This window comes from Streptomyces venezuelae (genome assembly GCF_008642355.1).
Taxonomy (GTDB): Bacteria; Actinomycetota; Actinomycetes; order Streptomycetales; family Streptomycetaceae; genus Streptomyces; species Streptomyces venezuelae_B.
This window is the reverse complement of sequence record NZ_CP029193.1, coordinates 3,185,959-3,243,629: the sequence shown is the minus strand read 5'-3', so window position 1 is coordinate 3,243,629 and position 57,671 is coordinate 3,185,959. Positions and strand designations below refer to the sequence as shown.

Genomic DNA, 57,671 nt, shown 5'->3' with positions numbered 1-57,671 from the left:
ATGGAGCTTGCTTCATCCTCGTGACTGCGTGCCTTTTGAAGAATGAGCCTGCGAGTTTGCGGTGTGTTGCGAGGTTAACCCGTGTGGGGAAGCCGTAGCGAAAGCGAGTCCGAATAGGGCGGTTTAGTAGCGCGCTCAAGACCCGAAGCGGAGTGATCTAGCCATGGGCAGGTTGAAGCGGCTGTAAGAGGTCGTGGAGGACCGAACCCACCAGGGTTGAAAACCTGGGGGATGACCTGTGGTTAGGGGTGAAAGGCCAATCAAACTCCGTGATAGCTGGTTCTCCCCGAAATGCATTTAGGTGCAGCGTCGTGTGTTTCTTGCCGGAGGTAGAGCACTGGATAGGCGATGGGCCCTACCGGGTTACTGACCTTAGCCAAACTCCGAATGCCGGTAAGTGAGAGCGCGGCAGTGAGACTGTGGGGGATAAGCTCCATGGTCGAGAGGGAAACAGCCCAGAGCATCGACTAAGGCCCCTAAGCGTACGCTAAGTGGGAAAGGATGTGGAGTCGCAGAGACAACCAGGAGGTTGGCTTAGAAGCAGCCACCCTTGAAAGAGTGCGTAATAGCTCACTGGTCTAGTGATTCCGCGCCGACAATGTAGCGGGGCTCAAGCGTACCGCCGAAGTCGTGTCATTCCAGCATGAGGGCCAACGCCCGCTGGGATGGGTAGGGGAGCGTCGTGTGCCGGGTGAAGCTGCGCCGGAAGGCAGTGGTGGACGGTTCACGAGTGAGAATGCAGGCATGAGTAGCGATACATACGTGAGAAACGTGTGCGCCGATTGACTAAGGGTTCCTGGGTCAAGCTGATCTGCCCAGGGTAAGTCGGGACCTAAGGCGAGGCCGACAGGCGTAGTCGATGGATAACCGGTTGATATTCCGGTACCCGCTGTGAAGCGTCAAACATCGAGCCCATTAATGCTAAGGCCGTGAAGCCGCCCTGGAGCCTTCGGGCAAAGGGGAGTGGTGGAGCCGCTGACCCAAGGTGGTAGTAGGTGAGTGATGGGGTGACGCAGGAAGGTAGTCCAGCCCGGGCGGTGGTTGTCCCGGGGTAAGGGTGTAGCCCGTCATCTAGGTAAATCCGGATGACATGTGGGTGAGACCTGATGCCGAGCCGATTGTGGTGAAGTGGATGATCCTATGCTGTCGAGAAAAGCCTCTAGCGAGTTTCATGGCGGCCCGTACCCTAAACCGACTCAGGTGGTCAGGTAGAGAATACCGAGGCGTTCGGGTGAACTATGGTTAAGGAACTCGGCAAAATGCCCCCGTAACTTCGGGAGAAGGGGGGCCATTCCTGGTGATGAGTTTTGCACTCTGAGCTGGGGGTGGCCGCAGAGACCAGCGAGAAGCGACTGTTTACTAAAAACACAGGTCCGTGCGAAGCCGTAAGGCGATGTATACGGACTGACGCCTGCCCGGTGCTGGAACGTTAAGGGGACCGGTTAGTGCGCTTTCGGGCGTGCGAAGCTGAGAACTTAAGCGCCAGTAAACGGCGGTGGTAACTATAACCATCCTAAGGTAGCGAAATTCCTTGTCGGGTAAGTTCCGACCTGCACGAATGGCGTAACGACTTCTCGACTGTCTCAACCATAGGCCCGGTGAAATTGCACTACGAGTAAAGATGCTCGTTTCGCGCAGAAGGACGGAAAGACCCCGGGACCTTTACTACAGTTTGATATTGGTGTTCGGTTCGGCTTGTGTAGGATAGGTGGGAGACTGTGAAGCGGGCACGCCAGTGTTCGTGGAGTCAACGTTGAAATACCACTCTGGTCGTGCTGGATGTCTAACCTCGGTCCGTGATCCGGATCAGGGACAGTGTCTGATGGGTAGTTTAACTGGGGCGGTTGCCTCCCAAAGGGTAACGGAGGCGCCCAAAGGTTCCCTCAGCCTGGTTGGTAATCAGGTGTTGAGTGTAAGTGCACAAGGGAGCTTGACTGTGAGACCGACGGGTCGAGCAGGGACGAAAGTCGGGACTAGTGATCCGGCGGTGGCTTGTGGAAGCGCCGTCGCTCAACGGATAAAAGGTACCCCGGGGATAACAGGCTGATCTTCCCCAAGAGTCCATATCGACGGGATGGTTTGGCACCTCGATGTCGGCTCGTCGCATCCTGGGGCTGGAGTCGGTCCCAAGGGTTGGGCTGTTCGCCCATTAAAGCGGTACGCGAGCTGGGTTTAGAACGTCGTGAGACAGTTCGGTCCCTATCCTCTGTGCGCGTAGGAATATTGAGAAGGGCTGTCCCTAGTACGAGAGGACCGGGACGGACGAACCTCTGGTGTGCCAGTTGTCCTGCCAAGGGCATGGCTGGTTGGCTACGTTCGGAAAGGATAACCGCTGAAAGCATCTAAGCGGGAAGCCTGCTTCGAGATGAGTATTCCCACCCCCTTTGAGGGGTTAAGGCTCCCAGTAGACGACTGGGTTGATAGGCCAGATCTGGAAGCCCGGTAACGGGTGGAGGTGACTGGTACTAATAGGCCGAGGGCTTGTCCTCAGTTGCTCGCGTCCACTGTGTTGGTTCTGAAACCACGAACAACCCCATGCATGGTCACGCATGGTGCGGTTGACAGTTTCATAGTGTTTCGGTGGTCATAGCGTGAGGGAAACGCCCGGTTACATTCCGAACCCGGAAGCTAAGCCTCACAGCGCCGATGGTACTGCAGGGGGGACCCTGTGGGAGAGTAGGACGCCGCCGAACTTTTTTTGGGAAAACCCCCGCACCTCACGGTGCGGGGGTTTTCTGCGTTCCAGGGTGGATTTCGCTGCATCTCGCGGGCCTGTATTGCCTGGCAGGTGGTGATTGACGTTCTCCCTATAGGCGGCCCGCGGATTTGAGGGCCAGATACGCGTCCGCCAGGGCTGGTGCCAGAGTCTGGGGCGTGGCATCGACGACTGTGACACCTCGGCTTCTCAGTTGTTCTGCTGTGCGGTGGCGTTCCGACTGGGCTTGGGCGGCTGAGGCCGCGTCATAGACCGCTTCCGTTGTTCCCCGTGCTGCCGACATCTCCTCGATGTGCGGATCGGCTACCGCGGCCACCACGACCTTGTGGCGTTTCGTGAGGCGAGGGAGGACGGGGAGCAGGCCCTCTTCGATGGGGGCCGTGTCCAAGCCGGTGAGCAGCACGATGAGCGAAGCCCTCGGGGCCGTTCGGAGAGCCGTTGAGGTCAGGTTTCGGGCGTCTGTTTCGACGAGTTCTGGTTCCAGTGTCGCCAATGCGGTGACCATGGAGGGGAGGACATCTCCGGCGGAGCGGCCCTGGACCAGGGCACGTACTCGGCGGTCGTAGGCGAGGAGGTCCACCCGGTCGCCGGCGCGGGAAGCGAGGGCTGCGAGGAGCAGAGCCGCGTCCATGGAAGCGTCCAGGCGTGGGGCGTCGCCTACGCGGCCGGCCGACGTGCGGCCGGTGTCCAGGACGATGAGGATGTGGCGGTCGCGTTCCGGCCGCCAGGTGCGGACCGCGACGTTGGAATGGCGGGCGGTGGCGCGCCAGTCGATGGAGCGGGTGTCGTCGCCGGGGACGTACTCGCGGAGGCTGTCGAATTCTGTGCCCTGGCCGCGCGTCAGCACGCTGGTTCGGCCGTCGAGTTCGCGGAGACGAGCCAGTTTGGAAGGCAGGTGCTTTCGGCTGGCGAAGGGCGGCAGGACGCCCAGGGACCAGGGGACTTTGTGGCTGCCCTGGCGGGTGAAGAGGCCGAGGGGGCCGTACGAGCGGATCGTCACGCGGTCGGCCTCGTGGTCGCCTCGGCGGGACGGCTGCAGGCGTGTGGTGACGCGACGGCGCTCGCTCGGGGGGACGGACAGGCGGTGACGGGATGCGGTGATCTCCGTTCCGGGCTGCCAAGTGCTTGGGGGCCAGGCGTCGCGCAGGTCGGCGCGCAGGGGGCGGGCCGTGGGATTGGTGACGGTGAGGTCGACTTCGGCGGTCTCGCCCAGACGTACGGACGTATCGCCGGAGCGGGACAGGCCGAGGCGGCGTACCGGGGTGGCCAGGGCGAAGTCGCAGGCGCAGGCCAGGGCCAAGGGGGCGTTCACGGTGAGGATGCCGGTCCAGCTGGGGTCCCAGAGGCCGACCGGGAGCGTGCCCAGAGCCGCCAGGAGTGCGGCGCGTCCGGTGAGGGCCATCAGCGGGGGACCGGGACGTGGGCGAGGATCGCGTTGATGACGGAGTCGGCCGTGACGCCCTCCATCTCGGCTTCCGGGCGGAGCTGGATCCGGTGGCGGAGGGTGGGAAGGGCGAGGGCCTTGACGTCGTCGGGGATGACGTAGTCGCGGCCGGTGAGCCAGGCCCACGCGCGGGCCGTGGAGAGCAGGGCCGTGGCGCCCCGGGGGGAGACGCCCAGAGTGAGGGACGGGGAGTCCCGGGTGGCGCGGCAGATGTCCACGACGTACGCCGTGATCTCGGGGGAGATGGACGTCTTCGCGACGTCGGCGCGGGCGGCTTCCAGGTCGGCGGCGCCCGCCACGGGGCGTACGCCGGCGGCGCGCAGGTCGCGCGGGTTGAAGCCTTCCGCGTGTCGGGTGAGGACGTCGATCTCGTCCTGGCGGGAGGGAAGAGGGACCGTCAGTTTGAGGAGGAAGCGGTCCAGTTGGGCTTCGGGGAGGGGGTACGTGCCCTCGTACTCGACCGGGTTCTGGGTGGCCGCGACGAGGAACGGTTCTGGGAGCAGGCGGGGTGTTCCGTCGACGGTGACCTGGCGTTCTTCCATCGCTTCGAGGAGCGAGGACTGGGTCTTCGGCGGGGTGCGGTTGATTTCGTCGGCCAGGAGGAGGTTGGTGAAGACCGGGCCGGGCTGGAAGGAGAACTCGGTGGTGCGGGTGTCGTAGACGAGGGAGCCCGTGACGTCGCTCGGCATGAGGTCGGGAGTGAACTGGACGCGCTTGGTCTCCAGTTCGAGGCTCGACGCGAGGGCGCGGACGAGCAACGTTTTGGCCACCCCAGGGACTCCTTCCAGTAGGACGTGGCCGCGGCAGAGCAGGGCGACGACGAGTCCGGTGACGGCGGGGTCCTGGCCGACCACGGCCTTGGAGATCTCGGCGCGCAGGGCTTCGAGGGAAGCGCGTGGGTCGCGGGGATCTCCGGTGGGCCCGTTGTCAGTGGTCGGGTCCATCATGAGTGGCGTACCTCTCTTTCGAGGGCGTCGAGTTGGTCGGCGAGGGCGATGAGTGCTGCGTCGTTGCCGGGGGGCGGCCCGAAGAGGAGGGGGTGCAGGTCTTGACCGGGGGGGTGCAGGCGGGAGGAGAGGGCGGGGATCAAGGTCTCGGGCGCGTGCGCCTGGGCGGGGGGCAGGCCGACGAGGAAGGCGAGACGGGTGCGGGCGGCGGTGCGCAGGGCGGCGGCCGCGCGGTCGCGGGCGTTCACCTTGCGGTAGAGGCGGGCACGTCCCTCGACTGCTTCCGAGGCGCGGATGACGACGGGGAGGCGTTCGGCGACGAGGGGGCCGAAGCGGCGGGCGCGCCACAGGGCGGCGAGTACGGCGGCGATGGCGAGCTGCAGGGCGCCCCAGCGCCAGCCGGAGGGGATCAGGTCGAAGAAGCCGCGGCGCTCGGACCCGGATGCCGCCTGGTCGTCGGAGAGTGAGGGGAGGTACCAGACCAAGTGGGGCCGGGAACCGAGGAGTTGCAGGGCCAGTGAGGCGTTGCCCTGCTGGTCGAGGCGGTCGTTGTAAAGGATGTCGGGGGCGCCGAGAACGACGGTGTCGCCCTTTCCGTGGGGGGCGGGGAGATGCAGCAGGCTGGGCAGGCCATCGCTGAGGTAGCAGGCCTCGGCGTCGGGGGCGAGGGTGTCGTAGCGGATTCCGCCCATGTCGGCGGGGCCAGCACGGCGGGCGGCCGGGAGGGAGCAGCCGGGGGAGAGCGTGGAGTCGGTGCTGGGCGCGGCGTTCGCGGTGACTCCGGGGGCGAGGGCGCCGACGGAGCGGGCACTCGGGGTGACGAGGACGGTGCGGCCGTCGCTGTCCTCGGTGGCCGCGTGGAGGCGGGAGCGCTGGCGCGCGGTGAGCATGTCGGGATGGGCGACGAGGAGGGTCGTGTCGGGGCCGGCCGCGGAACGGGCCTCCTCGGTGCTGGTGACCACGCGGGTGGAGACGCCCCGGTCGGCGAGGAGCTCGGCGACGGCTCGGCTTCCGTGAGGGTCGGCGGAGCGGGGGTCGAGGCGACCGTGCTCGGTGCCGGAGCGGACCGCGGCGATGACGACGGCGGTCGCCAGCAGGATGACCAGGGCGAGGAGGATGCCTCGGGAGCGGGTCCAGAGCTGGCGGGGGGTGGGGGAGACGGAGGTCGAGGGCGCGGGGGCCGGGGCGGCTGCCGGCTGTCCGGGAGGGGTGTGCGTCGTGGGGGCGGGCGGCGCGTCGGGCGCGGAGGCGTGGCGCGGGCCGGTCGAGGGGGTGGGGCCGGTCATTCGGCGGCCCCTCGGGAGCTGTTGCTCGGTGTGGTGGGGGCGGTGCTCGTCAGGACCGGCTTGGTGTGCTCCAGGTCGCGGTCGAGTTCGGCGAGGCGGAGGTACGCCGGTTCGTCGGCGGTGCGGCCGCCGTATGTGACGTCGTCGAACGCGCGGGCGGCGGCGCGGAGTCGGTCGGTGTGGGAGGGGAGGGTGCGGCCTGCCTCCGCTGCGGCTTCGTCGGCGGTGCGGCCCGGGCGGGGGTCCAGGAGTGCGCGTTCCTCCAGGGCGCGGACGACGGCGCGCATGCGTTCCTGGACGGCCTGGCTCCAGTGGGCCCTTGCGGCGTGTGCCTCGGAGGCGGCGCGGTGTTCCGCGGCGCTGCGGGGGCGGTCGTCGAAGAGCGCCGGGGCCGAGGTGGCGGTTCGGTGGGGGGTGCCGAGACGCCACCACAGGGCGGCGGCGAGGAGCAGCACGGCCAGCACGATGACCACGAGGCCGAGCGCGCCACCCGGGGTGGCCCCCGAGGCGGCGGAGAACAGGTCGTCGACCCAGCCCCAGAAGCGGTTCAGGGCGCGCTCGAAGAGGCTGGGGTCGTTCTCGTGGTACATCGGCTTGGACAGTTCGCGTTCGGCGGCCTCCCGCGCGGGGTCGCGCGGGATGGTCACCGGCGGCTCGTCGCCGGCGCGCGGCAGGAGCGGCGCCGCGCCGAGCTTGCTGAGTACTGCCCCCGCCGCGGTCACCGCATCAGCTCCCCGAGGCGCCGGGCGGGGTGGGGCCGTGGCCGGGGAGGCCGGCGGCGCGGGCGAGTTCCAGGTCGAGGGCCTCGCGGCGGATCCGCTGGTCGATGTAGAGGAGAACGGTGACTCCGGCCGTGATCGGGAACGTCAGCATGGAGCCGATGACGGAGCCGACGCCGCTGACGATCAGGAACGTCCAGCCGAGTTCACCGGTGCTGTCGAGGAAACCGGTGACGCCGTCGCCGCTGACCGCGCCTGCGATGAACGTGAACGGGATGACGATGATCGACGCCACGACGTTCGCGATGATCGCCGCGAGCAGCTGGATGCCGAAGACCCGCCACCAGGAGCCGCGCACCAGCTTCGCGGAGCGGGTGAGGGCCTTCTTGATGCCCTGCTTCTCCAGCATGAGGGCCGGAGAGGCGAGGGACAGCCGGATCACGATCCACAGGGCGGCGACGCCCGCGCCGAGACCGCCGAGTACGGCGAGGCCGGCGCCGGCCTCGGAGGCGCCCGCCAGGGCGATCAGCAGGCCGGGCAGGGTGCCGACGGCGACGATGGCGACGCCGATGAGCGGGATGAGCAGGGTCAGGCCGAAGAGCTTGGCCAGTTGCGGGCGGGAGTCCTGCCAGGCCTCCGCGATGGTCACCGACTTACCGAGCACCGCGCGGCTGGTGACCATCGTGAGCAGGGCTGTCGCGACGATCGTGCCGAGCAGGGTGACGAGGAGGACCACTCCGGAGCTGAGCATCGTGTCGCTCAGGGCGCGGGTCAGCTCGCCGACGGTGGCGCTCGGGTCGTCGAGGGCCTCGGTGTCGACGGACTCGTTGAGGACGAGGCCCTGGAGGAGGACGACGACGATCTCCGTGAGCACGGCCACGGACAGGGAGATGCCGAGCACCGTGCGCCAGTGGGCGCGCATGGTCGACACGGCGCCGTCGAGGATCTCGCCGACGCCGAGCGGACGGAGCGGAATGACACCGGGCTTCGCGGCGGGCGGGGGGCCCTGCCAGGCACCCCAGCCGCGGTAGCCGCCGGGGCCGGGGGCACCCGGGCCGCCGGGGCCGGGACCCATGGGGCCGCCGGGGCCCTGGGGCGGGCCGCCCCAGCCCCAGCCGCCGCCCTGGCCGGGCGGAGGAGGCGGCGGAGGCGGTGTCTGGCCCGGGACCGGCTGGCTGGGCGGGGACCACTGGGCGGGCGGCGGCTGCTCCTTGGACCACTTGGACGGGCCGTCCTGAGGGCCGGCGTCCCCGGTTCCGGTGGCGTCCGGCTTGCCGGAGTCCTGTCCTTCGGATCCTTCGGAGGGGGCAGATCCGGGCGAGGCCCAGCCCGGAGTGTCGTTCATCGTCGCTCCTTCAAGGTGCCCGTCCGCGGGTGCGGTGGCAGGTTGCCAGCCATCGTGCCACGGGGTGCCCGCGAGGTGACCGGCCGCCGTAGGGGCTGTACACCTTCAATTGTCCGCCGGGTACGGGGCAGACTGGGCGGATGGCTGATCAGTACGCGCAATCGAGCGAGGACAAACGGCCGACCCAGATCCCCGCGGTTCCCGCGATCCGCTGGGACGACCCACCCGAAGGCCCCGTTCTGGTCCTCCTCGACCAGACCAGGCTGCCGGGCGAGGAGATCGAGCTGGTGTGCACGGACGCACCGGCACTGGTGGACGCGATCCGGAGGCTCGCGGTGCGAGGGGCGCCGCTCCTGGGCATCGCGGGGGCGTACGGCGTCGCGCTGGCCGCGGCCCGCGGCTTCGATGTGGACGAGGCGGCGGACTCGCTGGCGGGGGCGCGGCCCACCGCGGTCAACCTCGCCTACGGGGCGCGCAGGGCCCAGGCCGCGTACCGCACGGCAGCGGCGAGCGGTGCCGATCCGCGGCGGGCGGCGGGTGCCGCGCTCGAGGCGGCGCGGGCGCTGCACGCCGAGGACGCCGAGGCGAGCACCAGGATGGCGGCGCACGGTCTGGCGCTGCTCGACGAGCTGCTGCCCGGTGGCCAGCACCGGGTCCTGACGCACTGCAACACGGGGGCGCTGGTCTCCGGAGGGGAGGGCACGGCGTTCGCGGTGGCGCTCAAGGCGCACCGGGAGGGGAGGCTGCGCAGGCTGTGGGTGGACGAGACGCGGCCCCTGCTCCAGGGGGCGAGGCTCACCGCATATGAGGCGGCGCGGAACGGAATGGCGTACACCTTGCTCACGGACAACGCGGCGGGTTCGCTGTTCGCGGCGGGAGAGGTGGATGCCGTGCTGATCGGTGCCGACCGCATCGCGGCCGACGGTTCGGTGGCGAACAAGGTGGGGAGCTATCCGCTCGCCGTGCTGGCGCGATATCACCACGTGCCGTTCATCGTGGTGGCGCCGGTGACGACGGTGGACCCGGGCACCCCGGACGGGGCGGCCATCGAGGTGGAGCAGCGGGGTGGGCATGAAGTGACGGAGGTCACGGCGCCGTATGTGCCGGTGGCCGGGATGGAGGCGGGGGGCGGGATACCGGTGGCCCCCCTGGGGACGCAGGCGTACAACCCCGCGTTCGACGTGACGCCACCCGAGTTGGTGACGGCGATCGTCACGGAAGAGGGCGTTCTGTCACCTGTGACAGCAGAGGGCCTTGCCGAGCTGTGTGCCAGGTCACGCCAGGTAACGATTAGCTAATGGGATGATGTCAGGCATGAAGGGACGAGTCCTTGTCGTCGACGACGACACCGCACTGGCCGAGATGCTCGGGATTGTGCTGCGTGGTGAAGGTTTTGAGCCGTCGTTCGTAGCTGATGGCGACAAGGCGCTGGCTGCTTTTCGGGAGGCCAAGCCTGATCTTGTGCTGCTCGACTTGATGCTGCCGGGGCGTGACGGCATCGAGGTGTGCCGCCTGATCAGGGCGGAGTCCGGAGTGCCGATCGTGATGCTCACGGCCAAGAGCGACACCGTTGATGTGGTGGTCGGTCTGGAGTCGGGGGCGGATGACTACATCGTCAAGCCGTTCAAGCCGAAGGAGCTCGTGGCCCGGATCCGGGCGCGGCTGCGGAGGTCGGAGGAGCCTGCTCCCGAGCAGCTGGCCATCGGTGACCTGGTCATCGACGTGGCGGGGCACTCCGTGAAGCGGGACGGGCAGTCGATCGCGCTGACGCCGTTGGAGTTCGACCTGCTCGTGGCGCTGGCGCGCAAGCCGTGGCAGGTGTTCACGCGTGAGGTGCTGCTCGAGCAGGTCTGGGGCTACCGGCACGCGGCGGACACCCGGCTGGTGAACGTGCACGTCCAGCGGCTGCGGTCCAAGGTCGAGCGGGACCCCGAGCGGCCGGAGATCGTGGTGACCGTCCGTGGTGTCGGTTACAAGGCCGGACCGAGCTGACATGTCCCGGGACAGTTCTCCCACGACTCCCGGGGGTTCGGGGGCTCGCTCGGGGCGGACTGGACCGGGACGGCGCTCGTCCGGGTTCGGGCGGCTCGTCGACGGCGGGCTGCTGCTGCAGGGCGGGGTGCAGGGCAGTCCTGTGCTCCGGCTCTTCGTGCGCTGGGTGCGCCGTCCCCTGCTGCCCGCCGTGCGGCTGTGGCGGCGCAACATCCAGCTGAAGGTCGTCGCGACGACGTTGCTGATGTCGCTCGGCGTGGTGCTCATGCTCGGCTTCGCCGTCATGAGCTCGGTCAACAACGGCCTGCTCAAGGCCAAGGTGAAGGCGTCGCAGAGCCAGGCCGACGGTGGCTTCAGGGCGGCGCAGGACAGCGTCAATGCCGCGCGGCAGAGCGCGGGGCAGGGGCAGGGCCAGGACGGCAGTACGGCCGACGGGCGCAATGCCGCCGTGTGGATGTCGGACCTGGTCGAGCAGCTGTCCAGTGGTGGGCAGAACGCCTTCGCCGTCGTGACGCTGAGCCCGACCTCCGCGGGTGACTCCGGGAGCGTGCGGGGTTCGCGCGCCTCGGGCGGTGTGGAGCCGATCCTGAGCGTGCCGGAGGAGCTGCGCCGCCAGGTCGACAACGGCACGGGCGTCTACCAGGCCAATACGCGGATCGTCTACGACGACGGCCGGGAGCCGCACTCGGGACTGGTGATCGGCAAGCGCCTCAACGACCTCAACGGTGATCCGTACCAGCTGTACTACCTCTTTCCGCTGACGCAGGAGGAGGAGTCGCTGAACCTGGTCAGGACGACCCTCGCGACCGCGGGGCTGTTCGTCGTGGTGCTTCTCGGGGCCATCGCGTGGCTGGTGGTGCGCCAGGTCGTCACGCCGGTCCGGATGGCCGCGGGCATCGCCGAGCGGCTCTCCGCCGGGCGCCTTCAGGAACGTATGAAGGTCACCGGAGAGGACGACATCGCGCGGCTCGGTGAGGCCTTCAACAAGATGGCGCAGAACCTCCAGCTGAAGATCCAGCAGTTGGAGGAGCTGTCGCGGATGCAGCGGCGGTTCGTGTCCGACGTGTCGCACGAGCTGCGGACGCCGTTGACGACGGTCCGGATGGCCGCCGACGTCATCCACGAGGCGCGGGTCGACTTCGATCCGGTGACCGCGCGGTCGGCCGAGCTGCTCGCCGATCAGCTGGACCGGTTCGAGTCGCTGCTCGCCGATCTGCTGGAGATCAGCAGGTTCGACGCGGGAGCGGCAGCGTTGGAGGCCGAGCCGATAGACCTCCGCGAGGTCGTGCGCCGGGTGGTCGGGGGTGCGGAGATGCTCGCCGAGCGCAAGGGCACGCACATACGGGTCGTGGGGGACCAGCAGCCCGTGGTCGCCGAGGCCGACGCGCGGCGTGTGGAGCGGGTGCTGCGCAATCTCGTCGTCAACGCCGTGGAGCACGGCGAGGGCAAGGACGTCGTGGTGCGGCTCGCCGCCGCGGGCGGCGCGGTCGCCGTCGCGGTGCGGGACTACGGAGTGGGTCTGAAGCCCGGCGAGGCGACGCGGGTGTTCAGCCGCTTCTGGCGGGCGGACCCGGCGCGCGCGCGTACCACCGGTGGTACGGGGCTCGGGCTGTCCATCGCCCTGGAGGACGCGCGGCTGCACGGCGGCTGGCTGCAGGCGTGGGGCGAACCGGGCGGGGGTTCGCAGTTCAGGCTTACGTTGCCGAGGACGGCGGACGAGCCGCTGCGGGGTTCGCCGATACCGCTGGAGCCCGACGACTCGCGCAGGCGCCGGGGCCTGAACGATGCGGGGCTGCCGGCCGGGGGCGCGGGCAAGCTGGCCACGGTTCCCGCGCAGGCGGTTGCGGCGGCGTCCGAGAGGGTGCCGCCGCCCGTACCGGCGAAGGGGCCCATACCCCCGCGGCTCCTGCACGCGGGACCCGTCGACCCGGCGGCGCTGCCGGGCAACGGATCGAGGGTCGTGCCGCGCCGGCCGGTGGACGGCGAGCCGGCCGGTGAGCCGGATGAGGTGAACGGGACACGTGGGGACGGTGCCGAGGAGCCGGGGCCGATCGCGGGCCCGGACAGGGAAGAGGGGAACGCGCGTGGGCGCTGACCACAGGGCGCGGCGCGGCCGCGGACGTCCATTGCGCACGGGGCTCCTCCTCGCCGGCTGCGGGGCCCTCCTGGCGGGCTGTGCCTCGATGCCGGACAGCGGGAACCTGAAGTCCGTCGATGCCTCGCAGCGACCGGACTCGCAGTCGCAGGTCCGTGTCTACGCGCTGCCGCCGCGCGAGGGCGCCCGTCCGATAGAGATCGTCCAAGGCTTCCTCGAGGCCCTGACCAGCGATGATCCGCAGTTCGCGATGGCGCGCAAGTACCTGACGAAGAAGGCGTCGCGGGAGTGGGACCCGGAGGAGTCCACGACGGTGCTCGCCGACGGTCCCAACACGGACGCGGGCAACGCGGGCAACGAGGGCGACGGCAGTCGTCGCTACTCCCTGACCGGGCGGCAGGTCGCGCGGGTCGACGCCCAGCACGCGTACCGGCCGGAGGACGCTGCGTACACGCAGTCCGTGCACCTCAGCCAGAGCGGCGGGCCGGGCGGGAAGGAGTGGCGGATCGACAAGCCGCCGCCCGGTGTGGTGCTCGGTGAGTCGGACTTCCAGCGGATCTACCGGTCCGTGAACAAGTACTACTTCGCGGGGCCCACCGGGGCGGGTGTGAGCGGCCGGACGGGGCTCGTCGCGGACCCCGTGTACATCCGCCAGCGCATCGATCCGTTGACGCAGACGGTGAAGACGCTCCTGGAGGGGCCGACGAACTGGCTGCGGCCGGTGGTGCTTTCGAGTTTCCGCAGCGGTACGGAGCTCAAGGACCCCGACAAATCGCTGACGCTGGACGACCAGAACCGGCTGACGGTGCAGCTGAACAGCCGGTCCGACGGCACCGGGCAGACGAAGTGCAAGGAGATGGCGGCTCAACTGCTGTTCACTCTCCGGGACTTGACGCCCTCTGGCGTCGAGCAGGTCACGCTGCAGCGTTCGAACGGCTCGATGCTCTGTGTGCTGAGCCAGGAGCGCGCCGAGACCGTCGCGTCCCATCCCAGCACGGACCGGCCCGGGTACCAGTACTTCGTCGACGAGAAGCACCGGCTGGTGCGGATGTCGGCCAACGCCGGGGGTTCGGACGACCCCGAGCCGGTGACGGGCGTCCTCGGCACCGGTGACCAGCCGCTGCGCTCGGCCGCGGTCTCGCGTGACGAGCAGCGTGCGGCGGGGGTGTCCCTCGACGGCAAAGCGCTGTACACGGGGTCGCTGCTCGCCGACGAGACGCTCGGCAAGGTGCGGCTGCGCAGCAAGGCGAAGTCGGAGAAGGACCGCCTCTCCACGCCCAGTTGGGACGGCAGGGGCAATCTGTGGGTGGCCGACCGGGATCCGAAGCGGCCCCGGCTGCTCTGGCTCGAACAGGGCTCGGGCGAGCCGGTCGAGGTCGAGGTTCCCGCCCTGGACGGGCACATCCGCGAGGTGCGGGTGTCGGCCGACGGGGTGCGGATCGCCTTCCTCGTGGAGAAGGACCACAAGACATCCCTGTGGATCGGGCGCGCGGACCGGGACACGCGCAAGGGGGAGCGGCCGGAGATCTCCGTCCTCGACCCGACTCCGGCGGCCCCCCAGATGGAAGAGGTCACGGCCATGTCGTGGGCGGGCGGGAGCCGGCTCGTGGTGGTCGGACGGGAGACCGGCGGGGTCCAGCAGATCCGGTACGTCCAGTGCGACGGGTCGGTGCTTCCGGGTACCGCGCTGCCCGGCCTGACCGGGGTCCAGGAGATCGCGGCGTCCGAGGACGAGCGGCAGCCGCTGCTGGCGCACTCGGACGATGGGATCGTGCGGCTGCCGACGGGGTCGCAGTGGCAGACGGTCGTGAAGGAAGGGCTGGCGCCGGTCTATCCGGGGTGAGACGGCTGCCTGTCCGGCATGACGCGGGTGAGGTGGCGGCCTGTCCGGTGTGACGCGGGTGAGGTGGCGGCCTGCCAGGCATGACGCGGGATCGTCTCGTGGGTGTCCGACATGGTCCTTCGGTTGTCCACAGGCAGGTGTCCTCAGTTGTCCACAGGGGTGGTCGCCCCGTCCCGCCCTTGGCACAGTGGGGTCATGCGGGGGTGGTGGCAGGACCTCACCGACCTGGTGTTGCCGACCGAGTGCGGAGGCTGCGGGAGGCCTCGCGCGGCACTGTGTGCCGCGTGCCGTGCCGCTCTGAGCGGAGCCGTGCCGCGCCGGGTGCGGCCGGATCCGGCGCCGGCGGGGCTGCCGGTGGTGTTCGCGGCTGTGCCGTACGAGGACGCGGGGCGGGCCGTGCTGCTCGCGCACAAGGAGCGCGGAGCCCTCGGGCTGGCGGGGCCGCTCGGTGCGGCGCTGGCCGGAGCTGTGTGGGCCGGTCTGCGGGGCGAAACCCCGCCTTCGGGTGATACGGGGGCGCGAAGTGGGGTAGGCGGCACACAGGATGGCCCACAGGGGCGTGTGATGCCGGTGTCGCTCGTGCCTGTGCCCTCGTCGCGGGCCGCTGTGCGGGCCCGCGGGCACGACCCGGTGCGGCGGATCGCGTTCGCCGCGGCGGGTGAGCTGCGGCGGGCAGGTGTTCCGGCGCGGGTGCTCGCGGTGCTGCGTCAACGGCGCGCGGTGGCCGACCAGTCGGGGCTCGATTCCCGGCAGCGGCAGGCCAATCTGGCGGGCGCCCTGGAGGTGACCGCCGGTGGCGGACGGTTGCTGGGAGGTGGTGGCCGCTTTGTGGTCGTGGACGACCTCATGACGACCGGTGCCTCTTTGGCGGAGGCCGCCCGTGCATTACGTGCCCTCCACATGGAGGAGAACACGGGAGCAGAGGCTGTGCGGGGCCTCGTAACGGGGGTCGAGCGAAGTCCCGTTCCGGGCTGCCTCAACGCGATCAGTGCGGCCGTTGTCGCCGCACCACCGGATTCTTTCGAAATAAACCGGAACTGATTGAGAACTTGCATCGTTGCAGGTGGTGAGAGGGTTGATACACCTGAATGGAGGTATGCGTCAGTAGAGGGTGACGACATCCGCCCGGGCGAGATATGTTCGGTTGTATGAGGAAAGGCGAACGCCGGACCTCGTATATCGGAATGCCGGTCCGCGGGATTTCCGCAATCACTCGGGCCGGTGGGGTGGAGATCTTCCCCGCGGGGGAGGAGGAGGTGGACGTCACCTAGTCCGAGGCTCCGGGAGTCACCGGAGTCTGGTGCAAAAGGGAGATGCTCCGCAGCCGAAGCGGGGCGATCCGGGAACGGAGTTCTGCGTGGACATCGTCGTCAAGGGCCGCAAGACCGAGGTGCCCGAGCGGTTCCGCAAGCACGTGGCCGAGAAGCTGAAGCTGGACAAGATCCAGAAGCTCGACGGCAAGGTGATCAGCCTCGACGTCGAGGTGTCCAAGGAAACCAACCCGCGACAGGCCGACCGTTCCGACCGGGTGGAGATCACCCTCCGCGGGCGCGGACCCGTGATCCGCGCGGAGGCCTCGGCAGCCGATCCCTACGCGGCGCTCGACCTGGCCACCGCCAAGCTCGACGCACGACTGCGCAAGCAGCACGAGAAGCGCCACAACCGGCGAGGCAACGGCAGGCTTTCGGCCGCCGAAGTGGCCGAACGGGTGCCGGACGCGGCGACTCTCAACGGAGACGGCACCGTCGTCCGTGAGGAAGAGCCGGACGGCGTGCCCGTCAAGAGGATCGGCTCCCTGGAGATCCAGGGCGAAGGCCCCCTCGTGGTCCGCGAGAAGACACACGTCGCGGCCCCCATGTCGCTCGACCAGGCGCTCTACGAGATGGAACTGGTCGGACACGACTTCTACTTGTTCGTCGACTCCGAGTCCAAGGAACCCAGCGTCGTCTACCGGCGGCACGCGTACGACTACGGCGTCATCCGCCTGAACACCGACCCCATGGTCGCCAAGGCCGGGTCGGGTGGCGGGGGCGGGGCCCTCGGCGGCTGATCGCCGATACCCCTCCCGACACCGTGGTGGTGCCCCTGGAGCGCCTGTGCGCCCCCAGGGGCACCACCGTGCGCCCACTGCGCGCACCGCACCGGCGCCGGGCATGAAATCATGGGCGGGCCGGTCAACCGGTGTGCTGCCGCCTGGCGTTGGCGCAGCAGAGGCACAACAGGCCGCGGGCCTTCATGGGGGAGGAACGATGGCGGACAGCTTCGGACCGATGCGTCACGAAAGTGCCCGGGACGGCACCGGCATCGGCACGGATGCGGGCGCCCCACGCAAGGAGCCCATCAGGGTCCTTGTGGTGGACGACCACGCCCTCTTCCGCCGGGGCCTGGAGATCGTTCTCGCCGCCGAGGAGGACATCCAGGTCGTCGGAGAGGCGGGCGACGGCGCGGAGGCGGTGGACAAGGCCGCGGATCTGCTGCCCGACATCGTGCTCATGGACGTACGCATGCCGAAGCGCGGCGGCATCGAGGCGTGCACCTCCATCAAGGAGGTGGCGCCCAGCGCGAAGATCATCATGCTGACGATCAGCGACGAGGAAGCCGACCTGTACGACGCCATCAAGGCGGGCGCGACCGGCTATCTCCTCAAGGAGATCTCCACGGACGAGGTCGCCACGGCGATCCGCGCGGTGGCCGACGGGCAGTCGCAGATCAGCCCCTCGATGGCGTCCAAGCTGCTCACCGAGTTCAAGTCGATGATCCAGCGCACGGACGAGCGGCGGCTCGTCCCCGCGCCCCGGCTGACCGACCGGGAGCTCGAAGTGCTCAAGCTCGTCGCCACCGGGATGAACAACCGGGACATCGCCAAGGAGTTGTTCATCTCCGAGAACACCGTGAAGAACCACGTGCGCAACATCCTGGAGAAGCTGCAGCTGCACTCCAGGATGGAGGCCGTCGTCTACGCGATGCGGGAGAAGATCCTCGAGATCAGGTGAGCGCCCGCACCAGGTCGGCCGTCAGTTCGGGGCGGTCGACGCGCTCCACCCGTACGGCGTCGCAGCCCACCCAGGACGCCGCCTCCAGCAGCGCCTGCGCCATCGGCGCGACCGCCTTCGGGGAGTCCAGGGACACCTGCCTGGCCACCAGCGTGCTGCCCTCGCGCGCCGGGTCGACCCGGCCCAGGAGCCGGCCGCCGGCGAGCAGCGGCATCGCGAAATAGCCGTGGATCCGCTTGGGCTTGGGCACGTACGCCTCCAGGCGGTGGGTGAAGCCGAAGATCCGCTCCGTGCGCGCCCGCTCCCAGATCAGCGAGTCGAAGGGGGAGAGCAGCGTGGTGCGGTGGCGGCCGCGCGGCGTCGTCTCCAGGGCCTTCGGATCCGCCCAGGCCGGCTTGTCCCACCCCTGCACCGTCACCGGGACCAGGCCCGACTCCGCGACCACCGCGTCGAACTGCTCGCCCTTCAGGCGGTGGTAGTCCGCGATGTCCGCGCGCGTGCCGACCCCCAGCGCCTCGCCCGCCAGGCGGACCAGGCGGCGCAGGCACTCGGCGTCGTCCAGGTCGTCGTGGAGCAGCGTGTCCGGGACGGCGCGCTCCGCCAGGTCGTACACCCGCTTCCAGGAGCGGCGCTCCGTGCACACCACCTCGCCGTACATCAGAGCCCGCTCGACGGCGATCTTCGACTCGGACCAGTCCCACCACTCGCCCTTGTTCTTCGCGCCGCCCAACTCCGTCGCGGTGAGCGGTCCTTCGGCGCGCAGCTGCTTGATGACCTGGTCGTACGCCCCCGAGGGAAGGTCGTGGTGCCACTGGGGGCGGGTGCGGTAGGCGCGGCGGCGGAAGGCGAAGTGCGGCCACTCCTCGATGGGGAGGATGCACGCGGCGTGCGACCAGTACTCGAACGCGTGGGTCTCCGTCCAGTACGCCGCCTCCACCGTGTCGCGGCCGACGGCGCCCAGGCGTGCGTACGGGATGAGTTCGTGCGACCGGGCCAGGACCGAGATCGTGTCGAGCTGGACGGCGCCGAGGTGGCGCAGGACGCCTCGCACGCCGGACCTGCGGTCGGGGGCGCCCAGGAACCCTTGCGCGCGCAGGGCGATCCGGCGGGCCTCGTCGGCGGAGAGGTCGATGGCGGGACTCGGCAGGCTCGTCATGGTCCGAACGATAGGGGGAGGCACTGACAGCCGGCCTTCTCTCGCCTTCCCGCGCCGGTCTTGTCCGCCTTCGCGGGCAGGTACGGGTGCGGCGAGCGCACTCCGATGTCCGACGGGAGCAGCGAACCGACCCAGCAGTCACGGAGCGTGCCCTTGTTGAGCAACCCCGCGCGGTGCACGCCCTCCACCGTGAACCCGGCCCTCTCCACGACGGCCCGCGAGCCGAGGTTGCCGACCTCCGCGCGCCACTCCAGACGGGTGCAGCGCAACTCCGTGAACGCCCAGCGGGCGAGGGCGAGCACGGTCTCCGTCATGTAGCCGCGGCCCCGGTGCTCCTTGGCCGTCCAGTAGCCGACCTCCCAGGTGCCCGAGCGCGGGTGGTGCAGGCTGGCGGCGGCGAGCAGCGGGCCGCCCTCCCGGGGGCGCACGGCGAAGGTGTACTCCACGTCGTTGCGCCAGTCGTCCGGGACCACGCGGTTGATGAAGGTGTCGGCGTCCACGCGCGTGTACGGCGACGGGATGGTCGTCCAGCGCTGGATGTCCGGGTCCTGACAGGCCGCGTAGGTCTCGTCGGCGTCCTCGGGCGTGAAGGCGCGCAGGAACAGACGTTCGGTGGTGAGGGTGACGGGCTCCATCAAACGATTCTGCTGGGGCGGCGCGCACGGATCCAGCGTTTTACCGGCTTTGGCGATCACCCCGCACGGGCCACTCGTGGGTCGGACCCGGCACCTTCGGCACTCCTCGTCCGTTGACCTCATGGCACACCTCCCGGCGCGGCCCGGTCCTCGCATACGATGGCCGTTGCCCGACGAGTAAAACCGACCATGCCAGGCCCGACCGGCAAGGAGACCAACCCCCGTGTCCGTCCTCTCGAAGATCATGCGTGCAGGCGAAGGCAAGATCCTGCGCAAGCTGCACCGCATCGCGGACCAGGTCAACTCCATCGAAGAGGACTTCGTCAGCCTCTCCGACGCCGAGCTGCGCGCGCTGACCCAGGAGTACAAGGAGCGTTACGCCGACGGCGAGTCGCTCGACGACCTGCTGCCCGAGGCCTTCGCTACGGTCCGCGAGGCCGCCAAGCGCGTCCTGGGCCAGCGGCACTACGACGTCCAGATGATGGGCGGCGCCGCGCTGCACATGGGCTACGTGGCCGAGATGAAGACCGGTGAGGGCAAGACCCTCGTCGGTACCCTGCCGGCGTATCTGAACGCCCTGTCCGGCAAGGGTGTCCACCTGATCACGGTCAACGACTACCTGGCTGAGCGCGACTCCGAGATGATGGGTCGCGTCCACAAGTTCCTGGGTCTGACCGTCGGCTGCATCCTGGCCAACATGACGCCGGCCCAGCGCCGCGAGCAGTACAACTGCGACATCACGTACGGCACGAACAACGAGTTCGGCTTCGACTACCTCCGCGACAACATGGCGTGGTCCAAGGACGAGCTCGTCCAGCGCGGCCACAACTTCGCGATCGTCGACGAGGTCGACTCGATCCTCGTCGACGAGGCCCGTACGCCGCTGATCATCTCCGGCCCCGCCGACCAGGCCACCAAGTGGTACGGCGACTTCGCCAAGCTGGTCACCCGCCTCACCAGGGGTGAGCCCGGCAACCAGCTCAAGGGCATCGAGGAGACCGGGGACTACGAGGTCGACGAGAAGAAGCGCACCGTCGCCATCCACGAGTCCGGTGTCGGCAAGGTCGAGGACTGGCTCGGCATCGACAACCTGTACGAGTCGGTGAACACGCCTCTGGTGGGTTACCTGAACAACGCCATCAAGGCGAAGGAACTCTTCAAGAAGGACAAGGACTACGTCGTCATCGACGGCGAAGTCATGATCGTCGACGAGCACACCGGCCGTATCCTCGCCGGCCGCCGCTACAACGAGGGCATGCACCAGGCGATCGAGGCGAAGGAAGGGGTGGACATCAAGGACGAGAACCAGACCCTCGCGACGATCACCCTCCAGAACTTCTTCCGCCTCTACAAGCGCGACGGCTACGACAGCGGCCTCTCCGGAATGACCGGTACGGCGATGACCGAGGCCGCCGAGTTCCACCAGATCTACAAGCTGGGCGTCGTGCCGATCCCGACGAACCGGCCCATGGTCCGCGCCGACCAGTCCGACCTGATCTACCGCACCGAGGTCGCGAAGTTCGCGGCCGTCGTCGACGACATCGCGGAGAAGCACGAGAAGGGCCAGCCGATCCTGGTCGGCACGACTTCCGTGGAGAAGTCGGAGTACCTCTCGCAGCAGCTGTCCAAGCGCGGCATCCAGCACGAAGTGCTGAACGCGAAGCAGCACGACCGTGAGGCGACCATCGTCGCCCAGGCCGGCCGCAAGGGCGCCGTCACCGTCGCCACGAACATGGCGGGACGAGGCACCGACATCAAGCTCGGCGGCAACCCCGACGACCTCGCCGAGGCGGAGCTGCGCCAGCGCGGCCTCGACCCCGTCGAGCACGTCGAGGAGTGGGCCGCGGCGCTGCCCGCCGCCCTGGAGAAGGCCGAGCGGTCCGTCAAGGCGGAGTTCGAAGAGGTCAAGGAGCTCGGCGGGCTGTACGTGCTGGGCACGGAGCGGCACGAGTCGCGTCGCATCGACAACCAGCTGCGCGGTCGTTCCGGCCGTCAGGGCGACCCGGGCGAGTCGCGGTTCTACCTGTCGCTCGGCGACGACCTGATGCGTCTGTTCAAGGCGCAGATGGTCGAGCGCGTGATGTCGATGGCCAACGTGCCGGACGACGTGCCGATCGAGAACAAGATGGTGACGCGCGCGATCGCGTCCGCCCAGTCGCAGGTCGAGCAGCAGAACTTCGAGACGCGTAAGAACGTCCTCAAGTACGACGAGGTCCTGAACCGGCAGCGCGAGGTCATCTACGGCGAGCGGCGGCGCGTCCTGGAGGGCGAGGATCTGCAGGAGCAGATCACGCACTTCATGGACGACACGATCGACGCGTACATCTCCGCGGAGACCGCGGAGGGCTTCGCCGAGGAGTGGGACCTCGACCGGCTGTGGGGCGCGTTCAAGCAGCTCTACCCCGTCAAGGTCACGGTGGAGGAGCTCGAGGAGGAGGCGGGTGACCGCGCGGGCCTCACCGCCGAGTTCATCTCCGAGTCCATCAAGGAAGACATCCACGAGCAGTACGAGGCGCGTGAGGCGCAGCTCGGCTCCGACATCATGCGTGAGCTGGAGCGGCGGGTCGTTCTCTCGGTCCTGGACCGCAAGTGGCGTGAGCACCTCTACGAGATGGACTACCTCCAGGAGGGCATCGGCCTCCGTGCCATGGCGCAGAAGGACCCGCTGGTCGAGTACCAGCGCGAGGGCTTCGACATGTTCAACGCCATGATGGAGGGCATCAAGGAGGAGTCCGTCGGCTACCTGTTCAACCTGGAGGTCCAGGTCGAGCAGCAGGTCGAGGAGGTCCCGGTCGACGACGCGGCTCCCTCGCTGACGAAGGGCGGCGTCCAGGACGCGGTTCCCGCGGGGTCGGGCGGTTCGCGGCCGGAGATCCACGCCAAGGGCCTCGAGGCCCCGCAGCGGCCCGACCGGCTGCACTTCCAGGCGCCGAACGCCGAGGGCGGCGTCGACGAGGGCGACTTCGTCACGGACGGCTCCGGGGTCCGGTCGGAGTCGGACGGCATGACCCGGGCGGAGCGGCGCAAGGCTCAGAAGGGTGGCCGGCGCCGCAAGAAGTAGCGGTGTCGCTGTCGCTGTCGCTGTGACGTGAGTGGAGGGGCTGGACTTCTGTCCGGCCCCTCTTTCGTCGTGTCGGCCGGGTGCTGCCGGGTGTGGCTAGGTGTGGCTAGGTGTGGGGCGTTCCTGTTTCCACCGCTGTGCAGCGCCACTTGCGATCCGCTCCCAGCGTGAGGCGGAACGCCAGCGCGCGCAGTCTCGGGCCCGCCGCGATGCGGACGAACACCTCGTACGTCTCGGGGTGCGGCTGGTAGTGCCCGATGCGGTGGATGGTGGGGCGGTGGCCGTCCGTGCAGAGCGGCCTCAGCTCCGCCAGGCGCGCCAGCTCGTCGAACGCGGTGTTGGCGATGTGACGAGCCACCCAGTGCATCGGGCGCTGGCCGCTGAGGACCAGGACGAGGCGCTCCGCGAAGACCTCCGTGGGGTGCGGGGGTGGCTGGGCCGGGATCGGGCGGGACGGGGGTACCGGGGGGCTCGTGCGGGAGGGGGGTGTGCGGGAGTCCCTTCGGGTCGGGGGGCGGCCCGCGGGTGGGCGGGTCGTGGTCGGGCGGGGGCGGGGCCTTGTCATCACCTTGCGCATGGGGGCCTCTTCCTCTGCCGGGTGGGGCACTGGTGGGCGGTACCGGTGGGTAACTTTTGCTGGGGATCTTCTACGGGCGCGAAGGGCGGGGAGGCAAGGGGCACGGGCCGGGCCTGAGGGTGGGGTGCGGGTTCACCTATCCGGGGGGTGCGGGGGGTCGGAGGCGCGGGAACGCGGGGGCGGGGCGGGTGAGGGCGAGGGGTGGCGGTTGACGGCCGGGGGGCGTGGGTGGGGAGCTCGATGGGGGACTCCCGCACGTATCCTGGAGGTCTTCCGAGCCACCTGATCCGCCCGCGTGCGGACACCGACGAAAGCGGTCAGCCATGCGCGTCTACGTTCCTCTGACCCTGCCCCGGCTCGCCGAGGCGCACGAGGCGGGGGAGCTGGGGCCCGGGCCGCTGGTCGCCTACGCCGTGACGCCCGCGCTGCGGGAGTGGTACGTCTCGGACGACATCGAGGAGCTGGAGTACGCGGCGTTGAACCGGGCCGCCGCGGCGTCGTTGCGACTGATCGCCGGGGATCCGGGGGCGGCGCGGCGGCGGGTCGTCGTCGCGGCGGACGTGCCGGACGGGGCAGCCGTGGCCGACCCCGACCGGGGGCTCGACCGCGGGGCGCTCGGTGAGGTGCGCATCGCCGATGCGCTGCCGCTGGCCAAGGCGGCGGCCGTGCACGTGGACTCCGGGGACGCGGAGGGGGACGTGGCGGCGGCGGCTTCGGCGCTGGGGGCGGCGGACCAGGGCGACGATGACGCGCGGTTCGTGGTGGACGGGGTCGAGGACCACGAGCTGCTCTGGTTCGCCACGCAGGAGATCCCCGGGCTGATCGCCGGTTGATCCGGCGGGCCGGCCCGGGCGGGGCGGCCCCGGATTTCGGTTGCGGGTGGCCCCGGCGTGACGGGTAGGTTCTTGGGATGGGGAAGCTGCTGCGCGGGGCGCATATCGTGTGGGACTGGAACGGGACCTTGCTGCATGACATCCATGCGGTGATCGAGGCGACCAACGCCTCATTCGCCGAGCTCGGGCTCGAAGCCATCACGTTGGAGCGGTACCGCGATCTGTACTGCGTCCCGATTCCCCGGTTCTACGAGCGGCTGATGGGGCGGCTGCCCACCGACGCCGAGTGGCGGGTCATGGACGCCGTCTTCCACAAGCACTACTGGGCGCGGGCCGATGTCTGCGGGCTGGCCGAAGGGGCCGCCGAGTTGCTGGCCGGGCGGCAGACCGATGGACGTACGCAGTCCTTGTTGTCGCTCGCCCCGCACGAGCGGCTCGTACCGATCGTGCGTCGGCACGGTATCCACGAGTACTTCGTGCGGATCGACGGACGTACGGACGAATCGCACGCCGGCAAGGCCGAGCGGATGGTGCGGCATCTGGACGCCCTGAGCGAGTCCGTGGACGTGGGGCGGGTCGTGGTGGTCGGGGACGCGGTCGACGACGCCGTCGCCGCTGAACACGTGGGGGCGAAGGCCGTGCTGTACACCGGGGGGTCGCACAGTCGGGCCAGTCTGGAGCTCGCCGGGGTCCCCGTCGTCGACACCCTCGCGGAAGCGGTGGACGTGGCCGAACGGCTCGTCGCCTGACGGTGGTGGCCGCGGGGGACCGGTGGCCGGCCGGGGGGCGGCCCGGCGGCCGCCGGGCCGCGGGCCGCCGGGGATGCGAACCGGGTTCCTACGGGTGCCTCACTGCGCCGGTGCCTTCGCCCTCAGCACCGTGAGGAACTCCCTCATCCAGCCCGAGTGGTCCGGCCACGCGCGGGCCGAGACCAGGGTGCCGTCCACCACCGCCTCCGCGTCCTGGAAGGTCGCGCCGGCCGTCTGCATGTCGATCTCCAGGGCCGGGTACGCCGTGACCCTGCGGCCGCTGAGGCCGCCGATCGCCGCGGTCAGGAGCGGGCCGTGGCAGATCTGGGCCACCGGCTTGTCCGCGTCGAAGAACGACTTGAGGATCTTGCGGAGTTCCGGGTCGTTGCGGAGGTACTCGGGGGCCCGGCCGCCGGGGATCACCAGAGCGGCGTACTGGCCGGGATCGACCTCGGAGAAGGCGAGGTCCGCCGGCCAGGTGTACCCCGGCTTCTCCGTGTACGTGTCGAAGCCCGGCTCGAAGTCGTGGACCACGAAGCGCAGGGTCTTGCGGGCCGGGGCCGCGATGTGGACGTCGTAGCCCTCTTCGCGGAGCCGTTGGTAGGGGTAGAGGACTTCCAGGGACTCGGCGGCGTCGCCGGTCACGATCAGGATCTTGGCTGCCATGTCGCTGCGCTCCCCTCGGGCGGGCGGGGGCCGTCCGCGCGGACCCCCAGGGTCAACGTGCCCGCACGGTGGCCCTTTGCCAAGAGGGGCGAGAGGGACGGGTGGCCGACGGCACTGTGCAGAGTGTCAAAGTTCGGGCCCCGCTTTTGTACACATACGGCTCATGACGGCTCCCCGGTCCGGAGCGATAGCCTTGACCCGTGATCAGCGCGATATCCCGCGGGGGCATAGGTGCCCCCGTCCTGCGCCCGGGGAGAACGGTGGACAACCGTGCCCGGGCGCTCGCTGACGCTTCTTCGCGGTGCGGCCGGACAGGCCGAGCGGGCCGGACAGGCCATCTGTCAGTGGAACCGTTGAAAATGGCGGAAAGCTGTCCGCTCTTCCCTCACCGCGGCATAACGTCGAACCCGGCCGGAGACCCCGTGCCGCGGCGTTACGGCACATCACTTCCTTCTACGTCACGCAACGGCGCGCGACAGGAGTCAGAGGACAATGCAGACCAAGCTGGACGAAGCCAAGGCCGAGCTGCTCGCGCGGGCCGCCCGGGTCGCTGAGAACAGCCCGGTCGGGGGGCGCCTACCGAGCGGTGCACCGACTGGGACGACGAGCGGGGCCACGCCGGATCAGGACACGGCTCTCGCGTTCCTCCAGCGCTACTACCTGCACACCGCCCCCGAGGACCTGGCCGACCGCGACCCGGTCGACGTCTTCGGAGCCGCCTTCTCCCACTACCGGCTCGCCGAGAACCGCCCCCAGGGGACGGCGAACGTGCGGGTCCACACCCCGACGGTCGAGGAGAACGGCTGGACGTGCAGCCACTCCGTCGTCGAGGTGGTCACCGACGACATGCCCTTCCTCGTCGACTCCGTCACCAACGAGCTCTCCCGCCAGGGCCGCGGAATCCACGTGGTCATCCACCCGCAGGTCGTGGTGCGCCGTGACGTGACGGGAAAGCTCCTGGAGGTGCTGGGCCGCGAGGCCGGTGCCGAGCTGCCGCACGACGCGCTCGTCGAGTCGTGGATCCACGTCGAGATGGACCGCGAGACCGACCGCGCCGACCTGAAGCAGATCACCGCCGATCTGCTGCGGATCCTCAGCGACGTACGGGAGACCGTCGAGGACTGGGAGAAGATGCGCGACGCCGCGCTGCGCATCGCCGACGAGCTGCCCGCCGAGCCCACCGCGGGCGACCTGCCCGACCAGGAGGTCGAGGAGGCCCGCGAGCTGCTGCGCTGGCTCGCCGACAACCACTTCACGTTCCTCGGCTTCCGTGAGTACAACCTCACGGAGGACGACTCCCTCGCCGCCGTCCCCGGCACCGGCCTCGGCATCCTGCGCGCCGACCCGCAGCACGACGGCGACGACCACCACCCGGTCAGCCCGTCCTTCAACCGGCTGCCCGCCGACGCGCGCGCCAAGGCCCGCGAGCACCGGCTGCTCGTGCTGACCAAGGCGAACAGCCGCGCCACCGTGCACCGGCCCAGCTACCTCGACTACGTCGGCGTGAAGAAGTTCGACGCCGAGGGCAACGTCGTGGGGGAGCGGCGCTTCCTCGGGCTCTTCTCGTCCGCCGCGTACACCGAGTCCGTGCGCCGCGTCCCCGTCATCCGCCGCAAGGTCGCCGAGGTGCTCAAGGGCGCCGGGTTCTCGGCCAACAGCCACGACGGACGCGACCTGCTCCAGATCCTGGAGACCTACCCGCGCGACGAGCTCTTCCAGACGCCCGCCGACGAGCTCCGCTCCATCGTGACGAGCGTCCTGTACCTCCAGGAACGGCGCCGGCTGCGGCTCTACCTGCGCAAGGACGAGTACGGGCGCTACTACTCGGCGCTGGTCTACCTGCCGCGCGACCGCTACACCACCGGCGTCCGCCTGCGGATCATCGACATCCTCAAGGAGGAGCTGAACGGCGCCAGCGTCGACTTCACCGCCTGGAACACGGAGTCGATCCTCTCCCGCATCCACTTCGTGGTGCGCGTGCCCAAGGGCGCCGAGGTCCCCGACCTCTCCGACGCCGACGTCGAGCGCATCGAGGGCCGGCTCGTCGACGCCGCCCGCTCCTGGGCCGACGGCTTCGCGGAGGCGCTGACCGCCGAGTGCGGCGAGGAGCGCGCCGCCGAACTCCTCCGCCAGTACGGGGGCGCCTTCCCCGAGGGGTACAAGGCCGACCACACGCCGCGCGCCGCCGTCGCCGACCTCCAGCACCTGGAGCAGCTCTCGCAGGGCGACAAGGACTTCGCGCTCTCCCTGTACGAGCCGGTGGGGGCCGCGCCCGGCGAGCGGCGCTTCAAGATCTACCGCGCGGGCGGCCAGGTGTCGCTCTCCGCCGTCCTGCCGGTGCTGCAGCGCCTCGGCGTCGAGGTCACGGACGAGCGCCCGTACGAACTGCGCTGCACGGACCGTACGAACGCGTGGATCTACGACTTCGGGCTCCGGCTGCCCAAGTCGCAGAACGGCAACGGCGACTACCTGGGCGACGACGGCCGCGAGCGCTTCCAGGAGGCGTTCGCCGCCGCCTGGACCGGTGAGGCCGAGGTCGACGGGTTCAACTCGCTGGTGCTGCGCGCCGGTCTCAACTGGCGTCAGGCGATGGTGCTCCGGGCGTACGCGAAGTACCTGCGCCAGGCCGGTGCGACGTTCAGCCAGGACTACATGGAGGACACCCTCCGCAACAACGTCCACACCACCCGGCTGCTCGTCTCGCTCTTCGAGGCGCGGATGTCGCCGGACCGCCAGCGCGCGGGCACCGAGCTGACCGACGGGCTCCTGGAGGAGCTGGACGGCGCCCTGGACCAGGTCGCGTCCCTCGACGAGGACCGGATCCTGCGGTCCTTCCTCACCGTCATCAAGGCGACGCTGCGGACGAACTTCTTCCAGGAGAGCGAGGGCGGCAAGCCGCACAGCTACGTCTCCATGAAGTTCGACCCCCAGGCCATCCCGGACCTGCCGGCGCCCCGCCCCGCGTACGAGATCTGGGTGTACTCGCCCCGCGTCGAGGGCGTCCACCTGCGCTTCGGCAAGGTCGCGCGCGGCGGCCTGCGCTGGTCCGACCGGAAGGAAGACTTCCGGACCGAGATCCTGGGCCTCGTGAAGGCGCAGATGGTGAAGAACACCGTCATCGTGCCCGTCGGCGCCAAGGGCGGCTTCGTCGCCAAGCAGCTCCCCGACCCGTCGGTGGACCGCGACGCATGGCTGGCCGAGGGCGTCGCCTGCTACAAGACGTTCATCTCCGCGCTGCTCGACATCACCGACAACCTGGTCGCGGGCGAGGTCGTGCCCCCGGCGGACGTCGTCCGGCACGACGAGGACGACACCTACCTCGTCGTCGCCGCCGACAAGGGCACGGCGACGTTCTCCGACATCGCCAACCAGGTCGCCGAGTCGTACAACTTCTGGCTGGGCGACGCCTTCGCCTCCGGCGGCAGCGCCGGGTACGACCACAAGGGCATGGGCATCACCGCCCGCGGCGCCTGGGAGTCCGTGAAGCGGCACTTCCGCGAGCTCGGCTGCGACACCCAGTCCGAGGACTTCACCGTCGTCGGTGTCGGCGACATGAGCGGCGACGTGTTCGGCAACGGAATGCTGCTCTCCGAGCACATCCGCCTCGTCGCGGCCTTCGACCACCGGCACATCTTCATCGACCCGAAGCCGGACGCCGCGACCTCGTACGCCGAGCGCCGCCGCCTCTTCGAGCTGCCGCGCTCCTCCTGGGCCGACTACGACAAGGAGCTGCTCTCCGCGGGCGGCGGGATCTTCCCGCGCAGCGCCAAGGCGATCCAGCTCAACGCCCAGATCCGCGAGGCGCTCGGCATCGAGGGCAAGATCGCCAAGATGACGCCGGCCGACCTGATGAGGACCATCCTCCAGGCGCCCGTCGACCTGCTGTGGAACGGCGGCATCGGTACGTACGTCAAGTCCTCCGCGGAGTCGAACGCGGACGTCGGCGACAAGGCCAACGACGCGATCCGCGTGGACGGCCAGGAGCTGCGCGTCAAGGTCGTCGGCGAGGGCGGCAACCTCGGTCTGACCCAGCTGGGCCGCATCGAGTTCGCACGCTCCGGCGGCCGCATCAACACCGACGCCATCGACAACAGCGCGGGCGTGGACACCTCCGACCACGAGGTGAACATCAAGATCCTGCTCAACGCGGTCGTCGCCAACGGCGACATGACCGTCAAGCAGCGCAACAAGCTGCTCGCCGAGATGACCGACGAGGTCGGCCACCTGGTCCTGCGCAACAACTACGCGCAGAACACCGCCCTGGCCAACGCCGTCTTCCAGTCGTCGTCCCTGCTCCACGCCCACCAGCGGTTCATGCGCAGGCTCGGCAAGCAGGGCCACCTCGACCGCGGCCTGGAGTTCCTGCCCAACGACCGGCAGATCCGCGAGCTGCTCAACTCCAGCCGCGGCCTCACCCAGCCCGAGCTCGCCGTGCTCCTCGCCTACACGAAGATCACGGCCGCCGACGAGCTGATCCAGACGACGCTGCCAGACGACCCGTACCTGCAGCGCCTGCTGCACGCGTACTTCCCGAAGGCACTGCACGAGAGGTTCCCCGAGCAGGTCGACGGCCACGCGCTGCGCCGCGAGATCGTCACGACGGTCCTCGTCAACGACACCGTCAACAGTGGCGGTTCGACCTTCCTGCACCGCCTGCGGGAGGAGACGGGCGCCTCGCTGGAGGAGATCGTGCGGGCGCAGCTCGCCGCCCGTGAGATCTTCTGCCTGAGCGAGGTGTGGGACGCGGTCGAGGCGCTCGACAATGTCGTCGCCGCCGACGTCCAGACCCGGATCCGGCTGCACTCGCGGCGCCTCGTCGAGCGCGGCTCGCGCTGGCTGCTGAACAACCGGCCGCAGCCGCTCCAGCTCGCCGAGACGATCGACTTCTTCGGCAAGGGCGTCACGGAGGTCTGGGCCGAGCTGCCGCAGCTGCTCCGCGGCTCCGACCTGGAGTGGTACGAGGGCATCCGCGACGAGCTGACCGAGGCGGGCGTGCCGGAGGAGCTGGCGCGCCGCGTCGCCGGGTTCTCGTCCGCCTTCCCGGCGCTCGACATCGTCGCGGTCGCCGACCGCACCGGCAAGGAGCCGATGGCGGTCGCCGAGGTCTACTACGACCTCGCGGACCGGCTCCGCATCACGCAGCTCATGGACCGCATCATCGAACTGCCGCGGGCCGACCGCTGGCAGTCCATGGCGCGCGCCTCCATCCGCGAGGACCTGTACGCGGCGCACGCGGCGCTCACGGCGGACGTCCTCGCGGCGGGCAACGGCCAGTCCACGCCGGAACAGCGGTTCAAGGCGTGGGAGGAGAAGAACGCGCCGATCCTGAGCCGGGCGCGGTCGACGCTGGAGGAGATCCAGAGCTCGGACGCGTTCGATCTGGCGAACCTTTCGGTGGCCATGCGGACGATGCGGACGCTGCTGCGCACGCACTCGTAGTTTCTGGTAGGTGACACGGGGGCGCCCCGGGCCTTGTCGGCCCGGGGCGCCCCCGTGTGTACACCGGAGTGCGGGGTGGGCGGAATGGTTGCTTCCGCGGTGCGGAACGGGTGATGACATTCCCCACGACTCGCCATATCTCATCAATTCAGACATTTGGTCTAAGGTGGGTGAGATTGTCTGATGGCGGTACGAGATCCGATGCGCAGGGAAGGTCCGACGAGGCGATGACCGAAGCCATTCTGCTGGTCGGCGGGCAAGGCACCCGGCTGCGGCCGGTGACCGTCCACACGCCGAAGCCGATGGTCCCCGCAGCCGGTGTCCCCTTCCTCGCGCACCAGCTCGCCCGCCTCGCCGCCGCCGGCGTCGACCACGTCGTGATGGCGACCTGCTATCTCGCCGAGGTCTTCGAACCGTACTTCGGCGACGGGTCGGCGTACGGCCTTGAACTGGAGTACGTCGTCGAGGACGAGCCCCTCGGTACGGGGGGAGCCATCCGCAACGCGGCGGCGCGGCTGCGGTGCGGGAGCGTTGAACCCGTCCTGGTGTTCAACGGGGACATCCTCAGCGGGCTCGACATCCGCGACCTCGTCGACACGCACGTGCGCCGTGACGCCGACGTCACGCTCCATCTCGCCCGCGTCGACGACCCCCGCGCGTTCGGGCTCGTGCCGACGGATGACGACGGCCGTGTCCTCGCGTTCACCGAGAAGCCGACGACGCCCGAGGAGATCGTCACGGACCAGATCAACGCGGGAGCGTACGTCTTCCGCAGGTCCGTGATCGACGAGATCCCGCGGGGGCGCGTGGTCTCGGTGGAGCGGGAGACCTTCCCGGCGCTGCTCGCGCGGGGCGCGCACCTGCACGGGAAGGTCGAGAACGCGTACTGGCTGGACCTCGGGCGCCCCGAGGCACTCGTCCAGGCATCGGCCGATCTCGTACGCGGGGTCATCGAGTCGCCCGCACTGCCCGGGGAGCGGGGCGAGTCCCTGGTCCTGCCCGGCGCGGAGGTCGCCGCGGACGCGGTGCTCACCGAGGGGACCGTCGTGGGGGCGGGTGCCCGGATCGGGGCGGGAGCGGTCGTGCGGGGCTCTGTCGTGCTCGACGGCGCGGAGGTCGGGGCGGGTGCCGACGTCCGGCTGAGCCTGGTCGGGGCGGGCGCCCGCGTCGGCCGCCGCACCGTTCTGCACGGGGCGGTCGTGGGGGACGGGGCGCGGGTGGGGGCCGACAACGAACTGCGGACCGGGGCGCGGGTGTGGTGCGGGGTGGTGCTGCCGGATGCGGCGGTGCGGTTCTCGCCCGATGTAGGGGTGGGGTCCCCTATCGACGTGCCGACCGGGGAGGGCGGGGCGGCCGGGGCGCCCGGGTTCAGTGGTGATCCCGTGCTGACTGGTTCTCGTACCACCGAAGGGCTTGTGCAGTGACTGTGAACCTTCCTCAGAACGACCTCTCCGAGAGTCTCGCCGAGCGGCTGCCGAAGGCGTGGGCCGCGACGCCGTTGACCGTCGTCATGCCCACGTACAACGAAGCGGGGAACCTGCCCGGCATGGCCGAGGCCCTCATGGCGCTGCCCCTGCCCGGCCTGCGTCTCCTCGTCGTCGACGACTCCAGCCCCGACGGCACCGGACAGATCGCCGAACGCTTCGCCGAGCGGTACGGCAGCGCCCGCATGGGTGTCCTGCACCGCACCGAGAAGGACGGTCTCGGCCGCGCCTACGCGGCGGGCATGGCGCAGGCCGTCGCCGAGGGCGCGCACTACGTCCTGCAGATGGACGCCGACGGCAGCCACCCCGTGGAGAAGGCGGCCGAGCTGCTCGGCGTCGCCCTCGCCACGGACGCGGGTGTCGTCATCGGGAGCCGGTACGTCCAGGGCGGCACGCTCTCCGACGCGTGGGGCGCCCACCGCAAACTGCTCTCCCGCTGGGCCAACGCGTACGCGGGCACGATCCTCGGCACGCGCGTCCGTGACATCACCGGCGGGTTCAACCTGTGGCGCGCCGACGCACTCCGCGCGATCGACCTCGCGTCCGTGGACAGCGCGGGGTACAGCTTCCAGGTCGAGATGAAGTACCGGGCGCTGCGGCGGGGCTTCGACGTCATGGAGGTACCGATCCACTTCGAGGACCGCACGGTCGGCGAGTCGAAGATGAGCCTGATGGTGCAGTTGGAGTCGGTGGTCATGCCGTGGAAGCTGCGGTTGAACGCGAGTCCTGGGGACGGCGGCCGTGACCGCGGGGCGGGGGTGCGTGGATGAGTCCGTCGACCCTGCCGACCCTGCCGACCCCGCACGAGGCGCCGCAGACCGCGCCGCCGGCGCCCAGGCCCCCCGACTCCGCCTCCGACCCCGCCACCGGGCCCGCCCCCGTTTCCGCTCCCTCCCCGCGGCTCACGGTCGCCCGCCTGCGCAGGCTGTTCCTGGAGCTCGTGAAGTTCGGCGTCGTCGGCGGCAGCGGTGTGGCGGTGAACCTCGTCGTCTTCAACCTCCTGCTGCACGGCATGTCCTCGGGACCGATGACGGCGACGGTGCTGGCCAGCTGCGTGGCCATGGGCACGAACTACCTGGGCTTCCGCTTCTTCGCGTACCGCGACCGCGCCTCGCGCACGAAGCGGCAGATCGCGCTCTTCTTCGCCTTCAGCGGGATCGGCGTGGCGATGGAGAGTCTGCTGTTCTACGGGGCGTACCACGGTGCGGGCATGAGTGGCCCGCTCGGCTCGAACATCGCGAAGGCGCTGTCGATCGTCCTTGCGTCGGCGTTCCGCTTCCTCGTCTACCGGACGTGGGTCTTTCAGCACGATGCGCGTCACGATGCGCGTCGCCACTAAACCCGTCATACGGGGAGCCGTCTGGGCGGCGGCATCCCTCCTCGTGGTCCTGCTCCTCCTCGTGATCGTCCGCCTGCCCTGGGCGGGCGACCTCGGCATCCACGCGGCGACGATCGAGCGCCTGCGCCACCACTTGGCCGCCCCGGGCAACCCCCTGGTCGACGCGGACACCCCGAGCCCGTACTACTCCCCGTGGATGCTGCTGCTCGGCTGCCTGGCGAAGGTGACCGGGCTCGGCACGTTCGTGGTGCTGCGGGTGGCGGCGCTGGCGGGGCTCGGCCTGCTGGTGACGGGAGTGGTCCATCTCGTGCGCACGTTCAGTGCGCGGCGGGCGGCGCCGCCCCTGGCGTTGCTCTGCCTGGTGCTGCTCTGGGGTCCGGCGGTGTTCAACTGGAGCGGGTTCCCGGGGCTGAACTCGCTGGCCCTGACGATCGCCTACCCCAGTACGTTCGCACTGGGTCTCTCCTTCCACTTCTGGGCGCTGCTGCGGAAGGCGTTGCGGAAGGAAGGAGGCGGGTGGCCGGTCTTCCTGGGGCTCGGCCTGCTCTGGGCGGTGATTCTCCTGAGCCACCAGTTCACGGGGGTCGTGGCGTCGTTCGGCGGCCTCGCGATGATGCTCGGGGCGCGGCCTCGGCCGTCGCGGGCGGTGCTGGTGCGGTCGGCGGGTGGCGTCGCGCTGGGGACGGTGCTGCTGGGGCTCTGGCCGTACTACTCCTTCTTCGGCCTGTTCGGCGCGGGCGGTCTGGAGCAGATCCACCGTTCCCTCTACCGGGACCTGCTTCCCCACTTCGGGCTTGCGCTGGTGGGCGTGGCGGCGCTGGTGCTGCGTTTCCGCCGGGATCGCCGCGACGAGCTGGTGCTCTTCTTTCTCTTCGGCGCGGTGGTGTTCGCGGCGGGTGGCCTGAGCGGCCACTACTCGTGGGGCAGGGTGCTTCCGGCGGTCCTGATCCCGGCTCAGCTGGCGGCGGCGCTCGACGTCTTCGAGTCGGGGCGTGCGGGGGTGCGGCGCGTCTTCGCGGGACTGCTGGGCGCGGCGCTGCTCGTCGGCGCGTGGACGCAGGCGGGGACGCTCGGGTATGTGGTGCCGCGCGACGCGTTGCCGACGCCGGTCGCGGCGAAGTACCGGCCTCCGTGGCCGGGTTACAAGTGGCTGGCTCAGGAGGTGCGGTACGGCGACGTGGTGATGGCGAAGACGTTCCCCTCCCGCCAGATCCCGGCGTACGGCCCCTACACGGTGGCCCCCGGCTACCCGGACTTCTTCCTGCCGGACCAGGAGCAACGGGTCACCGCGGTGCGGGACTACTTCGCCGCGGGCACGGCGCGCGCGGAGCGGCTGGACATCCTGCGGAGGTACGGGGTGCGGTGGGTCGTCGCGTACCCCGGGGACGGGGGGCTTCGGGCCGACGATCCCGCGCTGCGGCGGGTGGCTACGGGTCCGCGGGGGCAGGTTCTGTACGAGGTGGTGGGTGGCTGAGGGGTTCGCCCTGGCGGTAGGGGTGTGGCTCGGCGACGAACCTGCCGGAATCCGGGCCGCTCCGGTCGACGCGGGCGCGCCGTCTGCGGTGCGTTGGGGGCGCCGCCCGGTGGGTCCGGGCGGCGGTGGGCGTGGGTCAGGGGCAGGTGACCAGGATGATCGAGACCGCTGTGCAGGTTACCGATGCCGTGTCGTTGGTCGGGGTGGGGTCCACCGGGGTTGAGGTCGTGCGTTGCGCTGTGACCTTGACCGGACCCAGGGTCAGCAGGTGCAGGGGGACTCGGAATGACTTCTGCGCGGATGTGTTCGGGGAGATGGGTGCGTACTCGCACGCCACCGCGGTGCCGGATGCCGAGCAGCCGGACGACAGGTTCGTGGCCCTCGCGCCCGTCGGGAGCTTTGCCGTCACAGTTGCCGATGAGGCGGTTGCCGGGCCCGTGTTGTTCGCCGTCAGCGTGTACGTGAGGTACGGGACCAGGATGCTCAGGTGCGGCTTCGCCGTCAGGTGGACGGCTACGTCCGCCTGCGCGGCGGGCGGCGCCGCGGTGAACGCCATGCCGTACGGGCCCGTGAAGCCCGCGATCGTGTCCGTGACCGTGTTCGTCCCGGGGGCGATCACCGAGACCGTGTCGTCCTCGATGTTCGCCGCGTAGACCGCCGTGCCGGACGGGTCCGCCTCGACCCTGACCGGGCCGTCGCCGACCGCGACGGTCGCCGTCACCGCACGGGTCGCCGTGTCGATCACCTTCACGTCGCCGCTGCTCCGGTCGGCGACGTAAGCCCGGCCGCCCGACGGGGCGAACGTGACGCTGTTCGGCGTCCCCCCGACCGGGATCGTGGCACTCACCGTGTTCGTCGCCGTGTCCAGCACCGAGACCGAGTCGGAGTTGTTGTTCGTGACGTAGGCGGTGGTGCCGGTGGGGTTGACCGCCACGCCCGCCGGGGCGGACCCGACCGGGACCGTCGCGCTCACCGTGTTCGTCGCCGTGTCCACCACGGACACCGAGTTGCCGTTGTTGTTCGTGACGTACGCGGTCGTGCCCGAGGGAGCCATCGCCACGCCGTTCGGGCCCTCCCCGACCTGCACCGTGGCACTCACCGTGTTCGTCGCCGTGTCGATCACCGACACCGTCGTCCCGCCGCTGTTCGCCACGTACGCGCGCGACCCGGACGGGGTCACCGCCACGTTCAACGGGTTGCTGCCGACCGGGATCGTCGCCGTCACCGTGTCGGTGTCCGTGTCGATCACCGAGACCGTGGCCTCGTCGAAGTTCGTGACGTAGGCCCGCTCCTTCGCGGGCGCGATCGCCACGCCCACCGGGCTGTTGCCGACCGTGATGCTGTCGGTGACGGCTTTCGTCTCCGTGTCGACCACCGAGACCGTGTCGCCGTGGAAGTTGGCCACGTAGGCGGAGGGGCCGGCGGCCGCCTGCGCGGGGGCGGGGAGTGCCACGAGGCCTGCGAGGGCCAATGTGGTGCCCGTCATCACGGCGGCGAGACGTCGCCCCCGGGAGGCTCTGGAAGGTCCAGCGGGTCTGGAGAGTGCGCGGAACATGGGACTTCCCCCCTTCGGTGACGCCCTGTGACGTCACGTCACCGGCATCTTCCCGCCACTCCCGTCCCCCAGGGGCCGAATCTCCGCCGTTGTCCGAATACGACAACAAGGGTGGCCGTCCGGTGACTTGACGTCGGACGGCCGCCCTCGTGCCCTCAGTCGGCGGTCTCAGCGAGCGAGCGCCCCCGCCAGGCGCGCCGCCTTCCGCAGGCGCGAGCCCGCCTTCGCCCCCGCCCTCCTGGCCAGCGGCCGTATCACGCGGGCCGTCACGCCCACCGGGGTCCAGCGGAGCTGGAGGCGGCCCGAGGCCCGGCCCTCCGGTTCCACCGTGACCTCGTGGGGGAGGGCGCCGCCGCGGTAGTCGACGCGCGCCCTGAGCGTGGGGAAGGTCAGCGGGGCCAGGAGCAGGGCCGTGTTGCGGAGTTGGCCCGAGGTGAGTTGGAGGACAGGGTGGCGCGTGCCCGCGAAGCCGTTGAGGGGGAGCGGGGCCGCCGCCAGGTCCAGGCGGACCGTGCCCTCGAAGACGCCGGGGCGGACCGGGTCCAGCCGGAACGGGGTCTTCATGCGGCGCCGGCCGGGGGCGAGGAGCAGCGTGGCCACCTGGGGGCCGACCGGGAGGCGCAGGCCCGGGTCGTACGTGCGGATGGACAGGGTGACCGTCGCCGCCGGGCCCCGCTCCACGCGCGTGATCTCGTGGCGGAACTGCGCGCTCGCGAAGGGGCGGGAGTCCAGGCCCAGGTCCGTGACGTCGAGCTCCCTGCGGGAGGCCGCGGACTCGGGGACGTATCCGCCCCAGTAGACACGGCCCGCCGCGTCCATGGTCGTCTCGCGCGGCGCCACTCCGTGACCCAGACCCCGCGCCGCCAGCTGCGCCTCCTCCAGGCGGCCGTCCTGGACCAGGCGGAGTACGACCCGTTCGGCACGGGGCAGGCGTGCGTACGCGCCCGCAGCCAGCTCGGCCAGGTACGGGTTCACGATCTCCGCGAAGCCCGTCAGCCACTCCTCGTCCCGGAACGGCAGGTCACCCGCGTACATCCGGAAGTCGTGCTTCAGGAACTTGTAGTCCTTCGCCTCGCGGACGGCCTCGTGGCCGCTCGACACGAGGAACGCGTCTATGAGGCGCTGGACGTGTATGCGGTCGCGGACGTTCGTCAGCTTGTGGCGCTGGTTCGAGATCGACGCGGACTCCGCCGCCTCGTAGGGCGCGATGTACCAGCGGTAGACGGGGTCGGGGATGACCGTGAACGCCGTCGCGAGGCAGTACGCCTGCGCCGAGAACAGCTGGTCCTCGTAGTGGATGCCCTCCGGGAAACGGAGGTTGTTCCCGTCCAGGAAGGCGCGGCGGTACATCTTGCTCGTCGACAAGTGCTCGAAGAACAGGGACGGTTCCGCCTCGATGCCCTCCACCGTCCGCCGCTCCGCGACCAGGTGCGGCATCCACGTGGAGGTGCGGCCCGTGTCGACCCGTATCCGCTCCACCGCGCCCATCACGAAGTCCACCTCCCGTTCGCGGTGTGCGGCGAGGAGCACCTCGACCGACCGCTCCGGGAGTTCGTCGTCGCTGTCCAGGAACATCAGGTACGGGGCGCGTGCGATGTCGAGGGCCCGGTTGCGCGGTGCGCTGCAGCCGCCGCTGTTCTCGGGGAGGCGGAGGTACGACACGCGGTCGTCCTCCGACGCCAACTGCCGTGCCACCTCCGGCGTGCTGTCCGTCGAGTGGTCGTCGCTGATGATGATCTCGATGTTCGCGTGCGTCTGGCGGCGCAGCGAGGCGACGGCGCGCGGGAGGCGTTCCGCGTCGTTGTAGACGATCACCGTCACGGTGACGTCGGGCGTCGCGGTGAGGTCGGGCGTCGCGGAGACATCAGGCGTCGTGGTCATCGCTGGGTCGCCTCCTCGGGCGTCGGTGCCGGGGTGCGCTCGTCGACCGGCGTGACGGGCGGCAGGGACTCCTCGCTCTCGCCGAGGAAGACACGGCGTACGACCCGCTCGGCCGCGCGCCCGTCGTCGTACTCGCAGAAGCGGTGCCGGAACGCGCGCCGCGCCTTCTCCGCCGACGCGTCGCGCCACGCGTCCGACGTGAGCAGCGCCGTCAGCTCCTCCTGCGTGCGCGCCACCTTGCCCGGCGCCTCCGCCATCAGGTCGAAGTACACGCCGCGCGTCGTCGCGTACGTCTCCCAGTCGTCGGCGTAGATGACGATCGGGCGGTCCAGGTTGGCGTAGTCGAACATGATCGACGAGTAGTCCGTGATCAGTGCGTCCGCAGCGAGCGCGAGTTCCTCCACGGGGTCGTACGACGACACGTCGATGACCCGTCCGCTCTTGCGCAGGCCCGCCAGCGGCGACGCCGCGCCGCCGTAGAAGTAGTGGCCACGGACCAGGAGGACCGTGTCCTCACCCAGGCGGTCCGCGAGGGTCGCGAGGTCGAGGCGCGGGGTCCAGGCCGCCTCGTAGTCGCGGTGGGTGGGCGCGTAGAGGATCGCCCGCTTGCCGGGCGCGATGCCGAGCTTCTCGCGGATCGCGCGGATGTCGGCGGCGGTCGCGCTGTAGTACACGTCGTTGCGCGGGTAGCCGTAGTCCAGCGAGGTGTAGTGCGAGGGGTACGCGCGCTCCCACATCTCCGTGGAGTGGCCGTTCGCGGAGACGCTGTAGTCCCAGCGGTCCACGCGCGCCAGCAGGTCGTGGAAGTTCAGGCCCTTCGCCGCGGCCGGGTAGTCGAGCTGGTCCAGGCCCATGCGCTTCAGGGGCGTGCCGTGGTGCGTCTGGAGGTGGACCGAGTCCGGGCGCTTCACGATCGCGTTCGGGAAGTTGGCGTTGTTCACCAGGTATTTCGCGCGCGCCATCACCTCCCAGTAGCGGCGCGTGCCGGGCACGACGTGGTCGGTGCCGGGCGGCAGCAGCGGTACGTTCGCCGCCGAGACCACCCACACCGCGTGGATGTGCGGGGCGAGTTCCGCGAGCTTCGCCGCGACCGCCGCCGGGTTGCAGGCCACGCCCCGGTCCCAGTACGCCGTGAACACCGCGAGGTTCGGGTCGACGGGGCGCTCCAGTTCCCTGCGGTAGCGCAGGTCGCGGACCTTCTTGCCCACCTTGTGCTTGCGCGAGAGGACCGCGGAGCGCAGCTTGCGCCGCTGCTGGTTCGCCGTCTGGAACGTGCGGTACTTCGTGTACGCGTCCTCTTCGAGAAGCCGGCGCCGCACACCCTCCAGGCCGCCGGGGTGCTGGTGGCCCCGGGGGCGCCAGGCGACGGCGGCCTTCGACGCGCGGTGGAAGAACTCCCTGCGGACCGGGTCGGGCAGCTGCTCGCGGGCGACGACGCGCAGGCAGTCGCCGACCATCACGTCGTAGAGCGCGGCGCGCGGTGCGGTGGGCAGGCCGCGGTCGGTGGCGAGGGCGAGGAGCGACTCGTAGCGGTCGATGACGGCGTAGCGCTCCTCGGGGGGACCCTTCGGGAGGCTCTCGGACCTCAACTCCCGTACATTGAGCGCCACTTGGTCGAGCGTCGCGACGCGGTCGGCCAGGAGCAGCGCCGCGTACGCGGCGAACGTCTCGTCGTCCGCCGACAGTTCGGTGCGGTGCGCCCGCCAGAAGTCGGCCCGCAGCACGCGGTTGCCGAGCAGCGGCGTGACCTTCAGGAGGTTCGGGCAGTCCGCGAGCGGCAGGTCGCGGCGGCCCTGCTTGGCGAGGTGCTTGCCGTCGGGGCTCGGCATGCCCTGGTGCCGCCAGGTGGAGCGGACGTGGTCGACGCAGAGGACGTCCACACCGGCCTCCAGGTCCGCGACGCGGTCGGCGACGGCGCGCGGAGCGCCCGTCGGCACGCTGTCCTTGCTGTGCACGAAGTGCAGCCATCGGCCGCCCGCGCGTTCGGCGCCCGCGGTGCGGGCCGCGCCGTCACCCGTGCCCTCGGGCAGCGGCACGACGGTGACGCCCGGCCGGTCCGCGGCGGCGGCCTGCGCGGAGGCGCCGACAGCCGCGACGATCACCTCGACGCCGGGCGACGCCTGCGCGGCGAGGGCGTCCAGACAGGCGCCCAGGTGGCCCTGGACGTTGCGGCCGTGGACGACGACACTCAGCTCGGGTCCGGCGCCGGACCCGTCACCCTGCGCCGGTCCGGTGCTTCCACCCTGCTCGGGCACGTCGGTGCCCCCCTTCCGTGTGCTCATGCGGTGGTCGCCCCCCGGTGGGCGAGCATCCGGTCGACGACGCGGGCCGCGGCCCCGCCGTCGTCCAGGTCGCAGAACTCGGCGCGGAACGCGTCGTACGCCTCCGCGTACGGCGCACTCGTCGCGTCGATGTCCTTCAGCGCGGCGATCAGCTCGTCCGAGGTGTGGACCAGCGGTCCCGGCGCGCGCTGCTCGAAGTCGAAGTAGAAGCCGCGCAGCCGGTCCCGGTAGTGCTCCAGGTCGTACGTGAAGAACAGCATCGGACGGCCCGTCACCGCGAAGTCGAACATCACCGAGGAGTAGTCGGTGACGAGGACGTCGGCGATCAGGAGAAGATCCATGATGTCCGGGTAACTCGCCACGTCCCACACGAAACCGTCGCCCGCGCCCGGCACCGGCTCCACGATGTGGGCGTGCGGCCGGACGAGGAGCACGTGGTCGTCGCCCAGCCCGGCGCGCGCCTTCGCCAGGTCGACGCGCAGGTCGAGCAGGAAGCCGCCGCGGTGGCGCTGCTTGTCCTCGCGCCACGTCGGCGCGTACAGGACGACTTTCTTTCCCTCGGGCAGCCCGAGCGCGCGCCGCACCTTGTCGGCGCGCTTGGCGCGGTCGGGGGCGAGCAGCACGTCGTTGCGGGGGTAGCCGGCTTCGAGGAGCTCACCGTCCACGTCGCCGCCGAACCGGAACGCGCTGCGCATGATCGGGGTGCTGAACTTGTTCGGGGAGAGCAGCATCGTCCACTGGTGGCGCTCGCGGTCCAGGTCCTGGAGGTACTGGGTGCTCGCGAAGTGGTCGTTGTCGAAGTCGAAGCCGATGCGCTTCAGCGGGGTGCCGTGCCAGGTCTGGACGATCTGCTGGCCCTCGCGCCGCTCCAGCCAGCGCGGGAAGTGCGTGTTGCCGACGATGTAGCGGGAGCGGGCCATCGCCTCGTAGTACTCGGGGCTGTGCACGCGGACGGCCTTCGCGGTCGCCGGGACCTCGCACTGGCCGTCCTTGACGACCCAGAGGTGGTCGACGGGCAGGCCGCGGCGGACCATCTCCTCGTGGATGGCGCGCGGCGAGTCGCCGTACATGCGGCCGCCGAAGACGTCGTACAGGACGGCCTCGCGGAACGGCTCGTGGCGGGCGGCGGGGTAGGTCTCCGTGCGCAGGCGGGTCTGGCGGTGGCGGCTGCGTTCCTCGGGGCGCAGCTCGGAGTGGGCCATCAGGGCGAGCTGGTCGTACTGACGGGCCTGGAGCTCGACGCGCTTGCCGTGTGCGTCGACCTCCAGGGGGAGGTCGCCGTGGACGGGCGGGGCGAGCTGGACGGCCGTGCGGGAGCCGTCCGGCTTCTGGACCGACGGCCACCAGAAGCCCGCTCGGAGCGGGGTCTCTCCTGCGTAGCGGTGGGTGGGGGCGGGGACGAAGCGGGCCTCGAACCGGCCGTCCTTCGCCTTCGCCGGGAACGTGTACTCGTGGCCCGACCAGGTCTGGCGGAGCACCAGCTCCAGAGGGTGGGTGCCCTGGGCCGGATAGCTGCCGGTGAGCTCGACGGAGCCGTCCGGGTGGACGGAGACGTGGTCGACGAGGGGCTGGACGGGCTGGTCGCAGAACTGGAGGTAGCCGCCGGGGCTGCGCCTTGCGTAGACCGTCCTGCCGGGGTCTTTCTGCGCGAACTGGGCGCCCGAGAAGCCCTCCCTGTCGTCCATGATCAGGGCAAGACGAGTCGACGTGGGCTCGTCACCGGAGGCGTCGACGATCTCCACCGACATGTCCCAGCGGGCTATGGAGCGTTCTGCCTGGGTGGGGCGGAGGCGTTCGTGGTTGACGCGGATGTCCGTCAGGGCCGCCGTGTCGACGTGGGCCGTGAAGGGGACGCGGCCCTCCCGAGGGACGCCGAGGGTCAGCGGCGCCGTCAGGATCGTGCCGGACTCGCGCATGCGCAGGCGCAGGCGGGCCGTGCCCTCGGGGGCCGTGCGCAGAACGCCGCGGACGACGAGGTGGGAGCCCTCCGCGCGGACCTCGAGGGCGCGCGCGTGCGCCGTCTCCACGCGGATCGCCAGCTCGCCGTCCTGGATCTGCGGAGCCACCCGCACGTCCTGGGTCACCCAGTGCGCGGGCGGCGTCTGCCCGGACCCCGTGCCCGCCCCGTACAGCGGGCCGCGCCGCGGCGTCGACCCCGTGCCGGCCACGGCGACCCGCACGTACCAGACGCCGTCCACCCACGTGCCGCGGCGCCGCAGCCGCGACGGGTTCACCAGCGCGCCGAAGCCCGCCCAGTCGGCGTGCCGGAACTCGGCGCCGGACGCCACCGTCGCCTCCGGGTCGAGGTGGCTGCGCGCGGGCACGAGGACCGTGCGGCGGCTGCCCTTCTCCTTCAGGATCAGCGACTTCAGCGCCTTGCTCCGCGACTCCGCGCCGAGCTGGCGCGCGAACGCCCAGCCGGACAGCCACAGCTTGCCGTCGTGCCAGGCGGCCTCGTCGAGGCGGCTGCGCAGCCGCAGCTCCTGGTCGAGGCGGAGGACGGCGTCCGGCACGGGGGCCGCCGGGTCGAGGAAGGGATAGTCGGCCTTGGGGTGCAGCGTCCCGGAGACGGGGATCGAGCCGGGGTGCTCCTTCTCGAACTCCAGCTGGGCGATCAGCTCGTCCATGCGCCGGTGCACGGTCAGGTACAGCTTCAGCTTGTGCGGTACGTGCAGCGCCCGCACCGCGTCCTGCCCGATCTCGCGGACCAGACGGCCCACGTGCTCCAGGAACGCCTCCTGGTACGCGGCGTCCGAGCCGGGCAGCACCTTCCAGAAGAGGGGGATCTCCTCGGCGAGCGCGTTGTTGTCGTACACCTTCAGGTGCTCCGCGTACATCGGGTCGTCCCCGACGCGGGCCAGCATGAACTCGCGGACCATGCGGATCGACTTCACGCGGTCGATCAGGCCCTGCGGGTTGGTGCGGTTCTGCGTGATGGAGCGTTCGCCGATCTCACGCTCGCGCCAGTTGTAGATCGGCTCGCTCAGGACGTCCACGGACTCGGCGAGGTAGTGCGCGGGGACGCTGACCGGCGCGTCCTCGTAGAGCATGGCTTCCGGGTACGCGAAGGAGTGCCGCTCCCAGAACGTGCGGCGGTACACCTTGTTCCATGCGGTGCGGTCGGTGAGCAGCGGCCGGAACTTCGACACGTGGGTGCGGAGCCGGGTCGCGGCGAAGGGCACGCGGTGGACGGGCGACTGGACGTGCCCCGCGGAGCGGAACCGGGTCACGTTGCCCGCGGCGAAGTCCGAGCCCGTCTCGTCGAGCGTCTCGATCAGCAGCGCGTACGCCGTGGCGGGGAGCGTGTCGTCGCTGTCCACGAACGCGAGGTACTCGCTGTCGGGGGACATCTCCCGCACGCCCGTGTTGCGCGCCGCGCCCAGGCCCTTGTTCTCCTGGGATATCAGGCGGAACCGCGGATCCGCCGCCGCGAAGGCCTCGGCGATGGCAGCGCTGCCGTCCGTCGACCCGTCGTCGACCATGATCACTTCGAAGTCCTGGAACGTCTGTGCCGCCAGGGACTCCAGGCACTCGTCGAGGTAGAGCTCGACGTTGTAGACGGGGACGACAACACTCAGCCGTGGCTGCACGCGTACTCCTTCTGTTGCTAAACGCTCCCATAGTGTAAGGATCTGCGTATTGATGCGACAAAAGGGATACGCCTGAGGGGTTGGGGTATCAGCCCTTGCCGCCGCCCGTGAAGCTTTCGTACTCCTTCAGGACCTCCGCCGTCGGCCCGTCCATGCGCAGCTCGCCGCGCTCCAGCCAGAGCACGCGGTCGCAGGTGTCGCGGATCGACTTGTTGTTGTGGCTGACGAGGAAGACCGTGCCCGCGCGCTTGCGCAGCTCGCGGATGCGGGACTCCGAGCGCTTCTGGAAGGAGCGGTCGCCGGTGGCGAGGGCCTCGTCGATGAGCAGGACGTCGTGGTCCTTGGCGGCCGCGATGGAGAACCGCAGGCGGGCGGCCATGCCGGAGGAGTACGTGCGCATCGGGAGCGTGATGAAGTCGCCCTTCTCGTTGATCCCCGAGAAGTCGACGATGTCGTCGTACCGCTCCTGGACCTGTTCGCGGCTCATGCCCATCGCGAGCCCGCCGAGGCGTACGTTGCGCTCACCCGTGAGGTCGTTCATCATCGCCGCGTTCACGCCGAGCAGGGACGGCTGGCCGTGCGTGAAGATCCGGCCGTGCTCGACGGGCAGGAGCCCGGCGACCGCCTTGAGCAGCGTCGACTTGCCGGAGCCGTTCGTACCGATCAGGCCGATGGCCTCGCCCTTGTACGCGGTGAACGACACCTTCTTCACGGCGTGCACCTTGCGCACGCCCGCCCGCGCCTCGGTCTTCTTCCGGCCGCCGATGATCCGGTTGAGCGCGGCGGTGGCGGTGCCGCGGCCGGCGCCGGTGCCGTGCACGCGGTAGACGATGTCGACGCCGTCGACGATGACGGTGGGGGCAAGCTCTCGGGTGTCAGCCACGGCCGTACGTCTCCTCTGCCTTCCAGAAGTAGATGAACCCGCCGATGCCGGCGAGCAGGGCCCAGCCGAGGGCCCAGGCCCACACGTGGTGCGGGAGCTGGTCGTACCGGAAGCTGTCGATCAGCGCGAACCTCATGAGGTCGATGTACACGGCCGCCGGGTTGGATTCCAGGAGGACCTGCACGACGTGCGGCAGATGCTGGTCCTTGAGGACGGCGTCGATGCTCCACATCACCCCGGACACGTACATCCAGGTCCGCAGCACGAACGGCATCAGCTGCGCGATGTCCGGCGTCTTGCTGCCGAGCCGCGCCATGACGAGCGCCAGACCCGTATTGAACGTGAACTGCAGCGCGAGGACGGGCAGCACCAGGAGCCAGGAGGCGGTGGGCGGGACGCCGAAGCAGAGCAGGATCACGAAGAGCGCGCACATGGAGAACAGCAGCTGCTGGAGCTGTTGCAGGCAGTACGAGATCGGCAGCGAGGCGCGCGGGAAGTGCAGGGCGCGGACCAGGCCGAGGCTGCCGGAGATCGCGCGGGTCCCCGCCATCACGGACTGCTGGGTGAACGTGAAGACGAAGACGCCGGTGACCAGGAACGGGACGTAGTCCTCGACGTCGTGCTTGGTGTTCATCAGCACGCCGAAGATGAAGTAGTAGACCGCCGCGTTCAGGAGCGGGGTCATCACCTGCCAGACCTGACCGAGTTTGGCCTGGCTGTACTGGGCCGTCAGCTTGGCCGTCGCGAAGGCGGTGATGAAGTGGCGGCGCTGCCAGAGCTGGCGGACGTAGGCGGGGAGGGAGGGGCGGGCGCCGCTGACGGTCAGGCCGTGCAGGGCGGCGAGCTCGGCGGGGTCGGCAGGGTCGGCGGGGGAGGGGTTCGGTTCGGCGGGGTGCGCCGTGCGGGGCGGCGTGTCGAGGGCCTGGCTCACGTCCGTTGCTTTCGCTCGGGGAGGCTGGGGCGGACGTCGGGACGGGCCCGTATCGTCGCAACGCCGAGAGTAGGACGTCGGTACGTCGGAACGCAACCGTATCGTCGTCACGCTTTATGCTGTCCGCATGACGACGAGCAGGCCACAGGGTGAACAGCCGCGCCGCCGTGCCCCCGCGGGGGCGGCCGTGCTGCGTGAGGACGTGACCGAGGCGATTCGCGCCGCGGTCTTCGGGGAACTGGCCTCCGTCGGCTACGCGCGCATGTCCATCGAGGGCATCGCGCGCCGCGCGGGTGTCGGCAAGACGGCGGTCTACCGCCGCTGGCGCTCCAAGCTGCACCTCGTGCTCGACCTGGTGTCGGCGATAGCGGTCCAAGGACTCCCGGCGCCGGACACCGGCTCGCTGGAGGGAGACCTGCGCCTGTTGTACGAGGTCACCTCGCGCGCCCTGCGCCACCCGGTCGCCTCGCAGATCATCCCCGACCTCCAGGCGGAGGCGGCCCGCAACCCCGAGATCGCGGAGGCGCTCCAGAAGGCGCTGCGGGAGGGCCAGCACGGGGTGGCCAGCGGCATCGTGCGGGCGGCCGTGGAGCGGGGCGAGATCCGGTCCGGCGCCGACGAGGACCTCGCCCTGGACCTGGTCTCGGGTCCGCTCTACTGGCGCTCGGTCGTGGTGCGGGCCGACCTGCCCAAGGGCTACTTGGGGAGGCTCGCGGAGGTTACGGCGGCGGGGTTGCGGGCGCTGTGAGGTGACGGGGCGGGCGGTGACTTCGGTGGGCCGGTGTCTTTGATGGTTGCCGGGGCCGCCCGGGGTTTTGCGGAGTGTGGCGGTTCCGGGCCGGGAGTAAAGGGCGCTCCGCTGCGCTGCGCGTCGGCTGCGCCGATTCCGCTGCGCTCCACCCTTGACTCCCGTCCCTCCACCGCGACTTGACCTTTGACCCGGACGGCCAGGGGTGAGGCGGCGGATCCGGGTGGGTGGGTCATTGCCGTTCATCGCCGGGTGCGGACCGGTCCATCGTGGCCGACGGCCAGGGTTGCGTGACCGCCCGCCGCGCGGCCGAGCCGCTCGGGTCATCTGCCGGTGCTGCCGGGTGCGGACCGGCTCATCGTGAGTGGCCCTCACTGTTCGGGGTGGGTCGGCCGCTTTCGTTGCCGGGTGCGGTCCGGTCCATCGTGAGCCGCTGTCACGGTCGCGGCGCGGGGGTGGGAGCGAGTGGCGCGGCGTCGCTGCCCCACCCGGGGCGTGCTGACGGATCTGATCCGCCACCGGGCCCGTCCGGGTCCCCCTCCGGCACCTACTTGGGGAAAGTTGCGAATGCGTTCGCCGCGCGCCCCCCCTACCGAGCCGGATACGCCCCCGATGCGCGGGGTTACCGCGGCAGAGTCGCGAGGTCGGTGACGTGGGTGGCGGCGTGCGGGGAGTGAGAAGGGGGCGCGCGGCAAGTCAGTTCGCAACTTTCCCCAAGTAGGTGCCGGAAGGGGCGGTCCGACCGGAGGCGGGCCAGGGGCGCACTCGGTCTGCGAAGGGGGCGCGCGACCAACCCATTCGCAACTTTCCCGAAGTAGGTGCCGGAGGGCGCGGCGCCCCCCGGGCCACAGCTCATCGAGCATTGCTCCCGCCCACGTTGGGCCGGTCCGCACCCGGCCGCGCGAGCGGATGGCCCGAGCGGCTTGGCCGCGCGGCGGGCGGTCACGCAACCCTGGCCGTCGGCCACGATGGACCGGTCCGCACCCGGCAGCGAAAGCTGATGACTAACGAAGCGGTCCCTGTTGCCCCCACCCCTGGCCGTCCGGGTCAAGGGGCAGCTCGCGGTGGAGGGGCGGGAGTCAAGGGTGGAGCGGAGCGGAATCGGCGGAGCCGACGCGCAGCGCAGCGGAGCGCCCTTTACTGCCGGCCCGGAACCGCCACACTCCGCAAAACCCCGGGCGGCCCCGGTCACCATCGAAGACACCGGCCCACCGAAGTCTCCGCAGGCCTTCCGGGCGGGGCGGCCGGCGCCTCGTGCGGCGGCCTGGACTCCACTCTGTCGGCGGCGGGGCGCCGCCACGATGGGGTGTCCACCCGGACCGGTGGTGTAGCGAGCTACACCCCGCCCCCCGCCTCCGGGTGCCGGCGGAGCCAGCCTGCCCAGGCCGACGCGATCATGTCGCGGACGTCGTGTTTCGCTGACCAGCCGAGTTCCGTGGCGATGCGGTCCGCGGAGGCGACCACGCGGGCCGGGTCGCCGGGTCGGCGGGGTGTGACCTCGGCGGGGGTGGCGTAGCCGGTGACCTCGTTGATGAGGGTCGTCATCTCGCGGACCGAGACGCCCTCGCCGCGGCCGATGTTGAGGGTGAGATCCGTACCGGGTGCGGCGGACGTGAGTGCGCGGGCCGTGGCCACATGGGCCTCGGCGATGTCGACGACGTGGATGTAGTCCCGTACGCACGTGCCGTCCGGCGTCGCGTAGTCCGCGCCGAAGATGCGCGGGGCCTCACCCGCGGTGAGCTTCTCGAAGACCATCGGGATCAGGTTGAAGACGCCCGTGTCGGCGAGGTCGGCGGAAGCCGCGCCCGCCACGTTGAAGTAGCGCAGCGACGCCGTGGTCAGACCGTGCGCGCGGCCCACCGCGCGGACCAGCCACTCACCGGCCAGCTTCGTCTCGCCGTACGGGCTCATCGGCAGGCACGGCGTCTCCTCGGTGACGAGGTCGACGTCCGGCATGCCGTAGACGGAGGCGGAGGACGAGAAGACGAAGTGAGCCACTTCGTCCGACGCCGCTACGGCCTCCAGGAGGACCCGCAGGCCCTCCACGTTCTCGCGGTAGTAGTGCAGCGGGCGTTCCACCGACTCGCCGACCTGCTTCTTGCCCGCCAGGTGCACGACGCCGGTGATCCCGTACTCCGCGAACACGCGGATCAGCCGGTCGCCGTCGAGGACCGAGCCGGTCACCAGCGGCACCCCGGTGGGGACGCGCTCGGCGATGCCGGTGGACAGGTCGTCGTAGACCACGGCCCGCTCGCCCGCCTCCGTCATGGCGCGGACGACGTGCGCCCCGATGTATCCGGCGCCGCCGGTGATCAGCCAGGTCATGGTCGTCTTGTCCTGTCTTGTTGCGAACGTGTGCGTGTGCGTGCCTGGAGTGCAGTGTCGCAGAGGCCTTGTTCGGGAAGCGTCAGCGGCCTCCACCGCCCCGCGCGGAGCGCAGGAGCCTGGTCAGTCGCCGCTTCGCGACGCCCGCCACACCCCGCACGCCGGGTGCGAGCCGCACCGACAGGTTCCCCGCCTGCGTGGCGTACGGCTGGACGAGCAGGACCCCGCGCCGCCTGCTCGGCACCACCGTCCTGCGCAGCAGACCGGGCCCCGCGACGGCGTGCGCGGTCGAGTCGCGCGCCGTGCCGTCCTCGAAGAGGAGCCGCAGCCGGATGTCCCACACGGCGGTGTCGAGCGAGGCGAGGTCGAGGAGGACTTCGGCGGTCCACGTCTCGCCCCGCCGCTCGGCGGCGAACGCCGCCGTCCTGCGCATTCCGGGAACCCCCGTCTGCCGGTGCACCAGCTCGACGTCCACCGTCGCGGGACCCGCGTCCGCCACCCGCCCGTACAGCTCGTGGAGCCGCAGTGTCAGCCGCGACCCGCCGGCGGACGGGCGCAGCTCGCCGTCGACCGCGAGGGGCAGCAGCCGCACGGGCCGCACGAGGAGGTGTTCCAGCGTGACCTGGGGGAGGTCCGCGGCCCAGACGGGCGTGCCGTCCGGTGTGCTCGGGTACGGCCGTGCGAGCCGGGCCGGGCGGGCCGCGACCTGGTTGAGGCGGCGCAGGTCCCGGGGCTCGTCGGAGGCGAGGATCACGCGGGCGATGACCCGTCCCGGCGCGGGCGCCGCGTCGAGGTCGGCGGCGTCGAACGTCGCCAGGTACGCGCGCGTGAGGGCCCACCACTCGCGCCGGTACTCCGTGCCGCGCGCGGTGAGTTCCCGCGTGTACATGCGCAGGCTGTGGTCGACGAACTTGGCGCGGGCCGCCCGCGCGAGCCGCTTGCCGCCGACGCCGCGCGCGTCCCGCAGGATCTCGACGGACTGGCGGTGTGCCTCTATGCGGGCCTGCCAGTTGGCGATGTCGGAGCGGTCCAGGGAGATCGACAGCTTGGCGGCGGCGCGGCGCACGTGCCAGACGTAGACCGTGTCGGGGACCAGGGCGATGCGTGGTGCGGCGGCCAGCATGCGTGCGGTGAAGACGAAGTCCTCGTAGACGAAGCGGCCTTCGGGGAAACGGATGCCGTGCTCGCGCACGAAGGCCGTGCGGTACAGCTTGTTGACGCAGAGCGTGTCGTGGACGAGGCGCGGGCGGAGCTCCGGGCGGGCGACGAGCTGCGCCTTGCGGTAGACGTCCGGCTGCCAGGGCACCTCGCGCCCGGAGGGCAGTTCGCGGCGCACACAGAGCCCGGACGCGACCTCCGCGTCGTGCTGGCGCGCGGCGGTGAGCAGCGCGTCGACCGCGCCGGGCGGCAGCACGTCGTCGCTGTCGAGGAACATCAGATACGGCGCTTCGGCGGCGTCGATCCCGTCGTTGCGGGGCGTGCCGCAGCCGCCGCTGTTGGTCTCGCGGAGGATGACGCGCACGCGTGGGTCGCCGGCCGCGAGCCCGGCGAGGATCTCCGCGCTGCCGTCCGTCGAGCAGTCGTCGACGGCGATCACCTCGTGGACGGCGGGTCCCTGCGCGAGCGCGGAGCGCACGGCGTCCGCGAGGTGGGCCGCGTCGTTGTAACCGATCACGACGACCGAGACGACGGAGACGGTGGAGTCGGACGGGTTCGTGGCAGGGGTGTGCTGGGCACTCGGGTGAGGCAGGATGCGGTCCACAGGGGAAATTTTAGGGGTTGCTGGCAATTATCCGATTAGAGGGGCATTCGTGGGCGTGGATCCGTCCCGAAGGGCACCTTTCGGACCGTCCGGCCCCGCTGGACCCCCCGCCGACGCCGGACCGCCCGCCGACGCCGGGCCCCCCACCCGCGCGAGCACCTCACCCGTACGCGGACTCCACCCCACCACCACAGCCTCGGACGGAACCCGCTGGTCACGGGAGAGCAGCAGCCACCGCACGTCGTAGCGGCGGACGATCGCCGCGCGTTCGGCGCGCGTCGACTCCGGGTCGAGGTAGGTCCGTACGGCCGCGAGACGCCGGTTGCGCACGTCCTCGTCGAGCGAGGCGTCCGGCCAGGCGGGGGCGACGAGGTTGGCGCCGTAGCCGGGCACGGAACGGGTGGGGTAGTAGCCGTTGGTCAGGACGACGTCGCCCCGGTGCATGTGGCCGACCGCCCACCCGTACCCCGGCCAGCGCGGCGGCTGGTCGAAGCCGATGGGGTCCAGGGCGCGCGGCACGACGGCGCCCGCCTGGATCTGGAAGAACCCGACGCACGCGCCGAGCGCCGCCGCCCCGGCGAGCGCACCGCGCCGCCACCCCCAGACGCGCGGCGCCGCGAGCTCGACGGCGAGCGCGAACTGGAGGGGGACCAGGGTCAGGCCGAGGATGCGGCCGTACGTGTAGTGGCCGCTGACCCAGCCGTACGCGACGACCGCGCAGTCCAGGGCGAACATCAGCACCAGGGGGTCCCTGCGGTCCCTGCGGAAGCGCAGCCACAGGGCGGGCAGGCCGAGCAGGGCGAGCCAGAAGCGCTGGGGCATCTCGGTGTAGAGCTGGCGGTGGATCCAGTCGACGGACGCGTCGCCGACGAGGGAGAAGACGCTGTAGTACGGCCAGACCGCGCCGATCACCGCGGCCGTCACGGCGGTCGCCGCCCAGCACAGCACCCGGCGCCCCACCGCGCGCCCCGAGGCCGCGAACGCGACGACCCCGATCACCGCCCCCACCGAAGAGATCGGGTGGACGAGCAGGATCAGCCCGCACAGGGCGCCGAGCCCCACGTACGGCCACCGGCCGCGCCGTGCGTCGCGGGTCAGCGTCCCCGCCCAGGCCCACGCCCAGAACGTCAGGCCGATCGCGAACGTCGACGGGTACCCGAGGTTCCCCGTCATCGACATCAGGCCCAGATAGCCGCTCCACCACGCCATCCGGGTGCCCCACAGCAGCACCATCGCGAACAGCGCGAGGACCGGCGCCCACGGTCGGGGCGTCAGGACGCGGACGAAGCGGCCGATGCCGGTGAGGAGGACGAGGAGGTTCAGCGGGCCCGCGAGCTTCACGACCTGCCAGCCCGCGAGCCCGGTGACCTTCGCGAACAGGCCCTGCGCGACGGCGTACGGCGAGTAGTACGCGCTGCCCTCGCCCGGCAGGTCCGCCATCGGGTGCGCGGGGTGGAGGAGGTTCTCCTTCAGGCGCTCGACGACCGCCGCGTGCTGGCCGAAGTCGCAGCACATCGGGACCCGCCAGTACGCGAGCGACATCACCAGCCAGAACAGCCCGCCGAGGACGAGGTACGGGGTGGGCCGACGGCGCCTGCCGCCGTCGCCGAGTGCCGTCGCGCCGTGGCAGGCGCGGCGCGTGAGCAGCGCCCCGCTCACCGCATGAGCCTCTCCGCCACGCGGGCGGCGGCCCGCCCGTCGTCCAGGTCGCAGTAGGCCTCGCGGAACGCCGCGTACGCGTCCGCGTGCCGTGACGTGATGGCGTCCAGGTCGCGCAGCGCCTCGACGACCTCGTGGGTGGAGGCGAGCAGCGGGCCGGGGGCACGGGTCTCGAAGTCGAGGTAGAAGCCGCGGACGGTGTCGCGGTAGTGCTCCAGGTCGTACGCGTGGAACAGCATCGGTCTGCCGGTGTGCGCGAAGTCGAACATCAGGGAGGAGTAGTCGGTCACCAGGACGTCGGCGAGCAGCAGGAGTTCGGCGGCCCGGGGGTGTGACGACACGTCGCGAACGAAGGGGGCGCGGGCGCCCGGCAGCCGTCCGGACGTCAGCGGATGCTTGCGGACGAGCAGCACGTGGTCGTCGCCGAGCACGGACTCGGCGGCGCGGAAGTCGAGCGCGGGCTCGTAGCGGAACCGGCCGGGGGAGTACGCGAGGTGGTCCCGGTACGTCGGCGCGTACAGCACGATCCGTTTGTCCGGCGCGATGCCGAGCTCGTCGCGGACCCGTGCGGCGACCTTGTCGCGGTCCTCGGTGAACAGCACGTCGTTGCGGGGCGAGCCCGCCTCCAGGACCTCGCCCTCGTAGGCGAGGGCGCGGCCCAGGTGGGGGGTGGAGAAGCGATTCGGCGAGATGAGGACGTCCCACTGGCGGGACAGCTTCGGCAGGGCGTCGAGGTGGCCGTGGTCGGCGTAGAGGGTGTCGGTCAGGTCGGTGCCGATGCGCTTGAGCGGGGCGCCGTTCCAGGTCTGGACGACGGTCTGGCCCTCGCGGCGCTCGAAGAAATCGGGCAGGTGCCCGGCGGTGACGATGCGGCGGCAGCGGGCCAGCGCGTCGTACCAGTCGGCGCTGTGCTCCTCGACGCCCTTGGCGCCGGCGGGGACGTGCGTCTGCTGGTCGTGCGTGACCCACAGGTGGTCGACGTCGGTGCCGCGTCGCACCAATTCCTCGTGGACGGCGCGCGGGGAGTCCCCGTCGAAGTACAGGACGGAGTCGAGCAGCGGGAGTCGGCGGCGGCTCGGGTAGTGGACGGTACGGAGTCTGTGCCGCCGGTACGCGCCGCGCTCGGAGCGCGGGAGCACGGACCCGGCCTCCACGAACAGCCGGTCGCCGAACCGCCGGTCGACGGTGAACTCCCGCCCCTGGACGGTGTGGTGCAGGGGGAGCGTGGCGGACGCGGAGGCCAGCAGCCGTACGGGAACGCCGTCGTCGGCGCGGGCGGGTGCGGGCCCTTCCCCGGAGCTTCCCGCCGTGTCCCGCAGGAACGCGTACCACCGTCCCTCCCGCAGCGCGCCGCCCCCCGGCGCGACCACCGCACGGAAGCGGTCGCCGTCCTGCTCCGTCGGGACGGTCAGCTCCTCGTCACGGCCGCTGTGCCGCAGCACCAGCTCGGGCTCGTGCCAGCTGGCCGGGGCCAGCGTGCCCTCCACGGCGAGCGTGCCGTCCGCTCCCCACGTGACGCGGTCCGCGACGGGCTGCCGGGTCAGCTCGACGACCAGGCGGCCCTGGTCGTTGGCGGTGGCGCAGAGTTCGCGGCCCGCGCGTGAGGCGTACCGGCCCGGGGGCAGGTCGAGCGTGGCGGCCAGGGATTTCAGTGTGCCGTCGGGCAGGACGAGGTTGGCCTGCCAGCGGTCGCCGTGCGGCGGCTCGACCTCCTTGGGCGCGAGGTGCGGGGTGGGCGCCACGTCCTCCAGGTCGGCGAGGCGGACGCGGACCTCGAAGCGGTCGCCGGTGTGGCGGACGGGGTGGTCGAAGTCCGTCTTCGTGGCCGCGTGGGTCAGGCGCAGGGCCTTCGGGCGCAGGCGTCCCGGCAGCGTGCCGGACAGCACCACGTCGTCCCCGTCGCGCCGGTGGGCGTCCACGCGCGCCGCGTACTCCTGGATCCGCAGCACGAGGCGGCCCTTGCTGTAGCCGAGGACGAGCCGCAGTCCGTCGTCGAGCTCGCGCACCACGGACTGCGCGGACGCGCCCTCGGTGGCCCGCAGCGCGGTCCTGCGCACCATGCCGTGGCCCGCGACGACCAGGCCGAACAGCCAGTTGCCCGGCTGCCAGCGGCCGCCCGTCTTCAGCTGCTCGGGGTCGACGGTCATCTCGAAGCCCGACAGGTCGTAGCAGTGCAGGCGCTGCCGGGAATTCTCGGTGGCCTGCGGTGCGGCGACCGTGCGCGTCGGGACGCGGCGGAACTTTCCCCGGCTGTGCGCCGCCTTGAGGAGTCCGGCCTTCACGGAGTGCCCGGGCCGGGTCGCCTCCATGTTGCGCACGTACGCGTATCCGGAGATCCGCAGCTTTCCGCCGGCGTCCCACCGCGCCTCGCTCACCCGGGCCACGGTGGGCAGTTCGCCGCGGCCGATGCGTGCGACCTTCTCGGGGAGGGCGTCCACGCCGGGGTACGCGGCACGGCGGCGCACCTTCCCGCGCACGTGGAAGGCGGTGCCGTTGGCGCGCTCGAAGGCGAGGAGTTCGATGAGCTCGGCGGTACGTGCCTCGCGGACGAGCTGCCACTTGACGCGCAGGTCGACGGGGAGCTCCGCGAGGACGGCCGGGTCGGCGCGGCGCAGGAACGCGGCGGTGTCGGTGAGGAACGCCGTGCGGTACTCGGGGCCGCCCATCGGCAGCCCCTCCAGGAAGTACACGAAGTCGTCGCGGAGGCAGGACGCGTCGTACGTCTTCTTCATCTGCGGCGCGTGCCGGGCGAGGAACCCGCTGACGTGCGCGCAGGCCGCGATCCGGTCGCGCACGCCCTTGACGTCGGTGCGGCGCCGGGTGATGGAACCCTCACGGACGCGCCAGTAGTAGACGTGGTCGCTGAGCACGTCCACGGATCCGGCGAGGAAGTGCGCCGGGATCATCACGGGGGTGTCCTCGTAGAGCTTTCCCTCGGGGAAGGTGAAGCGGTGCCGGTCCCAGAAGGCGCGGCGGAACACCTTGTTCCAGGCGACGCGGTCGGCGAGCAGGTCCAGGTCCTCGGAGATGTGGGTGCTCGTGCGCGCCTCGGTCAGCCACTTGTACTGCCAGGCCTGGGACCGGCCGCGTTCGTTGAGCCGCCACACGTTGCCGCTCGCGAAGTCGGAGCCGGTGGCGTCCAGGCTGGCGATCATCCGCCCGTACGCGTCGTGCGGCACGACGTCGTCGCTGTCGACGAAGGTCAGGAACTCGGCGGTGGGGGACGCCTTGCGCACCCCGGTGTTGCGGGCGGCGCTCAGTCCGGCGTTGCGCTGGCGGACGTAGACGAAGCGGGGGTCCTTCGCGGCGAACTCGCGGGCGATGCGCGGGCTGCCGTCCGTCGAGCCGTCGTCGACGAGGATGCACTCCAGGCCGCCGCGCGCCTCGGGGCCGCCCGTCAGGCCGGGGCCGTCCATGGTCTGCCCGGCGATCGACTCCAGGCACTCCTCCAGAAACTCCTCGACGTTGTAGATGGGTACGACGACGCTGAGACGGGGCTGCACGCGAACCGGCCTTTCATCGAGCCAAGAGACAGGGCAGATAACGGCATATTCATCCCCTTTGCCCGTTGTCGGCTCCCCGGCGTCAATGTCCACGCCCGCGACCACCCCAACGAGTGACGTTCGGTCTTCGACAGGCGGTGTCCGGCTGGCTACGGTCGGTGTTCATGACGCGCTTCTCGGTAGTCGTCCCCGTCCACCGCGTCCAGGGCTACCTGCGCGCATGCCTGGACTCCGTGCTCACGCAGTCCTTCGCGGACCTCGAACTGATCGTCGTCGACGACGCGTCGCCCGACGCCTGCGCCGCGATCGCCGGGGAGTATGCGGAGCGCGACCCGCGCGTGCAACTCGTCCGCCTGCCCGCCCGCGCGGGCGCGGGCCCCGCCCGCAACATCGGCGCCGACCGCGCCACCGGCGGCCACCTCCTCTTCCTCGACGGCGACGACCTGCTCCTGCCCGGCGCCCTGGAGGCCGTCGACGCCGCGCTCACCGCCGCGGACGACCCGGATGTCGTCCTCTGCGCCCACGACCGCGTCGACTGGTGGGAGAACGTCCGCCCCGGCGGCGACGACCTCACCGGCGACCCCCTCGCCGCCACCCCCGCCGCCTGGAACCGCGTCTTCCGCCGCGGCTTCTGGCAGGAGCGGCAGCTCGCCTTCTCCTCCGGCGCGTACGAGGACGTGGTGCCCGTCGTCACCGCGACCCTCCGCACGGGCGAGCGCACCGCCGTGGTCGAACGGCCCTGCGTGCGCTGGCGCGAGCGGCGCGCGGGCAGCTTCTCCAAGACCCCGGGCCGTGCCCACTTCGCCCTGATCGGACGGTACGAGGAGCTGCTCGCCGCCGCGGGGCCCGAGGACCGCGCCCGGCTCCTGCCGCACGCCGCCGCCCACCTGCTCGCCGTCCTCGACGACCCCGGGCGGATCGAGGACGGCGACCGGCGCGACTTCTTCCGCGAGGCGGCCAGGCTCCACCAGCAGTACGCGCCGGGCGGCACCGCACCCCGCACCCCCGAGGGAAAAGCCCTCGCCACAGCCTCGTTCGCCGCCTACGAAAGCCTCCGCAAGGCCGAGACGCGACGGCTGCGCCTCACCCGGCAGCTGAAGCGGCAGAAGAAGAAGCTGCGGGCCCGCGCCATGCGCGCCGCCTACCGCGCCGACCTGCGCCGCCCCCTCGACCCGCACCTCGCGGTCTACGGCGCCTACTGGAACCGCGGCGTCTCCTGCAACCCCGCCGCCATCCACGCCAAGGCCCGCGAACTCGCCCCGCACGTCAAGGGCGTGTGGGTCGTCTCCAGCCGCAACAAGCACCGGGTGCCGCCCGGCGTCGACTACGTCATCGAGGGCTCACGCCGCTACTGGCAGGCCATGGCCACGGCCACGTACCTCGTCAACAACTCCAGCTTCCCCGGCGGCTTCACCAAGCGCCCCGGGCAGGTCTACCTCCAGACCCACCACGGCACCCCCCTCAAGACGATGGGCCTGGACCAGCGCCGCTACCCGGCGGGCACGCACGGCATCAGCTTCCAGAAGGTCCTCGACCACACCGACCAGTGGGACTTCAGCCTCTCCTCCAACCCGCACTCCACCGAGATCTGGGAGCGCGTCTACCCCTCCGTCGCCTACCAGGCCCTGGAGGCCGGCTACCCGCGCAACGACGTGTACTTCACCGCGGGCGACGACGACGTGGCGCGCGTGCGCACGCAGTTGGGGGTGGACGACGGGCGGACCGTGCTGCTGTACGCGCCCACCCACCGCGACTACCA

The 57,671-nt window shown here is 70.8% G+C and carries 35 protein-coding genes, 2 rRNA genes and 1 pseudogene (2 of these 38 only partly in view); 19 read left to right on the top strand and 19 right to left on the bottom strand.

Going from position 1 to position 57,671, the window contains the following annotated elements:
* Both DEJ47_RS14975 and rrf read left to right on the top strand, forming a co-directional pair.
* Positions 1-2,489: ribosomal RNA gene (locus tag DEJ47_RS14975) — 23S ribosomal RNA — on the top strand; it begins 632 nt to the left of the window's first position.
* Between the two features lie 87 nt (positions 2,490-2,576).
* A 5S ribosomal RNA gene (gene rrf, locus DEJ47_RS14970) occupies positions 2,577-2,693 on the top strand.
* Between the two features lie 114 nt (positions 2,694-2,807).
* On the opposite strand, the gene DEJ47_RS14965 is transcribed toward rrf, so the two are convergent.
* From DEJ47_RS14965 to DEJ47_RS14945, 5 genes are read right to left on the bottom strand one after another with little or no spacing between them, the layout of a single operon-like run.
* Positions 2,808-4,118, bottom strand: a complete 1,311-nt coding sequence (locus tag DEJ47_RS14965) for a DUF58 domain-containing protein (RefSeq protein WP_150168603.1) — start codon at positions 4,116-4,118, stop codon at positions 2,808-2,810.
* Positions 4,118-5,104 carry an AAA family ATPase gene (locus DEJ47_RS14960; RefSeq protein WP_150168594.1) on the bottom strand — a complete coding sequence of 329 codons (987 nt, stop codon included), beginning with the start codon at positions 5,102-5,104 and terminating at the stop codon, positions 4,118-4,120. Before DEJ47_RS14960 ends, DEJ47_RS14965 begins: the two co-directional genes overlap by 1 nt.
* On the bottom strand, positions 5,104-6,393 hold the full coding sequence (locus DEJ47_RS14955; RefSeq protein ID WP_150168592.1) for a DUF4350 domain-containing protein: 1,290 nt from the start codon (positions 6,391-6,393) through the stop codon (positions 5,104-5,106). Before DEJ47_RS14955 ends, DEJ47_RS14960 begins: the two co-directional genes overlap by 1 nt.
* Positions 6,390-7,115: a DUF4129 domain-containing protein gene (locus tag DEJ47_RS14950; protein ID WP_223828363.1), complete on the bottom strand. Its 726-nt coding sequence runs from the start codon at positions 7,113-7,115 to the stop codon at positions 6,390-6,392. Before DEJ47_RS14950 ends, DEJ47_RS14955 begins: the two co-directional genes overlap by 4 nt.
* A 4-nt stretch (positions 7,116-7,119) precedes the next feature.
* Complete coding sequence (locus tag DEJ47_RS14945; RefSeq protein ID WP_150168590.1) at positions 7,120-8,457, bottom strand: glycerophosphoryl diester phosphodiesterase membrane domain-containing protein; 1,338 nt, start codon at positions 8,455-8,457, stop codon at positions 7,120-7,122.
* A 140-nt stretch (positions 8,458-8,597) separates the two neighbouring features.
* On the opposite strand from DEJ47_RS14945, the gene mtnA reads away from it, so the two are divergent.
* From mtnA to DEJ47_RS14910, 7 genes are all read left to right on the top strand, one after another.
* Complete coding sequence (mtnA, locus tag DEJ47_RS14940) at positions 8,598-9,755, top strand: S-methyl-5-thioribose-1-phosphate isomerase (protein ID WP_150168588.1); 1,158 nt, start codon at positions 8,598-8,600, stop codon at positions 9,753-9,755.
* A 4-nt stretch (positions 9,756-9,759) separates the two neighbouring features.
* Entirely contained in the window at positions 9,760-10,449 is a 690-nt protein-coding gene (mtrA, locus tag DEJ47_RS14935) for a two-component system response regulator MtrA (protein ID WP_189176211.1), read from the top strand.
* A gap of 1 nt (position 10,450) precedes the next feature.
* On the top strand, positions 10,451-12,544 hold the full coding sequence (mtrB, locus tag DEJ47_RS14930; RefSeq protein WP_150168586.1) for an MtrAB system histidine kinase MtrB: 2,094 nt from the start codon (positions 10,451-10,453) through the stop codon (positions 12,542-12,544).
* Positions 12,534-14,387 (top strand): LpqB family beta-propeller domain-containing protein, encoded by a 1,854-nt coding sequence (locus DEJ47_RS14925; RefSeq protein WP_398339055.1) that lies wholly within the window; start codon positions 12,534-12,536, stop codon positions 14,385-14,387. Before mtrB ends, DEJ47_RS14925 begins: the two co-directional genes overlap by 11 nt.
* A gap of 195 nt (positions 14,388-14,582) precedes the next feature.
* Positions 14,583-15,428, top strand: coding sequence for a ComF family protein (locus DEJ47_RS14920; RefSeq protein ID WP_150168584.1), 846 nt, complete (start codon positions 14,583-14,585; stop codon positions 15,426-15,428).
* 316 nt (positions 15,429-15,744) lie between these two features.
* Positions 15,745-16,437, top strand: a complete 693-nt coding sequence (hpf, locus tag DEJ47_RS14915) for a ribosome hibernation-promoting factor, HPF/YfiA family (RefSeq protein WP_398339058.1) — start codon at positions 15,745-15,747, stop codon at positions 16,435-16,437.
* 199 nt (positions 16,438-16,636) lie between these two features.
* Complete coding sequence (locus tag DEJ47_RS14910; protein ID WP_150168580.1) at positions 16,637-17,380, top strand: response regulator; 744 nt, start codon at positions 16,637-16,639, stop codon at positions 17,378-17,380.
* Here DEJ47_RS14910 and DEJ47_RS36430 read toward each other — a convergent pair.
* On the bottom strand, positions 17,373-18,536 hold the full coding sequence (locus DEJ47_RS36430; RefSeq protein ID WP_190415424.1) for a winged helix-turn-helix domain-containing protein: 1,164 nt from the start codon (positions 18,534-18,536) through the stop codon (positions 17,373-17,375). The two genes, DEJ47_RS14910 and DEJ47_RS36430, sit on opposite strands and share 8 nt — an antisense overlap.
* Positions 18,533-19,171: a GNAT family N-acetyltransferase gene (locus DEJ47_RS36425; RefSeq protein WP_190415422.1), complete on the bottom strand. Its 639-nt coding sequence runs from the start codon at positions 19,169-19,171 to the stop codon at positions 18,533-18,535. Before DEJ47_RS36425 ends, DEJ47_RS36430 begins: the two co-directional genes overlap by 4 nt.
* Before the next feature lie 223 nt (positions 19,172-19,394).
* Between DEJ47_RS36425 and secA the strand changes: the two genes are divergently transcribed.
* Positions 19,395-22,232, top strand: coding sequence for a preprotein translocase subunit SecA (gene secA / locus DEJ47_RS14895; RefSeq protein ID WP_150168576.1), 2,838 nt, complete (start codon positions 19,395-19,397; stop codon positions 22,230-22,232).
* Positions 22,233-22,338: 106 nt separating this feature from the next.
* Here secA and DEJ47_RS14890 read toward each other — a convergent pair whose 3' ends face one another.
* Positions 22,339-22,797 carry an Rv3235 family protein gene (locus DEJ47_RS14890; RefSeq protein ID WP_223828702.1) on the bottom strand — a complete coding sequence of 153 codons (459 nt, stop codon included), beginning with the start codon at positions 22,795-22,797 and terminating at the stop codon, positions 22,339-22,341.
* 335 nt (positions 22,798-23,132) lie between these two features.
* Between DEJ47_RS14890 and DEJ47_RS14885 the strand changes: the two genes are divergently transcribed.
* Together DEJ47_RS14885 and DEJ47_RS14880 are read left to right on the top strand one after the other, a co-directional pair.
* Entirely contained in the window at positions 23,133-23,642 is a 510-nt protein-coding gene (locus DEJ47_RS14885; protein WP_150168572.1) for a DUF6912 family protein, read from the top strand.
* A gap of 77 nt (positions 23,643-23,719) precedes the next feature.
* Complete coding sequence (locus DEJ47_RS14880; protein WP_150168570.1) at positions 23,720-24,391, top strand: HAD family hydrolase; 672 nt, start codon at positions 23,720-23,722, stop codon at positions 24,389-24,391.
* 99 nt (positions 24,392-24,490) lie between these two features.
* Here DEJ47_RS14880 and DEJ47_RS14875 read toward each other — a convergent pair whose 3' ends face one another.
* Positions 24,491-25,057, bottom strand: coding sequence for a DJ-1/PfpI family protein (locus tag DEJ47_RS14875; protein WP_150168568.1), 567 nt, complete (start codon positions 25,055-25,057; stop codon positions 24,491-24,493).
* A gap of 492 nt (positions 25,058-25,549) precedes the next feature.
* On the opposite strand from DEJ47_RS14875, the gene DEJ47_RS14870 reads away from it, so the two are divergent.
* The 5 genes and pseudogenes from DEJ47_RS14870 to DEJ47_RS14850 all read left to right on the top strand — a co-directional run bounded on the left by DEJ47_RS14870 (position 25,550) and on the right by DEJ47_RS14850 (position 34,793).
* A complete protein-coding gene (locus DEJ47_RS14870; protein WP_150168566.1) occupies positions 25,550-30,496 on the top strand; it encodes an NAD-glutamate dehydrogenase in 4,947 nt (1,648 codons plus the stop codon).
* A 227-nt stretch (positions 30,497-30,723) separates the two neighbouring features.
* Positions 30,724-31,800: pseudogene (locus tag DEJ47_RS14865) on the top strand (sugar phosphate nucleotidyltransferase); the annotation flags it as partial.
* A 206-nt stretch (positions 31,801-32,006) separates the two neighbouring features.
* On the top strand, positions 32,007-32,750 hold the full coding sequence (locus tag DEJ47_RS14860; protein ID WP_150175644.1) for a polyprenol monophosphomannose synthase: 744 nt from the start codon (positions 32,007-32,009) through the stop codon (positions 32,748-32,750).
* The gene (locus DEJ47_RS14855) at positions 32,747-33,319 is read left to right on the top strand and encodes a GtrA family protein (RefSeq protein WP_223828362.1); all 573 of its coding nucleotides are present in this window, start codon (positions 32,747-32,749) and stop codon (positions 33,317-33,319) included. The genes DEJ47_RS14860 and DEJ47_RS14855 overlap by 4 nt, the downstream gene beginning before the upstream one ends.
* A complete protein-coding gene (locus DEJ47_RS14850; RefSeq protein ID WP_150168563.1) occupies positions 33,303-34,793 on the top strand; it encodes a hypothetical protein in 1,491 nt (496 codons plus the stop codon). Before DEJ47_RS14855 ends, DEJ47_RS14850 begins: the two co-directional genes overlap by 17 nt.
* Before the next feature lie 136 nt (positions 34,794-34,929).
* Here DEJ47_RS14850 and DEJ47_RS14845 read toward each other — a convergent pair whose 3' ends face one another.
* From DEJ47_RS14845 to DEJ47_RS14820, 6 genes are all read right to left on the bottom strand, one after another.
* On the bottom strand, positions 34,930-36,279 hold the full coding sequence (locus DEJ47_RS14845; RefSeq protein ID WP_150168560.1) for a beta-propeller fold lactonase family protein: 1,350 nt from the start codon (positions 36,277-36,279) through the stop codon (positions 34,930-34,932).
* 237 nt (positions 36,280-36,516) lie between these two features.
* Complete coding sequence (locus DEJ47_RS14840; RefSeq protein ID WP_150168558.1) at positions 36,517-38,229, bottom strand: glycosyltransferase family 2 protein; 1,713 nt, start codon at positions 38,227-38,229, stop codon at positions 36,517-36,519.
* On the bottom strand, positions 38,226-40,511 hold the full coding sequence (locus DEJ47_RS14835) for a CDP-glycerol:glycerophosphate glycerophosphotransferase (RefSeq protein ID WP_150168556.1): 2,286 nt from the start codon (positions 40,509-40,511) through the stop codon (positions 38,226-38,228). The genes DEJ47_RS14840 and DEJ47_RS14835 overlap by 4 nt, the downstream gene beginning before the upstream one ends.
* Positions 40,508-44,101: a bifunctional glycosyltransferase family 2 protein/CDP-glycerol:glycerophosphate glycerophosphotransferase gene (locus DEJ47_RS14830; protein WP_150168554.1), complete on the bottom strand. Its 3,594-nt coding sequence runs from the start codon at positions 44,099-44,101 to the stop codon at positions 40,508-40,510. The genes DEJ47_RS14835 and DEJ47_RS14830 overlap by 4 nt, the downstream gene beginning before the upstream one ends.
* An 88-nt stretch (positions 44,102-44,189) precedes the next feature.
* Positions 44,190-44,984: an ABC transporter ATP-binding protein gene (locus DEJ47_RS14825; protein ID WP_150168552.1), complete on the bottom strand. Its 795-nt coding sequence runs from the start codon at positions 44,982-44,984 to the stop codon at positions 44,190-44,192.
* Positions 44,977-45,915 (bottom strand): ABC transporter permease, encoded by a 939-nt coding sequence (locus DEJ47_RS14820; RefSeq protein WP_150168550.1) that lies wholly within the window; start codon positions 45,913-45,915, stop codon positions 44,977-44,979. The genes DEJ47_RS14825 and DEJ47_RS14820 overlap by 8 nt, the downstream gene beginning before the upstream one ends.
* A gap of 127 nt (positions 45,916-46,042) precedes the next feature.
* Here DEJ47_RS14820 and DEJ47_RS14815 point away from each other — a divergent pair, with 127 nt between their 5' ends.
* Positions 46,043-46,663, top strand: coding sequence for a TetR/AcrR family transcriptional regulator (locus tag DEJ47_RS14815; RefSeq protein ID WP_150168548.1), 621 nt, complete (start codon positions 46,043-46,045; stop codon positions 46,661-46,663).
* A gap of 1,335 nt (positions 46,664-47,998) precedes the next feature.
* Here the strand turns inward: DEJ47_RS14815 and galE are convergent.
* From galE to DEJ47_RS14800, 4 genes are all read right to left on the bottom strand, one after another.
* Positions 47,999-48,988 carry a UDP-glucose 4-epimerase GalE gene (gene galE, locus DEJ47_RS14810; protein WP_150168546.1) on the bottom strand — a complete coding sequence of 330 codons (990 nt, stop codon included), beginning with the start codon at positions 48,986-48,988 and terminating at the stop codon, positions 47,999-48,001.
* 82 nt (positions 48,989-49,070) lie between these two features.
* Positions 49,071-50,663 carry a glycosyltransferase family A protein gene (locus DEJ47_RS14805; protein WP_223828701.1) on the bottom strand — a complete coding sequence of 531 codons (1,593 nt, stop codon included), beginning with the start codon at positions 50,661-50,663 and terminating at the stop codon, positions 49,071-49,073.
* A gap of 114 nt (positions 50,664-50,777) precedes the next feature.
* A complete protein-coding gene (locus tag DEJ47_RS36420) occupies positions 50,778-52,409 on the bottom strand; it encodes a hypothetical protein (protein ID WP_223828361.1) in 1,632 nt (543 codons plus the stop codon).
* Positions 52,406-55,912 (bottom strand): bifunctional glycosyltransferase/CDP-glycerol:glycerophosphate glycerophosphotransferase, encoded by a 3,507-nt coding sequence (locus DEJ47_RS14800; protein ID WP_150168542.1) that lies wholly within the window; start codon positions 55,910-55,912, stop codon positions 52,406-52,408. Before DEJ47_RS14800 ends, DEJ47_RS36420 begins: the two co-directional genes overlap by 4 nt.
* A gap of 164 nt (positions 55,913-56,076) precedes the next feature.
* Between DEJ47_RS14800 and DEJ47_RS14795 the strand changes: the two genes are divergently transcribed.
* Positions 56,077-57,671: the 5' portion of a CDP-glycerol glycerophosphotransferase family protein gene (locus DEJ47_RS14795; protein WP_150168540.1), read on the top strand. Its footprint extends 526 nt past the window's final position; the window shows 1,595 of its 2,121 coding nt (coding positions 1-1,595); its start codon is at positions 56,077-56,079; the stop codon falls past the right edge of the window.

Coding starts and splice junctions, on each gene's coding strand:
- DEJ47_RS14870 (WP_150168566.1), top strand. CDS start 25,550: ATGCAGACCAAGCTGGACGAAGCCAAGGCCGAGCTGCTCGCGCGGGCC.
- DEJ47_RS36425 (WP_190415422.1), bottom strand. CDS start 19,171: ATGGAGCCCGTCACCCTCACCACCGAACGTCTGTTCCTGCGCGCCTTC.
- DEJ47_RS14855 (WP_223828362.1), top strand. CDS start 32,747: ATGAGTCCGTCGACCCTGCCGACCCTGCCGACCCCGCACGAGGCGCCG.
- DEJ47_RS14845 (WP_150168560.1), bottom strand. CDS start 36,279: ATGACGGGCACCACATTGGCCCTCGCAGGCCTCGTGGCACTCCCCGCC.
- DEJ47_RS14840 (WP_150168558.1), bottom strand. CDS start 38,229: ATGACCACGACGCCTGATGTCTCCGCGACGCCCGACCTCACCGCGACG.
- DEJ47_RS14835 (WP_150168556.1), bottom strand. CDS start 40,511: ATGAGCACACGGAAGGGGGGCACCGACGTGCCCGAGCAGGGTGGAAGC.
- mtrB (WP_150168586.1), top strand. CDS start 10,451: ATGTCCCGGGACAGTTCTCCCACGACTCCCGGGGGTTCGGGGGCTCGC.
- DEJ47_RS36430 (WP_190415424.1), bottom strand. CDS start 18,536: ATGACGAGCCTGCCGAGTCCCGCCATCGACCTCTCCGCCGACGAGGCC.
- mtrA (WP_189176211.1), top strand. CDS start 9,760: ATGATGTCAGGCATGAAGGGACGAGTCCTTGTCGTCGACGACGACACC.
- DEJ47_RS14955 (WP_150168592.1), bottom strand. CDS start 6,393: ATGACCGGCCCCACCCCCTCGACCGGCCCGCGCCACGCCTCCGCGCCC.
- DEJ47_RS14850 (WP_150168563.1), top strand. CDS start 33,303: ATGCGCGTCGCCACTAAACCCGTCATACGGGGAGCCGTCTGGGCGGCG.
- mtnA (WP_150168588.1), top strand. CDS start 8,598: ATGGCTGATCAGTACGCGCAATCGAGCGAGGACAAACGGCCGACCCAG.
- DEJ47_RS14880 (WP_150168570.1), top strand. CDS start 23,720: ATGGGGAAGCTGCTGCGCGGGGCGCATATCGTGTGGGACTGGAACGGG.
- DEJ47_RS14860 (WP_150175644.1), top strand. CDS start 32,007: ATGCCCACGTACAACGAAGCGGGGAACCTGCCCGGCATGGCCGAGGCC.
- DEJ47_RS14890 (WP_223828702.1), bottom strand. CDS start 22,797: ATGACAAGGCCCCGCCCCCGCCCGACCACGACCCGCCCACCCGCGGGC.
- DEJ47_RS14960 (WP_150168594.1), bottom strand. CDS start 5,104: ATGGACCCGACCACTGACAACGGGCCCACCGGAGATCCCCGCGACCCA.
- DEJ47_RS14920 (WP_150168584.1), top strand. CDS start 14,583: ATGCGGGGGTGGTGGCAGGACCTCACCGACCTGGTGTTGCCGACCGAG.
- DEJ47_RS14875 (WP_150168568.1), bottom strand. CDS start 25,057: ATGGCAGCCAAGATCCTGATCGTGACCGGCGACGCCGCCGAGTCCCTG.
- galE (WP_150168546.1), bottom strand. CDS start 48,988: ATGACCTGGCTGATCACCGGCGGCGCCGGATACATCGGGGCGCACGTC.
- DEJ47_RS14945 (WP_150168590.1), bottom strand. CDS start 8,457: ATGAACGACACTCCGGGCTGGGCCTCGCCCGGATCTGCCCCCTCCGAA.
- DEJ47_RS14965 (WP_150168603.1), bottom strand. CDS start 4,118: ATGGCCCTCACCGGACGCGCCGCACTCCTGGCGGCTCTGGGCACGCTC.
- DEJ47_RS14910 (WP_150168580.1), top strand. CDS start 16,637: ATGGCGGACAGCTTCGGACCGATGCGTCACGAAAGTGCCCGGGACGGC.
- DEJ47_RS14885 (WP_150168572.1), top strand. CDS start 23,133: ATGCGCGTCTACGTTCCTCTGACCCTGCCCCGGCTCGCCGAGGCGCAC.
- DEJ47_RS14815 (WP_150168548.1), top strand. CDS start 46,043: ATGACGACGAGCAGGCCACAGGGTGAACAGCCGCGCCGCCGTGCCCCC.